This is a genomic window from Pleionea mediterranea, from assembly GCF_003148745.1.
GTDB lineage: Bacteria > Pseudomonadota > Gammaproteobacteria > Enterobacterales > Kangiellaceae > Pleionea > Pleionea mediterranea.
Genome location: NZ_QGGU01000001.1, coordinates 350772 through 408442 on the forward strand (window position 1 = coordinate 350772; position 57671 = coordinate 408442).

The 57671-nt window shown below is 42.8% G+C and carries 54 protein-coding genes and 4 tRNA genes (2 of these 58 cut by a window edge); 44 read left to right on the top strand and 14 right to left on the bottom strand.

Going from position 1 to position 57671, the window contains the following annotated elements:
• Nucleotides 1-810, top strand: partial view of a glycerophosphodiester phosphodiesterase family protein gene (locus C8D97_RS01370; protein ID WP_245411369.1) — the 3' portion only. Its footprint begins 468 nt before the window's first position; 810 of the gene's 1278 nt are visible here — the last part of the coding sequence; its start codon lies off the left edge, out of view; its stop codon occupies nt 808-810.
• Between the two features lie 62 nt (nt 811-872).
• On the opposite strand, the gene C8D97_RS01375 is transcribed toward C8D97_RS01370, so the two are convergent.
• Nucleotides 873-1289, bottom strand: coding sequence for a CBS domain-containing protein (locus C8D97_RS01375; RefSeq protein ID WP_109761543.1), 417 nt, complete (start codon nt 1287-1289; stop codon nt 873-875).
• Nucleotides 1290-1604: 315 nt separating this feature from the next.
• Nucleotides 1605-1907 (bottom strand): hypothetical protein, encoded by a 303-nt coding sequence (locus C8D97_RS01380; RefSeq protein WP_109761544.1) that lies wholly within the window; start codon nt 1905-1907, stop codon nt 1605-1607.
• Between the two features lie 131 nt (nt 1908-2038).
• On the opposite strand from C8D97_RS01380, the gene pyrC reads away from it, so the two are divergent.
• The 4 genes from pyrC to mtaB all read left to right on the top strand — a co-directional run bounded on the left by pyrC (nt 2039) and on the right by mtaB (nt 7632).
• Nucleotides 2039-3073, top strand: a complete 1035-nt coding sequence (gene pyrC, locus C8D97_RS01385; RefSeq protein ID WP_109761545.1) for a dihydroorotase — start codon at nt 2039-2041, stop codon at nt 3071-3073.
• A gap of 18 nt (nt 3074-3091) precedes the next feature.
• The gene (locus C8D97_RS01390; protein WP_109761546.1) at nt 3092-4324 is read left to right on the top strand and encodes a glycosyltransferase; all 1233 of its coding nucleotides are present in this window, start codon (nt 3092-3094) and stop codon (nt 4322-4324) included.
• Nucleotides 4325-4408: 84 nt separating this feature from the next.
• Nucleotides 4409-6292, top strand: a complete 1884-nt coding sequence (locus tag C8D97_RS01395; protein ID WP_210204807.1) for a M61 family metallopeptidase — start codon at nt 4409-4411, stop codon at nt 6290-6292.
• The gene (gene mtaB / locus C8D97_RS01400; RefSeq protein ID WP_109761548.1) at nt 6292-7632 is read left to right on the top strand and encodes a tRNA (N(6)-L-threonylcarbamoyladenosine(37)-C(2))-methylthiotransferase MtaB; all 1341 of its coding nucleotides are present in this window, start codon (nt 6292-6294) and stop codon (nt 7630-7632) included. The genes C8D97_RS01395 and mtaB overlap by 1 nt, the downstream gene beginning before the upstream one ends.
• Before the next feature lie 56 nt (nt 7633-7688).
• Here the strand turns inward: mtaB and C8D97_RS01405 are convergent, their stop codons facing one another.
• From C8D97_RS01405 to C8D97_RS01415, 3 genes are all read right to left on the bottom strand, one after another.
• Nucleotides 7689-8516 carry a bestrophin-like domain gene (locus C8D97_RS01405; protein ID WP_109761549.1) on the bottom strand — a complete coding sequence of 276 codons (828 nt, stop codon included), beginning with the start codon at nt 8514-8516 and terminating at the stop codon, nt 7689-7691.
• Between the two features lie 45 nt (nt 8517-8561).
• Nucleotides 8562-9866 (bottom strand): HlyC/CorC family transporter, encoded by a 1305-nt coding sequence (locus C8D97_RS01410; RefSeq protein ID WP_109761550.1) that lies wholly within the window; start codon nt 9864-9866, stop codon nt 8562-8564.
• A 71-nt stretch (nt 9867-9937) separates the two neighbouring features.
• Entirely contained in the window at nt 9938-10741 is an 804-nt protein-coding gene (locus tag C8D97_RS01415; protein ID WP_109761551.1) for a cytochrome C assembly family protein, read from the bottom strand.
• A gap of 133 nt (nt 10742-10874) precedes the next feature.
• Here C8D97_RS01415 and ffh point away from each other — a divergent pair, with 133 nt between their 5' ends.
• The 9 genes from ffh to C8D97_RS01460 all read left to right on the top strand — a co-directional run bounded on the left by ffh (nt 10875) and on the right by C8D97_RS01460 (nt 17694).
• Entirely contained in the window at nt 10875-12263 is a 1389-nt protein-coding gene (gene ffh / locus C8D97_RS01420) for a signal recognition particle protein (RefSeq protein WP_109761552.1), read from the top strand.
• A gap of 211 nt (nt 12264-12474) precedes the next feature.
• Nucleotides 12475-12723: a 30S ribosomal protein S16 gene (gene rpsP / locus C8D97_RS01425; protein WP_109761553.1), complete on the top strand. Its 249-nt coding sequence runs from the start codon at nt 12475-12477 to the stop codon at nt 12721-12723.
• 19 nt (nt 12724-12742) lie between these two features.
• Nucleotides 12743-13270, top strand: a complete 528-nt coding sequence (gene rimM, locus C8D97_RS01430; protein WP_109761554.1) for a ribosome maturation factor RimM — start codon at nt 12743-12745, stop codon at nt 13268-13270.
• Nucleotides 13271-13298: 28 nt separating this feature from the next.
• A complete protein-coding gene (gene trmD / locus C8D97_RS01435) occupies nt 13299-14054 on the top strand; it encodes a tRNA (guanosine(37)-N1)-methyltransferase TrmD (protein WP_245411377.1) in 756 nt (251 codons plus the stop codon).
• 38 nt (nt 14055-14092) lie between these two features.
• A complete protein-coding gene (rplS, locus tag C8D97_RS01440; RefSeq protein WP_109761556.1) occupies nt 14093-14446 on the top strand; it encodes a 50S ribosomal protein L19 in 354 nt (117 codons plus the stop codon).
• 72 nt (nt 14447-14518) lie between these two features.
• The gene (locus tag C8D97_RS01445; RefSeq protein ID WP_109761557.1) at nt 14519-15094 is read left to right on the top strand and encodes a hypothetical protein; all 576 of its coding nucleotides are present in this window, start codon (nt 14519-14521) and stop codon (nt 15092-15094) included.
• Nucleotides 15095-15184: 90 nt separating this feature from the next.
• On the top strand, nt 15185-15700 hold the full coding sequence (locus C8D97_RS01450) for a hypothetical protein (RefSeq protein WP_109761558.1): 516 nt from the start codon (nt 15185-15187) through the stop codon (nt 15698-15700).
• Between the two features lie 98 nt (nt 15701-15798).
• Nucleotides 15799-16680 carry a site-specific tyrosine recombinase XerD gene (gene xerD, locus C8D97_RS01455; RefSeq protein WP_109761559.1) on the top strand — a complete coding sequence of 294 codons (882 nt, stop codon included), beginning with the start codon at nt 15799-15801 and terminating at the stop codon, nt 16678-16680.
• A gap of 174 nt (nt 16681-16854) precedes the next feature.
• Nucleotides 16855-17694 carry a thioredoxin fold domain-containing protein gene (locus C8D97_RS01460; RefSeq protein ID WP_109761560.1) on the top strand — a complete coding sequence of 280 codons (840 nt, stop codon included), beginning with the start codon at nt 16855-16857 and terminating at the stop codon, nt 17692-17694.
• A gap of 89 nt (nt 17695-17783) precedes the next feature.
• Here the strand turns inward: C8D97_RS01460 and C8D97_RS01465 are convergent, their stop codons facing one another.
• Complete coding sequence (locus C8D97_RS01465) at nt 17784-18149, bottom strand: Mth938-like domain-containing protein (RefSeq protein WP_109761561.1); 366 nt, start codon at nt 18147-18149, stop codon at nt 17784-17786.
• A 77-nt stretch (nt 18150-18226) separates the two neighbouring features.
• Between C8D97_RS01465 and C8D97_RS01470 the strand changes: the two genes are divergently transcribed.
• The gene (locus tag C8D97_RS01470) at nt 18227-19078 is read left to right on the top strand and encodes a hypothetical protein (protein ID WP_146196056.1); all 852 of its coding nucleotides are present in this window, start codon (nt 18227-18229) and stop codon (nt 19076-19078) included.
• 81 nt (nt 19079-19159) lie between these two features.
• Nucleotides 19160-20914 carry a single-stranded-DNA-specific exonuclease RecJ gene (recJ, locus tag C8D97_RS01475; RefSeq protein WP_109761563.1) on the top strand — a complete coding sequence of 585 codons (1755 nt, stop codon included), beginning with the start codon at nt 19160-19162 and terminating at the stop codon, nt 20912-20914.
• Nucleotides 20915-21039: 125 nt separating this feature from the next.
• On the opposite strand, the gene C8D97_RS01480 is transcribed toward recJ, so the two are convergent.
• Together C8D97_RS01480 and C8D97_RS01485 are read right to left on the bottom strand one after the other, a co-directional pair.
• Nucleotides 21040-21408, bottom strand: a complete 369-nt coding sequence (locus C8D97_RS01480) for a hypothetical protein (protein ID WP_109761564.1) — start codon at nt 21406-21408, stop codon at nt 21040-21042.
• A gap of 414 nt (nt 21409-21822) precedes the next feature.
• Complete coding sequence (locus tag C8D97_RS01485; protein ID WP_109761565.1) at nt 21823-22302, bottom strand: hypothetical protein; 480 nt, start codon at nt 22300-22302, stop codon at nt 21823-21825.
• Between the two features lie 102 nt (nt 22303-22404).
• Here C8D97_RS01485 and prfB point away from each other — a divergent pair.
• The 9 genes from prfB (at nt 22405) to C8D97_RS01530 (ending at nt 33444) form a co-directional block, all read left to right on the top strand.
• Nucleotides 22405-23503 (top strand): peptide chain release factor 2 gene (prfB, locus tag C8D97_RS01490; protein WP_109761566.1). Its coding sequence is split into 2 segments (ribosomal slippage): nt 22405-22479 and nt 22481-23503, totalling 1098 coding nucleotides; the frame shifts between segments, so codons are not numbered across the junction.
• A gap of 25 nt (nt 23504-23528) precedes the next feature.
• Nucleotides 23529-25067, top strand: a complete 1539-nt coding sequence (gene lysS / locus C8D97_RS01495) for a lysine--tRNA ligase (protein ID WP_109761567.1) — start codon at nt 23529-23531, stop codon at nt 25065-25067.
• 77 nt (nt 25068-25144) lie between these two features.
• Nucleotides 25145-25549: a hypothetical protein gene (locus C8D97_RS01500; protein ID WP_109761568.1), complete on the top strand. Its 405-nt coding sequence runs from the start codon at nt 25145-25147 to the stop codon at nt 25547-25549.
• An 82-nt stretch (nt 25550-25631) separates the two neighbouring features.
• Nucleotides 25632-26309, top strand: coding sequence for a CPBP family intramembrane glutamic endopeptidase (locus tag C8D97_RS01505; RefSeq protein ID WP_109761569.1), 678 nt, complete (start codon nt 25632-25634; stop codon nt 26307-26309).
• Between the two features lie 276 nt (nt 26310-26585).
• Entirely contained in the window at nt 26586-27749 is a 1164-nt protein-coding gene (locus tag C8D97_RS01510) for a hypothetical protein (RefSeq protein ID WP_109761570.1), read from the top strand.
• Nucleotides 27750-28219: 470 nt separating this feature from the next.
• The gene (locus tag C8D97_RS01515; protein WP_109761571.1) at nt 28220-30046 is read left to right on the top strand and encodes a GAF and HD-GYP domain-containing protein; all 1827 of its coding nucleotides are present in this window, start codon (nt 28220-28222) and stop codon (nt 30044-30046) included.
• Between the two features lie 58 nt (nt 30047-30104).
• Complete coding sequence (locus tag C8D97_RS01520) at nt 30105-31949, top strand: adenylate/guanylate cyclase domain-containing protein (protein ID WP_109761572.1); 1845 nt, start codon at nt 30105-30107, stop codon at nt 31947-31949.
• Between the two features lie 41 nt (nt 31950-31990).
• Nucleotides 31991-32539 carry an SH3 domain-containing protein gene (locus tag C8D97_RS01525; RefSeq protein ID WP_109761573.1) on the top strand — a complete coding sequence of 183 codons (549 nt, stop codon included), beginning with the start codon at nt 31991-31993 and terminating at the stop codon, nt 32537-32539.
• 26 nt (nt 32540-32565) lie between these two features.
• On the top strand, nt 32566-33444 hold the full coding sequence (locus C8D97_RS01530; protein ID WP_109761574.1) for a M48 family metalloprotease: 879 nt from the start codon (nt 32566-32568) through the stop codon (nt 33442-33444).
• Nucleotides 33445-33578: 134 nt separating this feature from the next.
• On the opposite strand, the gene C8D97_RS01535 is transcribed toward C8D97_RS01530, so the two are convergent.
• The 4 genes from C8D97_RS01535 to ygfZ all read right to left on the bottom strand — a co-directional run bounded on the left by C8D97_RS01535 (nt 33579) and on the right by ygfZ (nt 41143).
• The gene (locus C8D97_RS01535; RefSeq protein ID WP_170115101.1) at nt 33579-34343 is read right to left on the bottom strand and encodes a thiol:disulfide interchange protein DsbA/DsbL; all 765 of its coding nucleotides are present in this window, start codon (nt 34341-34343) and stop codon (nt 33579-33581) included.
• A gap of 178 nt (nt 34344-34521) precedes the next feature.
• On the bottom strand, nt 34522-39021 hold the full coding sequence (locus C8D97_RS01540; RefSeq protein WP_109761576.1) for a DUF6701 domain-containing protein: 4500 nt from the start codon (nt 39019-39021) through the stop codon (nt 34522-34524).
• Nucleotides 39022-39342: 321 nt separating this feature from the next.
• Complete coding sequence (locus tag C8D97_RS01545; protein ID WP_109761577.1) at nt 39343-40179, bottom strand: HDOD domain-containing protein; 837 nt, start codon at nt 40177-40179, stop codon at nt 39343-39345.
• A gap of 25 nt (nt 40180-40204) precedes the next feature.
• Nucleotides 40205-41143, bottom strand: a complete 939-nt coding sequence (gene ygfZ / locus C8D97_RS01550) for a CAF17-like 4Fe-4S cluster assembly/insertion protein YgfZ (RefSeq protein WP_109761578.1) — start codon at nt 41141-41143, stop codon at nt 40205-40207.
• Nucleotides 41144-41235: 92 nt separating this feature from the next.
• Between ygfZ and C8D97_RS01555 the strand changes: the two genes are divergently transcribed.
• Both C8D97_RS01555 and C8D97_RS01560 read left to right on the top strand, forming a co-directional pair.
• A complete protein-coding gene (locus tag C8D97_RS01555; protein ID WP_109761579.1) occupies nt 41236-41490 on the top strand; it encodes an FAD assembly factor SdhE in 255 nt (84 codons plus the stop codon).
• 106 nt (nt 41491-41596) lie between these two features.
• Nucleotides 41597-42094 (top strand): protein YgfX, encoded by a 498-nt coding sequence (locus tag C8D97_RS01560; RefSeq protein WP_146196057.1) that lies wholly within the window; start codon nt 41597-41599, stop codon nt 42092-42094.
• A 137-nt stretch (nt 42095-42231) separates the two neighbouring features.
• Here C8D97_RS01560 and nadB read toward each other — a convergent pair whose 3' ends face one another.
• On the bottom strand, nt 42232-43827 hold the full coding sequence (nadB, locus tag C8D97_RS01565) for an L-aspartate oxidase (RefSeq protein ID WP_109761581.1): 1596 nt from the start codon (nt 43825-43827) through the stop codon (nt 42232-42234).
• 226 nt (nt 43828-44053) lie between these two features.
• Between nadB and rpoE the strand changes: the two genes are divergently transcribed.
• From rpoE to acpS, 12 genes are all read left to right on the top strand, one after another.
• Nucleotides 44054-44623, top strand: coding sequence for an RNA polymerase sigma factor RpoE (gene rpoE / locus C8D97_RS01570; RefSeq protein ID WP_109761582.1), 570 nt, complete (start codon nt 44054-44056; stop codon nt 44621-44623).
• Nucleotides 44624-44927: 304 nt separating this feature from the next.
• Nucleotides 44928-45656, top strand: a complete 729-nt coding sequence (locus C8D97_RS01575; RefSeq protein WP_170115102.1) for a sigma-E factor negative regulatory protein — start codon at nt 44928-44930, stop codon at nt 45654-45656.
• 316 nt (nt 45657-45972) lie between these two features.
• Nucleotides 45973-46464, top strand: a complete 492-nt coding sequence (locus C8D97_RS01580) for a SoxR reducing system RseC family protein (protein WP_109761584.1) — start codon at nt 45973-45975, stop codon at nt 46462-46464.
• A gap of 372 nt (nt 46465-46836) precedes the next feature.
• Entirely contained in the window at nt 46837-48132 is a 1296-nt protein-coding gene (locus C8D97_RS01585) for a Do family serine endopeptidase (RefSeq protein ID WP_245411370.1), read from the top strand.
• A 168-nt stretch (nt 48133-48300) separates the two neighbouring features.
• The gene (gene lepA, locus C8D97_RS01590; RefSeq protein ID WP_109761585.1) at nt 48301-50103 is read left to right on the top strand and encodes a translation elongation factor 4; all 1803 of its coding nucleotides are present in this window, start codon (nt 48301-48303) and stop codon (nt 50101-50103) included.
• A 418-nt stretch (nt 50104-50521) separates the two neighbouring features.
• Nucleotides 50522-51370 (top strand): signal peptidase I, encoded by an 849-nt coding sequence (lepB, locus tag C8D97_RS18395; protein ID WP_425348727.1) that lies wholly within the window; start codon nt 50522-50524, stop codon nt 51368-51370.
• A gap of 54 nt (nt 51371-51424) precedes the next feature.
• Entirely contained in the window at nt 51425-51781 is a 357-nt protein-coding gene (locus C8D97_RS01600) for a DUF4845 domain-containing protein (protein ID WP_109761587.1), read from the top strand.
• Nucleotides 51782-51828: 47 nt separating this feature from the next.
• Complete coding sequence (gene rnc, locus C8D97_RS01605) at nt 51829-52515, top strand: ribonuclease III (RefSeq protein WP_109761588.1); 687 nt, start codon at nt 51829-51831, stop codon at nt 52513-52515.
• Nucleotides 52505-53410, top strand: coding sequence for a GTPase Era (era, locus tag C8D97_RS01610; protein ID WP_109761589.1), 906 nt, complete (start codon nt 52505-52507; stop codon nt 53408-53410). The genes rnc and era overlap by 11 nt, the downstream gene beginning before the upstream one ends.
• The gene (recO, locus tag C8D97_RS01615) at nt 53410-54192 is read left to right on the top strand and encodes a DNA repair protein RecO (RefSeq protein WP_109761590.1); all 783 of its coding nucleotides are present in this window, start codon (nt 53410-53412) and stop codon (nt 54190-54192) included. Before era ends, recO begins: the two co-directional genes overlap by 1 nt.
• Before the next feature lie 99 nt (nt 54193-54291).
• Nucleotides 54292-55032 (top strand): pyridoxine 5'-phosphate synthase, encoded by a 741-nt coding sequence (pdxJ, locus tag C8D97_RS01620; RefSeq protein ID WP_109761591.1) that lies wholly within the window; start codon nt 54292-54294, stop codon nt 55030-55032.
• A complete protein-coding gene (gene acpS, locus C8D97_RS01625; protein WP_109761592.1) occupies nt 55023-55403 on the top strand; it encodes a holo-ACP synthase in 381 nt (126 codons plus the stop codon). The genes pdxJ and acpS overlap by 10 nt, the downstream gene beginning before the upstream one ends.
• Before the next feature lie 134 nt (nt 55404-55537).
• Here acpS and folD read toward each other — a convergent pair whose 3' ends face one another.
• On the bottom strand, nt 55538-56398 hold the full coding sequence (folD, locus tag C8D97_RS01630; RefSeq protein ID WP_109761593.1) for a bifunctional methylenetetrahydrofolate dehydrogenase/methenyltetrahydrofolate cyclohydrolase FolD: 861 nt from the start codon (nt 56396-56398) through the stop codon (nt 55538-55540).
• A 174-nt stretch (nt 56399-56572) separates the two neighbouring features.
• On the opposite strand from folD, the gene C8D97_RS01635 reads away from it, so the two are divergent.
• From C8D97_RS01635 to tig, 5 genes are all read left to right on the top strand, one after another.
• Nucleotides 56573-56649, top strand: a tRNA-Pro gene (locus tag C8D97_RS01635).
• Between the two features lie 41 nt (nt 56650-56690).
• Nucleotides 56691-56767: transfer RNA gene (locus tag C8D97_RS01640), tRNA-Arg, on the top strand.
• 64 nt (nt 56768-56831) lie between these two features.
• Nucleotides 56832-56907, top strand: a tRNA-His gene (locus C8D97_RS01645).
• A gap of 119 nt (nt 56908-57026) precedes the next feature.
• Nucleotides 57027-57111, top strand: a tRNA-Leu gene (locus C8D97_RS01650).
• A 125-nt stretch (nt 57112-57236) separates the two neighbouring features.
• On the top strand, nt 57237-57671 hold the beginning of the coding sequence (gene tig, locus C8D97_RS01655) for a trigger factor (protein WP_109761594.1). The gene runs 864 nt beyond the window's last position; the window shows 435 of its 1299 coding nt (coding positions 1-435); the start codon lies at nt 57237-57239; its stop codon lies beyond the right edge, outside the window.

Genomic DNA, 57671 nt, shown 5'->3' on the forward strand with positions numbered 1-57671 from the left:
CCATTAACCGGACAAAAGGCGACTGCAAAATGTTGTACCAGTGACATAACCCTGCAAGAATTTAAATCACTGTGTGGCAAAATGGATGCGAGCAATCCTGATGCCAGTAATGTGGAAGAATATCTATCCGCAACCGCAAACTGGCGAACAGATTTATACAGCCAATGCGGTACAGTCCTGTCACACAAGGAGAGTATTGCTTTATTTAAAAAACTGGGCACCGATATGACCCCGGAGTTAAAAGCGCCGCAAGTGGAAATGCCATTTCAGGGCGGGTACTCGCAACAAGAGTACGCCCAACAAATGATTAATGAATACAAAGAAATGGGGGTACACCCTCGACGTGTTTATCCGCAGTCGTTTAATCAGCAAGATGTATTGTACTGGATAGAACACGAAGGCCGCTTTGGCAAGCAGGCCGTTTATCTTGATAGCCGAATGTACAATGATGCTGAGTTTGAAGTGTCACTCGAAGGGATGCTGTCTTTAAAAGACAAGGGCATTAATATCATTGCACCGCCCATGTGGGCCTTGCTTACAGTCAATCAATCGGGTGACATTATTCCCTCTGACTATGCAAAGTTTGCCAAGCAGGCCGGTTTAAAGATTATTACCTGGACACTGGAACGTGATGGACCATTAGCAAATGGCGGCGGCTGGTATCACCAAAGCGTTCAGTCACTGATTAATAATGATGGCGATACTTATAATGTATTGCATGCATTGGCAAAAAAAGTTGGCGTGATGGGAGTATTTTCTGACTGGCCAGCGACAACAACCTATTATGCGAATTGCATGGGTATTAAATAATAAACTTATTCAATACCAGCGTTATTGAGCCGCGATATTCATTAAGCGGCTCTCACTTTCCATTATTTTTCAACCTTGGAAGCAATTTCAAGAAGCAGACTGCCTGTAATGCTGGCTTTGCTAACAACACCCTGAAGTTGTTCATTTTTATCCAGCACCGGCAAGACATCCACATGATTGTCAAGCATCCGTCTTAACGCATCACTTCGACTGGTGGTTACTGTAAGTGACTCTTTGGCGGTGATCAGATCTGGAATAATGGATTCCAGTAAGGACTTGTCGTTGCTAATTAGAGCTTGCGCTAACTGGTGATAAGTACGATTAAGTGTTGGATTGCGTTTGATAAATTTGGCAGCAGATGTGATGGCATAAAAGCTGCCATTATCGTTATAAAAAACCAGGTATTTTAAAAACGGTTTGTCGGTCAACTCGCGAATATACTGATAAATTGCCTGTGCGTCATATCCCCGATAACCCATATGAAATGTTAAAGCTTCGGTTTTATTATTGATTAATTTAGGGATTTGTTGCGTTCCGGTTTTTGGACTACCACTAGAGCGTGTTTATCTTTCATTCTTTGAGATGCAGGAGGTTATTTTATGACACAACAAGGCAGAGGGAGTGATGAATAGTTATTCTATTTAAATGACCGATAACGCAGTTGTGACATAAAATCACCCCTGCCCGAAGGGTTGAGGCTAAAATTAAGCCACTCTTTGTTGAGAACTTCTTATTTAGAATAACTAAACCTCAAAATTCACGCCGCGATTGGCTTAATTTTAACTCTCAACATCTCAAATAATGAAAGATAAACACGCTCTAATAACTTCAACTGGAAGCTTTTCAATATCCAAAGACATTTCCAATCCTTCGATATGGCTATTAGCCGCTTCGGTAATGGCTGTTTCTATTTTTAAGCCGCTTTCACTTAACTCAAATCGACTTAATTTTCCTGAAACAATTAAAAAAATCAAAACAGGAAGGATCGCGACAATAATATCCGGTGTTTTAATATCTAAGTTTGAGTGTTTATTTCGTAAAAAAACTATGGCGGCCAATATGATAATAAAACTTGAAACAGAGATAAGTAATTCCATTTGGGTTAACTCCTTTTAAGTTGTTGTCTAGATAAACACTTCTTTTGAATAGTGATTAAACCGGTAATCAGATTTGTGCGCAAGCTGTTATAATGTAGATACTGAGATAATTTGCGAAGTTTGGAGATTGTATGACCGAATTAACCATCACAAAGCCGGATGACTGGCACTTACATTTTCGAGATGGTGACATTTTAACCGAAACAGTTGCGGCTACTGCGCGTTGCTTTCAACGGGGCATAGTTATGCCTAATCTGGTGCCGCCCATCACGAATGCAGCCATGGCGCTTGATTACAAACAGCGGATATTACAGGCAAGGCCCGAAGGCAGTGACTTCGAGCCATTAATGACCTTGTATTTAACCAATCACACCACAGAAGAGGATATTCGAGAGGCCAAATCTCAAGGGATTTTGGCGGCGAAGTTATATCCGGCTGGAGCGACCACCAATTCTGATGCCGCAGTAAAAGAAGTTGAACGATTGTTTTCGGTTTTTGACGTTATGGCAAAAGAAGGGATGTTGTTATTGATCCACGGTGAAGTGACCGATGGTGACATTGATATTTTTGATCGTGAACATATTTTTATTGAGCGTCATCTGCGAAAAATTGTTGATGCTTTTCCTGAACTGAAAGTGGTGCTGGAGCATATTACTACCAAAGATGCAGTAGATTTTGTGAAACAGGCCAGCAGTCAGGTAGCGGCAACTATAACCCCTCAGCATTTGATGATGAATCGTAACGATTTGCTGGTGGGTGGCATTCGCCCTCACAATTACTGTTTGCCCATTTTAAAACGTAACAGCCATCAGCAGGCATTACGTGAAGCGGTGGCCAGTGGTTCGAGCAAGTTTTTTCTTGGTACGGACTCGGCGCCTCATGCCAAACACAAAAAAGAAACCGCCTGTGGCTGTGCAGGCTGCTACAGTGCCTGGAGCGCCATTGAACTATACGCGCAGGTGTTTGATGAACTGGGTTGTTTAAATCACCTTGAGGCCTTTGCCAGTCATCATGGCCCGGATTTTTATGGTTTACCCCGTAATACGTCTACCATCACCTTGGTGAAGCAACCCTGGCAGATCCCCGAACAAATTGACCTGCCCGATGGTCAACCTATTGTGCCTTTTTATGCCGGTGAAACCGTTAACTGGGCGTTAAAAACTTAGTACCAGTAAGGGTTAATCGTGCCTACACTGCTTGTTATTGGATACGTCTGGCCTGAGCCATCGTCGTCTGCCGCCGGTCGTCATATGATGTCGCTGTTACGTTTTTTTAAACGGCAACAATGGCAGGTGGTTTTTGCTTCGCCAGCAAAAACCACTGACTTTATGCTCGACTTATCCCGGGAAGATATAGAGTCTGTTGCTATTGAGTTAAACAGTTCTAGCTTTAATCGTTATATTGAACGGCTTCAGCCCACCGCGGTGATGTTTGATCGTTTTATGATGGAAGAGCAATTCGGTTGGCGTGTGGCTGAGAGTTGCCCCAACGCCATTCGAATACTCGATACGGAAGATCTGCAGTGTTTGCGACAGGCAAGACACCAAGCCGTTAAGCAACAACGTCCGTTGCGTCAGAGCGACTTTAACTCCGAGCTGGCACTGCGTGAGATCGCCGCAATTTTTCGAAGTGATCTATCGTTAATTATTTCAAGTTATGAGCACAGGTTGTTGCAACAACAGTTCAATGTGGATGAATCACTGCTACTGCATTGTCCATTTTTAATCGATCCTTTAGTGCCCATTGCTGAATCGTTGCCCTATGGAGAGCGTCAGCACTTTGTCGCGATTGGCAATTTCAGGCACGCACCCAACTGGGATTCAGTGCTTTATTTAAAGCGCATATGGCCGGAGATCCGAAAGCAACTGCCGAATGCCGAGTTGCATATTTATGGTGCCTATACGCCGCCTAAGGCGACTGCATTGCACGATGCAAATATGGGGTTTTTAATAAAAGATCGTGCCGATGATGCCACCGAAGTTATTGCAAATGCGCGTGTATTACTGGCGCCACTGCGGTTTGGCGCCGGCATCAAAGGTAAATTATTTGATGCCATGTTAACTCGAACACCCAGTGTGACCAGTGATATTGGTGCAGAGGGCATGACTATAGAACCAATGGCCTGGCCGGGTGCTATTAGCGAAGGTGATGATGCGTTTGTCGAAGATGCGGTAAACCTTTATTCAAACGAATTGTTATGGCATCAGGCACAACAGAATATAGCGCCTATTTTATCCACTCTGTTTAATGCTGAGTCGATCGAAGCCCGTTTGCAGCACCGGATGGACTATTTGTTAATGCATTTAAATGAGCATCGGCAAGGCAATTTTATTGGTGCCATGCTGCAGCATCACTCCATGAAAAGCACCGAGTTTATGTCTCGATGGATCGAAGCCAAAAGCCGAAGCGCCGAGTAGTTTCACTCGCTCCTCTTGTTAATTAGAGTGCTTATTAACACTCTATCGGTTGAGTCCTGTCCGTTATAACTGCTGTGCCTACTTTTGAGCTTATCGAAGACCGGGCAGGCAAAGACGTTAATCGCCGATTCTGTTAAAATAGCGCGCAAATTTTATACCTTCGGAGTAAAAATGGTTAAGTCTTTGTTCTGTCTTGGTTTTGCCTTGTTGTTTTCATTGAGCTCTGTGGCTGCACCAACGGTTGAGTATCGGATAAATGTGGATCAGGCCACTCATCATATGGCAAAAGTGACCATTGAGTTTCCCGAACATGATGCCGATGAGCTGGAAGTTCGTTTACCCGTATGGCGTGCCGGTCGCTATCAGATCCTGGACCTGTCCAATGGAGTGCGGGAATTTGCTGCTGAATCGACGCGAGGCAAAACGCTGGACTGGAAAATGAAAGATAAGGCTGCCTGGTTGATTCCGTCAGAAGGAAATCCTGTAACGGTTTCTTACCGAATTTACGCCAATCAACTGGGCAACCGAACCCGTCACATTGATGATTCCCATGCTTTTCTCGACGCTTCGGGTGTATTTATGTACAGCCCAAGGTTCCGTGCAAACCCGTTAACCGTTAAGTTAACGGTACCTCGGCAATGGCGCTCACGATCTGGCATGACTTCCGCAGGTCGGCACAAGTTTAAAGCCGATAATTACGATGTATTAATTGATTCGCCAATCGAAGCCGGCGTACACAGTTTCCATGAGTTTGAAGCCGGAGATCGCGACTATGAAATTCTGTTCTGGGGACGTGGCAATTATGATGAGCAACAAACCATAAAGGATCTGGCAAAACTGGATGCTGAAGTGGAAAAAATCTGGGGCAGTTTTCCCTATCAGCGATATCTTTATATGATCCACGCTACCACTGGGCCACGAGGCGCCACAGAGCACATTAACTCAACCATTATTCAGCGCCAGCGTGATCGATTTGCTGCGCGTGAGGATTACATCAGTTTTATTACGACCGCTGCGCACGAGTTGGTTCATACCTGGAATGTTAAAGCTTATCGCCCATCGGGACTGGTGCCTTATGATTATCAGAAAGAAAATTACACCAGTTTATTATGGGTTGCAGAAGGCAGCACCAGTTACTTTGATACTCTAATTACAAGACGCGCCGGTATTACCACTGAAAAAGAATTTCATGAGGATTTGGCGAAAGGTATTGAAAAATTATTGAACCGGCCCGGTCGACAAGCACAGTCGGTATCCGAGGCAAGTTTTTATAACTGGATAGAGTCGACAAACGACTTTACGCTTAATCACAGTGTTAATATTTATGCCAAGGGATCACTGGTAAGTTGGTTACTGGATTTTAAAATTCGTCAGGCAACGGATAATAAAAAGTCTTCAGAAGATGTGCATCGCCTGCTTTATCAACGTTTTAAAGCGACAGAAAAAGGCTTTACCGATGCGGATTTATTAAAGACAGTGAATGAAGTTACCGGGCAAGATTTTTCAAGTTTTTGGCAGCAGTATGTTTGGGGCAAACAGGCCATCGACTTTGATGCTTTACTGGATTATGTTGGGCTTGAACTGGTTGGTAAAGAAACGGAAAAGTCAGTCATTGACCTGGGATTATCGTTTGATAAAGACTTAACCATAACCGGCGTCAAAAAAGATTCGCCTGCCTGGAACGCAGGTTTAACCAAGGGTGATATTTTATTGTCTATGGATGAGTTACGGTTAACCGAAAAAAATATTAAGCAACGAATCAAAAATCTGTCACCCGACAGTGACGTCGTTATACATTTTTTCCGACGCGACGAATTACAGTCGGTTGAGGTAACCGCTCAAGTAAATCCGGCCAAAAAACTGCGGGTAAGCGTGCAGAAAGATGCGACGCAGGCGCAAAAAGATCGTTATAAAAGCTGGACCGGACATGAGCTGGGAACGGTTGAAAAAAATGAGAGCGAAAGCTGATGAGTAAAGTGTTTTTAACCGCACTGGGCTGCCGATTAAACGAAGCGGAATTGCAGCGCTGGGCACAGGAATATCAAACAATTGGTTATTCAATTACACAGTCGGCCGACGATGCACAGGTGATGGTTGTTAATACCTGCGCGGTAACTGGGGAGGCTGCCAGAAAGTCTCGTCAGGTTATACGTAAGCATCACCGTAAAAATCCTGCTGCAAAAATGATTGTTACCGGTTGTTATGCTTCACTCGAAGAGCAAAAAGCCAATGATATTCTGGGTGTTGATCTGGTTGTTCCCAACACTGAGAAAGATCAACTGGTAGCGCAAACTCAGGCCGTTTTAGATGTACCAACCATGCCTGCCATGGCAACGGATCCAGGTGAACCTGCTTTATTTGCTCGTAATAAGGAACGCGCTTTTATCAAAGTGCAAGATGGCTGTCGTTATCGCTGTACTTTTTGCATCGTTACCGTCGCTCGTGGTGATGAGCGCAGTCGCACACCCGAATCTATTATTGATGAAGTCAATCAACACGTTGCAGAAGGCGTTCAGGAAATTGTTATTGCCGGAGTTCACGTCGGTGGCTACGGCAGTGATATCGACTGCGATTTATTTACTCTGGTACAAAGAATTTTGGATGAAACCGAAATCCCCCGGATCCGTTTTGCATCGGTCGAGCCCTGGGATTTGCCAGAAAACTTTTTTACCCTGTTTGAAAATAAACGGGTAATGCCACACATGCATTTGCCTTTGCAAAGCGGAGCTGACAGTGTTTTACGAAGAATGGCACGGCGTTGCAAAACTGAAGAGTTTGAACGACTGGTGACTCAGGCTCGACAGCATATTCCTGAATTTAATGTCACCACGGATATTATTGTCGGCTTTCCGGGTGAAACCGACGAAGAGTTTCAAACATCCCTGGATTACATTAAAAAGGTTGGCTTTGGTCACATTCACATTTTTGCTTATTCGCCAAGAGAAGGCACCAAGGCGGCTCGATTACCCAACCATATTGATAAAGACATTAAAAAGCAGCGCAGTCATCAACTTCATCAGTTAGCCGATGAATTAAAAAAACAGGAAATGCAACAACAAATAGGGCAGACCGTCGACGTTATGTGGGAGGGTAATGCCCACCAGCAAGACAGTGGCGACTATCGCTTTATTGGCCATACTCCCAATTACCATCGTATCTTTGTCGATCTACCGGCCAGTTATAATATTGCTAATCAGATACTATCGACCCGAATAGTCGCTTGTGATGATTTGATGCTTCGAGGAGAAGTTGATTTATCGAAAGCAAATAAAACGGGAGCCAGTATTGCTGTTTCAGTACAAGGCTAACGGTCCAATAGTTATTTTTTAGATTACTTAAGATTACCCGTTAATAAAAACCGGCCTTACTGGTCGGTTTTTATTGGTGAAAGGGATTTTATATCAGTCTGTTGAAACAAAAGTTTAAGCTCTTTTAAATTATTTTGATCGACCTTAATGTATCCGCGTTTCGGTCTGTCCAGATCCAGAATAATAAACACAATGGTGGATAGTAAAAAAGACACCAGAAGTGTAGGTGCTAAAACACGTTTACCACTGAGTCCACTTGAATAGCCCAGTATTGCGCCGGAAGATAAAAATACCGTGAACAATAAAATTAATACCACATCGGGTACCCGGGTGATTAAAAAGGCATTGCGTTGTGATTGCGCATCGATCATTTCATTTAAAGCGGTGAGGTAGTTACCGCTGGTAACGGCCACAGGTTCAATTTTGACTGATTGTATTGCTATATCCCATAACTGCTTTTGAAGTTGCTGGGTATTTTTATCGAAAGCCATTCTCTCTTCATCGCGTGTGATATCGATTGCACTGATGGCAATTCGATTATCGATATAGCGCTCTAACAATGAAAGTGACTGATTATCATAAGGTGAAGGCAGTAGTTGAGCCCTTAGCACGGTTGTGCCAATCGCGTTAGATTCTGATACTAACGACATAACACGACTGTCATAGCGTTGCATCGACATACTAAAGGTAAAACCCAGCAGCAACGCCAGTAAACCCAAAATGCTGCCCTGTATGGCACCCGTTAAGGATTTGACTTCATCGTCGGTATTTTTTTGAATGAATCGACCCAGCCGAAAACCGCATTCATTGGCAACCACCATCATCACAAGCAGCGCAAGAGATATGGATAAACTGCTCCACTGGTATAACAGATCCGTTAGCATGAAGGATTCCTTAAGCTGTTAATGGTAAGTATTAAAGTTGCCGATTTAGTGAGTTTCTGTTGGCTTGGCAAGTGGCGGTTTTGTTTTCCACTTGGTCCAAAGCTTAACACTTTTAATCAGGTTTCCTTTAATTTGCAAAATTTCGATGGGGCAATCGGCTAACTTTAATCCTGTACCAGGCTGTGGGATCGCTTCCAGATATTCCACTATTAAACCGCTTAATGTTTTAGGGCCATCGGTTGGCAAATGCATATTAAGTGTACGATTCAGATCGCGAATGGTGACGGTACCATCAACCATATAACTGCCATCATCTTGCGGATGAATATCTTTAGACGTTGTTGAAGCAAAGTCAGTAGTAAACTCACCAACAATCTCTTCAAGAATATCCTCTATGGTGACAAGTCCCTGAATGTCACCGTATTCATCCACCACTAACCCAATCCGTTGCTTTTTACGTTGAAATTTTAATAGCTGGGTATTTAACGATGTCCCCTCGGGAACAAAATAGATGGGTGTCATCATTTCCAGAATGGCTTCTTTGGTAATGTCTTCCGGATCACGACTCATCAGGTTGGCGATGTGTCTTGCGTGTAACATGCCTTTAACCTGATCGATGCTGTCTTCAAAAACGGGCAAGCGGGTGTGTTGGGTATTGCGCAATTGGCTTAATATGTCTTCCAGATTTTCATCCAGATCAATACCAATAATTTCATTTTTGGGCACCATAATATCTTCGACCGTTGCGTGCTCTAAATCGAGAATGCTGAGTAACATATTCTGGTGACGTTTGGGGATCATGCTGCCGGCTTCATTGACCACGGTTCGCAGTTCTTCGGAGCTAAGATCATCGCCATTTTGACTGTTTAAACTGACGCCAAATAAACGCAGCATTCCGTTGGATAATAAATTGACCACTACTACCAAAGGTGAGAGAAGCTTTAGTAGTGGCGTTAATATAAACGAAGCGGGAAATGCAATGCGCTCTGGGTGAATCGCAGCGAGTGTCTTTGGAGTTACCTCTGCAAACAGTAAAAACATTATGGTCAGCGGGATTGGCAGCAGCAGCTCACCGTACTCACCCCATAATCGAATAGCGATAATGGTGGCTACCATGGTGGCTAAAATATTGACGAGGTTATTACCAATAAGGATCACGCCAATAAGTCTGTCTGGTCGCTCCAAAAGTTTGCTGACCAGTTTGGCCGCCCGATGTTTCTTTTTGACTTTGTTTTTCAGTCGATAACGATTGATCGACATCATTCCGGTTTCTGAGCTGGAAAAAAACGCGGATAAAAACAGCAGGCTAAACAGTATGATCGTTAAACTGGTCGTTGATAGATCGTCCAAGGAAAGTAGCTCTCGTGATTAGTGGGTCAATTATTTACCGTGGGTGAATAAATTGTGCTGTCGCGAATCGGTTACAGAATCAGCTCGAGCACCAGTTTACTACCAAAGTAGCCAATTGATAATAGGGCAAAGCCGCTTAGAGTCCATTTTGCAGCGGTCATTCCTCGCCAACCCTTCAGTTGATGGCCAGCTAGAAGTACCCCAAAGATGATCCATGACAGGGTCGATAATACCGATTTATGCAGCGGCTGGCTGCTAAAACTTTCCTGCAGAAAAAATAGTGCAATGATCAGTGATCCACTCATCAGAATAAAACCCAGTAACAACAGCTGGAATAAAAAGTGCTCAAGGCTCTGCAAGGGAGGGAAAAAAGAGGGCATATTGGTTGGGTGGCTGCGCAGTCGCTTATCAGCAAAAGCCACCAGTATGGCCTGTACGGCTGCTAACATTAATAAACCAGTGGAAGTGATGGCTGAAAATATATGCAGTAGACTGGCCCATTGGCCGCTGAGTTGGGTACTGCTTTCGCCCGGGTACAACATGCCCAGTAGCGAGCTGATCAGCGCGAAACTGCTGATAATCACCATCATCAAGGTGACATTGCGCTTAAAACTGTTGAAAAACAGCACTATCATGGCCAGCCAGTTTGTCAGGCTCATCATATTAAACAGTGTCAGGTTTTGAGTGTTGGCTGTGTCTATCAGTAAGTAAAGAAAAAAGCCGTGCACTGCGATGGCGGTAACTGCCAATAGATTAAAGCCCGATGAGGCCGCTTGAGGGGCCTTAAGACTGATCAGTGACGAAATAATCAAAAGTCCATAAAAAAAGACAGTAAAAATCCCGGAAATAACTAGAGGTGTTAACGACTGTTCCATTCAATACTTATTTATTATTGAGTTAATATTGGGTACTTGAAAAGGCATGTGTACCGCTCATGTATTTTGACGTTACTTGCGTATATAATAGCGGCCTTTATCTGCAATCATCAATAATCAAAGAGATTTTTTCATGTTTGATAACTTAAGTGACCGCCTCAGTCGTACTTTAAAGAATATTAGCGGCAAAGGACGCATCACCGAAGATAATATCAAAGAGACGCTACGGGAAGTCCGTATGGCGCTGTTGGAGGCTGATGTCGCCCTGCCTGTGGTGAAAGATTTTATTGCCGCAGTTAAAGAGCGTAGCCTCGGTCAGGAAGTGTCCACCAGCTTATCGCCAGGCCAGGCTTTTCTTAAAGTGGTTAATGATGAACTGGTTAAAGCCATGGGGCAGGCTAATGATGCGCTGAATCTGGCGGCACAACCCCCGGCGGTTATTTTAATGGCGGGTCTGCAGGGTGCGGGTAAAACCACCAGTACCGGTAAGCTGGCACGTTATTTATCCGAACGTGAGAAAAAATCTGTGATGGTGGTGAGCGCCGATGTTTATCGCCCAGCGGCCATCAAACAGCTTGAAACCGTAGCTGGCCAGGTGGGTGCCGAGTTTTTCCCCAGTTCAACCGAACAGAAGCCGCTTGATATTGCCAAAGCGGCCATAGAGCATGCCCGTAAAAAGTTTGTTGATGTGGTGATAGTGGATACTGCAGGGCGTCTGGCGGTTGACGAAGCCATGATGTCAGAAATTAAAACGCTGCACGCCGGTATTAAACCCGTTGAGACGCTGTTTGTGGTCGATAGTATGACCGGGCAAGATGCGGCTAATACAGCCAAGGCATTTAACGATGCTTTGCCTTTGACTGGGGTTATCCTCACCAAAGCCGATGGTGACGCCAGAGGCGGTGCTGCGCTCTCTATTCGGCATATTACCGGTAAGCCCATCAAGTTTATGGGGATCGGTGAAAAACTCGATGCTCTTGAACCGTTTCACCCAGACAGGGTGGCCTCCCGTATCCTTGGTATGGGTGACGTTTTATCACTGATCGAAGAAGTTGAGCGTAAGGTTGATAAGAAAAAAGCCGAAAAGCTGGCGAAAAAAGTCATCAAAGGCAAAGGCTTTGATCTGGAAGATTTTCGTGAGCAACTGGTTCAGATGAAAAGTATGGGCGGTATGGCCGGCCTTATCGATAAAATGCCGGGTATGGGGCAAGTTCCCGATGCGGCAAAATCTCAAATTATGAACGATAAGTCCACCAATCAGATGGAAGCCATTATTAACTCCATGACCCCAAAAGAGCGATCACACCCTGATCTGATAAAAGGCTCTCGCAAACGTCGAATTGCTGGCGGTTCAGGTACGGAAATTCAGGATGTGAATCGTTTGCTGAAGCAATTTAAGCAGATGCAAAAAATGATGAAAAAAATGAGCGGCAAAGGCGGCATGATGAAGATGATGCGTGGAATGAAAGGAATGATGCCGCCAGGTGGAGGATTCCCGCCTTTCGGTGGCGGTATGCGTTAGCATCTACTAACTTAAAGCAATAATTTTTACAAAACAGGGTGATTTTGCCAATCCGGTGAAATAACCGTGGAAATAATTAGGAAAAAGGTTTCCAAATGGCGCTTTTGGCGCTAAAATGCGCGTCCTTTAAATTAAGGGGTCGTATTGGTCTCCTTAATTGACAGATTTAACCCGCGTGAGGCGGACTAAAACATTAGAGGAATTCGAACGCATGGTTACCATTCGTTTAGCACGTGGTGGCTCTAAGAAGCGCCCATTTTATCATATCGTAGTTGCTGACAAGCGTTGCAAGCGCGATGGTCGTTTCATCGAGCGTATTGGATTTTTTAATCCAGTAGCCCGCGGTCAGGAAGAAAAGTTACGTCTTGACCTGGAACGCATCGAGCACTGGGTTGCTAAAGGCGCACAGACAACTGAACGTGTTGCTAACTTAGTTAAAACTGCTCGTAAAGCGGCTTAACTCAGTCTAAGGCACGGTTATGACCGAAGAAATTGTCGTTATTGGCAAAATAACTTCGGTCTTTGGCGTTAAAGGTGGCGTTAAAGTTTTTTCGTACACCAAGCCACGCCTGAATATTTTGAATTATAAAGACTGGCTATTGGACGTTGATGGTCAGTGGCAATCAGTCAAAATGGTGAGTGGTCGCCAACAAGGTAAAACCATTGGTGTGAACCTTGAGGGTGTGAATGACCGCAGTCAGGCTGAAGCCTTAATCGGGCGAAAGATTGCGATAACCAGCAATCAATTGCCTGAGTTAGATGATGGCTCATTTTACTGGCGTGATTTAGAAGGCATGCGAGTCATCAACTCTGAAAATGTTGATTTTGGTGTTGTCAGCCATTTAATCGAAACCGGTTCAAATGATGTGCTGGTTGTTCGTGAAACGGCTGAACAAGCGTCGGGCAAAAAGCGAAAAGAGAGAATGATCCCTTTTTTAGCGGATGCTGTATTAGACGTTGATACAGAAAACAGAGTCATGCATGTTGAGTGGGATGCCGATTTCTAAGCAACCTGAATCAACGAAAACGGCAAGTTTGCGGTTTTCCTGTGTGACATTGTTTCCTGAAATGTTTCGCGCCATTACTGATTATGGTGTCACTCGCCGGGCGATAAATGATGGTCTGGTTGAGGTGGGCACGGTGAATCCTCGGGATTTTACCGATGATAAACACCGAACAGTGGATGATCGCCCATACGGTGGTGGTCCAGGTATGTTGATGATGGTTGAGCCTCTGGCAAAAGCAATCACAACAGCCAAACAAAGTATTGAAAACAGCTCTGATGCGAAAGCCCATGTGGTTTATATGTCGCCTCAGGGAGCACCGCTTAATCAACAGTTGGCGCAACGGTTACTGGCAAAGAAAAATCTTGTGTTGGTATCGGGGCGATACGAAGGTATCGATGAACGGTTGATTGAAACACAAATCGACGAAGAGGTTTCTCTGGGCGATTTTGTTTTAAGTGGCGGCGAATTGGCATCAATGGCATTAATGGACACATTAATACGTTTGGTGCCAGGCGCACTGGGTCATCAGGACTCAGCAGTAGAAGATTCATTTGTGGACGGTTTGTTGGACTGCCCACATTACACTCGACCAGAAGTATTATCGGGTAAGAGTGTGCCAGAGGTTTTATTGAGCGGTAACCATGTGGCAATAAAACGCTGGCGGTTAAAGCAGTCTGTTGGGCGGACATGGTTGAAACGTCCAGACTTATTGGCTCAATTAGAATTAAGTGATGAATTAAAAAAGTTACTTGATGAATTTAAAGCTGAGCTAAAACAGAAATAGTTTTTGAATTTTTTAAACATGTAAATCAGGAGTGGGCCATGAGTAAGATCATCGCTGAACTGGAAAAAGAACAAGCAGGTAAAGAAATTCCTGTTTTCGGTGCAGGTGACACTGTCGTTGTTCAAGTTAAAGTAAAAGACGGAGAGCGTGAGCGTTTACAGGCTTTTGAAGGCGTTGTAATTGCTAAACGTAACCGTGGTTTAAACTCATCATTCACCGTTCGTAAGATTTCTTCCGGTGTTGGTGTTGAGCGTGCATTTCAAACTTACAGCCCTCTGGTTGACAGCATTGAAGTTAAGCGTCGTGGTGAAGTGAATAAAGCCAAGCTTTACTACTTACGTGAGCGTTCTGGTAAATCAGCTCGAATCAAAGAAAAACTTGATAATAAATAAAATCTAGTGTTTCTTTAAAAGGCGCCAATGGCGCCTTTTTTAATGTCTTGATAAAAGTAACAAGGAACTGACATGAGAATATTTGCTGTTGTTACGTTGTCATTAGTGCTCACTATTATCCTAAATGGTTGCACAACCAGACAGGTGAGCCATAAGCTGGGCTCTTCTACCGAGCAGCGTCTTATTACTTACAGCATCGAGCAAATGATCGCTGAGTTACCCGAACAGGACTTTTCTGCATTTTCTCAGGATAAAGTGTTTGTTAAGAGCCATTTTGTTGTTGATGGTCCTGTGGTTAATTATGCGGATCAAATGCTGAGGCTCGATCTTTTGCGTCGATTTAATTTGACCATAGTGGACGATATCTCGGTTGCTGACGTTGAACTGCATGTGTTTTTTACCAGCCTTGCAACGGACTCGGATGTATTTGGCTTATCGATCCCATTTATTAATGCTACCGATACTTCACAAAGCACCCGCATCGATTTATTGGCTATTGATATGTTTCATGGTATTTCGGAAATGATGTATTACGTTAAACATCGTTCGTCGAATCAGGTGGTAAAAAAGGGCAAAATTAAAGCACGTGTGAGAACCGATGATGTTTCAACACCAGTCATCAGTTTTCCCGTATCTGACATCGACTAGAGCATCTTTAATCGCGAAAGATAACATGATTTAGTTCAGTCCTGGTTCATCGAAATTAAGGTACTCTGAGTTTGATTAAAGGAGAGCCTTATGCGATATCGACTGATTTACCTGAGTTTGTTCCTCTCATCTGCTGTATATGCAGATAACTATTCCGGCATTTCTATTGGTGGTGATACTGATCATACCGATACGGAAATGTCGGTGTTTGAGCTAAATTACGTGGGTCGAGCAAGCCGTTATATGTCGATTTATGGTGGCTATGGCCGATTAAATGTGGCTCAAGATAATGGCTATCATATTTATTCCGATCGCGTAGTGGTACACGGCACACAAGCCGGATTATTGATTCATCCGGGTAAATCATTGGTTACCCCTTATATCGGGCTGGGTATTTACTCAGGACAAATCAGTTATTGTGATCGTTATGAGCGTCGTTATTGCGATCATGACAGCGTATTTTCAATTTATCCAGAAGCGGGTATTCAACTGAATATTGGCGATAACTTACAATTTACCGCAAAAGCACGTCGTTATGAATTCGATCAGTCGTATCTCAAAGATGAGCTAGTGAGTATGGTTGCCTTCAGTATCTATTTCCGGTAACAGAATTATATTTCCTAAATACAGGTTATTTGTTTATTTTACTGTTACAACTTTAGGTAGATTTGTAGAATAGCTGTGAATGTATTTGAGATCGTTAAATGGATACCGTCGAACAATTTATTGAGTTTTTATGGGTCGAGCAAGGGCTGAGCGATAATACGCTGAGCAGTTATCGAACCGACTTAAAAAAATACAGTGAGTGGCTCACTAATAGTGAGTTTGACTTACTGAGCGCAGAATCATCGACATTACAGGCTTATCTTTCCTGGCGTTATCAGTCGCAACTATCAGCGCGTTCTACGGCACGTTTTTTATCAACCATCCGCCGTTTCTATGGTTTTTGTGTCCAGCAGAATCTTATGTCGCAGGATCCATCGTTAAACATTACTTCTCCCAAGTTAGGAAAATCGTTACCTCATTCCTTAACCGAGCAGGAAACATTACGCTTGATCCAGGCGCCAGAAATTGAAACCGCCATTGGCGCGCGGGACAAAGCAATGATAGAGCTGCTGTACTCCAGTGGACTTCGAGTCACCGAGCTTATCAGTCTGGAAATGAGTCAAATGGGCTTACGACAGGGCGTTTTAAGGATTATAGGAAAAGGCAATAAAGAAAGGCTGGTTCCTATTGGCGAAGATGCGCTGTTAGCCATTGAGTATTATTTATCGCAATCAAGGCCAGAGTTGTTGTCGGGTAAGACATGCGATGTGGTTTTCTTAAGTACACGGGCGAAGCAGATGACACGTCAGACGTTTTGGCATCGAATCAAATTTTACGCCAAACAGGCGGGTATTAAAAAGCACCTGTCACCTCATACATTACGACATGCCTTTGCAACACATCTGTTAAATCACGGGGCTGATCTTAGAACTCTGCAGATGCTTTTGGGGCATTCAGACTTGTCCACCACACAAATTTACACCTATGTTGCAAAAGAACGTTTAAAACAATTGCATCAGACCCATCATCCACGGGGTTAGTGAGTGATTATTTGCCGTTTATCGGCTTTTTTCACAAAATGGCACAAAAGTGTGCGGCGGATGGATTTTTAGTGATCCGTAGCAATGGTATACTCAATTGTAACGTTTAAAGGGTATAAAGAGTCTTGAGTGTACAAGTTACCAATGTAACCCATTAATTTTATGTGAGATTTTATGAAATACAGTATTTACAGCAAAACCTTTTCTTTAGCAGCCCTGGTGACACTGGTACTTGGTTGCAACGGTGCTACTGGCCAGCAACAGGACGATGCAAAGCAAGCTTCGGCACCGGTTTCTGAAGCTGAAAATGTTTCCAGTATTGAAGCAGAGCCTGGCATTAAGCAAAAAATCACAGAAACAATCCATCAAAAGCTTGGACCAATTCCTATTGATAAAATCGCGGTGAGCCCGATGCCGGGTTATTACGAAGTAATCGCTCAAGGACAGATTATTTATATCAGTGAAAAGCTCGACTTTTTGTTTCCTGGACCCCTACTCAGTCTTTCCAGTGGCGAGCTGGTTAATTTGACTCAAAATAGCCTGCGACGTCTTGATATGGAAAAAGCACCAATGCGCGCAGAACTGATAGAAGGCGTGAAAGAACAGGATATGGTGGTGTTTCAATCGCCCAAAGAAGAATATGTGGTGAATGTGTTTACCGATGTTGATTGTGCTTATTGCCGCCGATTGCACCAAAACATGGCCGGCTATCTGGAAAACGGCATAACAATACGTTATCTGGCATTTCCACGTGCTGGTGTCGGCTCCGGTGCTTACAATAAACTGGTCTCTGTCTGGTGTTCGAGTGATCGTCAGTCAGCGATGGATGATGCTAAGTTACATTCCAAGTTTGATCCTAAAGATTGTGATAACCCTGTTGCTGATCAATACACTATGACCCGCCAGCTCGGGCTGACCGGAACGCCAGCATTAATTTTATCGGATGGTGAGCTTATTAGTGGTTTTCTTGAGCCGGAAAAACTGCTTAAACATTTGAAGCAGAAAAACGGCTAAATTACTTTTTACATTAAATTTTCGAATAAAGCGGCATTGGCCGCTTTATTTTTATCGATGGCTTTTGATCTTGGGAGTGGGCTTATATGTTAAAAGAGTAGTGCAATAACTCTTCGCTGCTCTGATGCTAATAGCATAAACGTACGACAAGCCGCGTCAGTTGCCATACAATCAATAACTTGGTTGTGCTGATGGCAGAATGAATCCAGTTCGGTCGGTAAAAATTGTGACTTAGTCCCTGTGCCAAGTAAAATAACTTCAGGCTCAAGATTAAATAGATATAGTAAGTGGTCTTTCGTTAGCAAAGATGGTGACTCGGGAAAATTTGACGAAACTATTTCGTCTCGTGTTAAGAGCAAGGGCAATCGATAAGATTCATTATTGATGACAACATGATCATCACAATAATCAATGATTTGAATGTTTTGTTGGCCATTGTCCAGTTGAATTTGCATGTTAAAAGTCTGATTGTTTGTGGAATGTAGGAAAACTCATTTATTATAGTACCTAATTAAACGGCGCATTGAAATCCATGACGTATATTCCCAGGTTAAGAGACTTACTATCCGTTGAGACTGAATCAGCACGTCAATGGCAGCGTTATATTCAGCGGTATTGTAAGCAAGTATCTGAACCAGCAAAAATTCCTGAAAGAAACCTTGATGTTCCTAATGCTTCAAGAGTATCTGATGTTGATAATTTTTCAAGTACAGTAAACTCAGAGACAACAATGAAGGTTAATTATTCCGGGGACAAGAAGCGTGCATTAATTTGGTGTAATCCGGTGTGTTTGATTCCGGATCAGGCTGGGGTGAAAATTGCTCGACAAGTTCAACTGACGTGTGAACAGCGAGAACAATTCGTTGACTTGCTTAATCGTCACTTTGGTTGCACTGATATTGTATTTTTTATTCAAAGGGATGATATTTTTCTATCATCAACAATCGCACTACCGCAATCCTGGCACAGTATAGTGAATGTGCTGGGTACCAATATGTTTCATGTCATTAGCCGTAATAAGGAGCACATGCACTGGTTTGGTCTATTAAACGAAGTGCAGATGTTGTTGACTGAACACAATACAAAACTATTAGCTAAACCAACAGCTTCGGTCGACCTATTTGAAAAAAATTGTAACGGTATATGGTTAAGTGACGTTCCTGCTTGGCTCAGGCTGGATGAAGAAAAAAAAGGTATTATGCTTTATTTGCAACAGGATTTTGAGCAGCTGGATAGCTGGTTGGATCAACAGCTGAGTATTGTGAGGCATCAGCAATTTAATAACCGAAATCATCTGATATACGATGAGCATAATACCTGGAAACTTAAAACGAGTAGCTGGCTTAAAAGAAAGATAGGAAACGTTTTATCTGCATCAAGTTAGCAGTAAAGCTGAGCTCTTTTACTTAACTAACTGTTTGATTCAACATCAACCCAAGAATATCCAATCGATAACATATGAATAATGATTATTAAAAAAATTATATCGCGCACAGAAGCGGCAAACACGTCTAAACTGGAAGCTAATGCAGGAAATGCATTAGCTGACTCTCCTTTGCTTAATCGTATTTATCAAAGTAGAGGTGTGCAAAGCAAAGCTGAGCTTCAGTATGATTTAAGTCAATTGGCGAATTATAAACTGCTCTCTAATATTGATGCTGCAGTTGCTGCACTGGTAGAGATGATTAATACCCATGCTAAGGTCATTATTGTCGGTGACTTTGATGCTGACGGGGCTACCAGTACCGCTCTGTTAATGGAAGCTTTACCGGCGATGGGGTTGAAGCACTTATCTTATGTGGTGCCCAATCGATTTGAATATGGTTATGGATTGTCAGAAAAAATTGTTCGGGAAGTATCAAAAGATAAGCCTGACTGGATCATAACGGTCGATAATGGCATATCGAATCATGCCGGTGTCCGTGTCGCTAATGAGCTTGGGATCAAAGTATTAATTACCGATCATCATTTACCCGCAGAAACACTGCCAGAAGCAGCGGTGATTGTTAATCCTAATTTGAGAGGCGATCAATTTCCTAGCAAAGCATTAGCAGGCGTTGGTGTTGCGTTTTATATTTTAATAGCGCTTCGAGCAGAGCTTCGTGCAAAAGATTATTTTAATCGTATGAATATAACAGAGCCTAATCTGGCAGAATGGCTGGATCTTGTTGCGTTAGGTACGGTTGCAGACGTGGTTCCGCTTGATGTGAATAATCGAATATTGGTGGCGCAGGGGTTAAAGCGAATTAGGGCGGGAAAGTGTCGTCCGGCCATTAAATTATTGCTTGAAGTTGCTAAACGAACATTATCAAAAGTGGAAGCCAGTGACTTGGGTTTTGCTGTAGGGCCTCGTTTAAATGCAGCGGGCAGATTAGAAGATATGTCGGTTGGCATTGAGTGTTTATTGGCTAAGTCTGAACAGCAAGCTCAGTCTATGGTTTTTGAATTGGACAGCCTTAATCAGTACCGCCGTGAAATAGAGTCTCATATGGTAGAGGATGCTTTAAAAGGATTAGCTGACCAAATTGGAGACTTGGAGCAACATCGTCCAAATTCAGTGTGTCTGTTCAGAGATGACTGGCATCAGGGTGTGGTTGGTCTGGTTGCTTCGCGCATTAAAGAAAAACTGAATCGACCGGTTATTGCATTCGCGCCAGAAGATGAGCTGACTGTAAAAGGCTCAGGGCGCAGTGTTCCAGGCGTTCATATGAGAGATGTTCTAGCTAATGTCGCGTCTAAATATCCAGAGTTGCTGCAAAAGTTTGGTGGTCATGCAATGGCTGCCGGTTTATCCATTAAAAAACAGCAGTTATCGGAGTTTCAAAAGAAATTTGATGAAGAGGTCAATCATTGGTTAGGAAAAGAGATTATCGATGATTCTCTGATAACCGATGGAGAGCTAGATAAAAGTGAATGCAGTTTGCAAACCGCTGAACTATTAAAGCAGTCAGGTCCTTGGGGGCAAGGGTTTCCTGAACCTATTTTTCACGGTGAGTTTGAAGTTGTGCAGCAGCGTATATTGGCCGATAAACACTTGAAGCTAGTCGTTCAAAATAGGCATCAAGATTTAATAGTGGATGCCATTTATTTCTTTGCTCCAGAACAATGTCTATCAGAAACTTTAAATCATGTGGAGCTTGTTTATAAATTGAGTGTCAATGAGTTTAGAGGGAATACATCGCTTCAATTGATTGTTGTGCAGTTGAGTGCTTTTAAGTAGCTATGTTTTTAATAACCTCACTTGCATGACGAAGTTCAGATTAAATGTTACTACCATTAGAGTAAATCCATACTCTCAAGGTTTATGGACAACCAATTGAGTATGGAGTTAACTAACTTTATATTTTACTGATCCACTTGTGTATAAACACGCATTAGCTCTGATGACTTTACCTTTGCTGCTCTTAGCATTTTTACTTGGTTTGGACTCAGCCTTATTGCGGAACCTTTATAGGGCTTATTTTGGAAGTAATTCCACTCTTTTTTGAATGGCTTAAAAGCAATGAGTTTTAACTGTTTTATTTCTAAACACTGCTCAGGTGTTGGTCTAAAGCCAAGTTTTTCTTGGTAGGCTTTTACATAATTCTTCTGGATAATCGATCCTTTTTCTGTAGCTTTAAGTGCACAGTATTCTTCAATACTGTACTCCACGGTATCGGCAGCAAAAACGGCAGCCGAAGAACCGACTAATAGAATGGCAGCAAACTTTTTCATAACAGACTCCTAATTTATTAACAGCGACAACTTTTTAATTGTTGAAAATATCTAGCGAATAAAAAGTTAACCGAACTTTTTCAGGAAATTCATCGTGACTAAATAAATCTTGTGAAAGCAATTCGGATAATCACAGTATCGGCTTAATAAGGGCAAGTTTCCTTCAATAGCTGTAAACAAATATAGGAATATTCAGGGAATGACATCTTTTGTAACTTAGATGACTTTTTATTGGTCATTATTAAGTTTTAAAAACAGTCAAGGATAGAGCTTATCTGACTTAACAAAAAGAAGTTGGGAGGTAAGCTGCCAGTGAGTTCATAGAAGAAGGCATGTTTTTTTAGACATGCTTATTTAAAGCTTGCTTTTTTTTAAATAATGGAAGCGCTGTTAAGTATATAACATGTATCCGCTCTATTTGACGGATGTCTGTTTATTTTCAGTTGAAGCATTATTGTTTGCAGATATTGGCTCTTTGTTTTCTGGCGCTATTTCAGTAAGAAGCTCACCGCAGTAGTCTTTGTTTCCACGCCAGTCGAGGTTACTGATACTTTCCTTGTTGTCATCAGTCGTTGCCCTAATGATGCACACTTCCTCTTCGCTATTGAACGGGAATGAAAAGCCCAGCCCACCAAACCAGTTTCTGCCACCCGTGGATGAACCTATGGATACCCGGGTATCACTATTTGAAGCATTGACCTTGTGCCACTCCACATAAAGCTGCTCGTCGAGTTCATATTGTTTTGATGGCACGCCTAACAGATTTATCATCTGTTTCAGTGATAACTGGTTGAGTTGAGACAATTGCTGGTCAACTTCTGTTTTGGTAAAGCTTGTGCAGGCCATTAAAAGGGTAAACAGGCCGGAGAATAGAAAAAAACGATGAAATTTCACTTATTTACACTCCTTATGCTGTACTGCCCCTGTCTAATTTCGGGCTGTTTTTGTACAATAGCGCCTTTTCGCCACCAATTAAAGTAACCGGTTATCATTATTATGTTAGAAGTCAATGCTATAAAAGAGAAAATCAAAGATCTGGAAGCTCGAAATATTGAGCTCAGGGGGTATCTTTGACTTCGAAACGAAGCACGAACGATTAATCGAAGTTGAGCGAGAGCTTGAAGATCCGGACATCTGGAATCAACCTGAAGTTGCTCAGGCATTAGGTAAAGAGCGAGCTTCTCTTGAACTCATCGTCAATACCTTTGAAAACCTCGCTCAGGGGCTGAGTGACAGCGAAGAGTTATTGCAATTGGCGCTTGAAGAAGACGATACCGAAAGCGTTACGGAAGTGGAGTCTGAACTGGCTGATCTTGAAAAGCAGTTGGAGAAGCTGGAGTTCAGACGCATGTTTTCTGGCCCTAATGACGAAGCGGATTGTTATCTGGATATACAGGCAGGCTCAGGAGGCACTGAAGCGCAGGATTGGGCAAATATGTTACTGCGTATGTATCTGCGCTGGGGTGAAGCCAAAGGGTTTAAAACCGAACTTATAGAAGTTTCTGATGGTGATGTGGCTGGTATTAAAAGTGGCACCATCCGCTTTTCTGGCGAATACGCTTACGGCTGGTTGCGAACTGAAACCGGCGTTCACCGACTGGTAAGAAAGTCTCCGTTTGATTCGGGCAACCGCCGACATACCTCGTTTGCTTCTGCGTTTGTTTATCCTGAAGTGGACGATGACATTGAGATTGATATTAATCCTGCGGATTTGCGTATAGATACCTACCGTGCCAGTGGCGCGGGTGGGCAGCACGTTAATAAAACCGATTCTGCGGTGCGATTGACGCACTTGCCAACCAACACGGTTGTTCAATGCCAAAACGATCGTTCGCAGCATAAGAATAAAGATCAGGCGATGAAACTGTTGAAAGCCAAGCTGCATGAGCTTGAGTTGATGAAGCAAAATGAGGAAAAGCAGGCGCTGGAAGATACAAAATCCGATATCGGTTGGGGCAGTCAAATTCGCTCCTATGTATTAGACGACGCTCGCATTAAAGATCTTCGAACGGCCGTTGAGAACCGAAATACCCAGGCAGTGTTAGACGGCGATCTGGACCCATTTATTGAAGCCAGCTTAAAAGCTGGGTTGTAATTGAATTTAAATACCGAGACTTACTATGACTGATCCTATTCAACACGATGAAAATAAATTAATCGCTGAGCGTCGCGGCAAGCTTGAGCATATTCGTCAATCTTGTCCTTCCAATGCTCATCCTAATCATTTTCGTAGAGAACATTACGCAGGTGATTTGCAGCAAGAATTTGAACAGCAATCTAAAGAAGCATTAGCCGAGTTGGAAAAACAGGTCAGTGTTGCAGGTCGGGTTATGGCCAAGCGTGGGCCTTTTTATGTGTTGCAGGATATGAAGGGCCAAATTCAGGTGTATTCTGGTAAAGAGGTTCAAAAAGACATAAAACAGCGTTGGGGAGAGTTAGACATTGGTGACATCATTGGTGTGAAAGGCACTCTGAAGCGTTCTGGTAAAGGTGATCTTTTTGTCGGAATGGATGAGTATTATTTATTGACCAAATCATTGCGTCCATTACCTGACAAGCATGCGGGTCTTAAAGATCAAGAGCTGAAATATCGTCAGCGCTACGTAGATCTCATCACCAGTGATAAAACGCGTCAAGATTTTCTAGTGCGAAGCAAAGTGGTTGATGGCATTCGTCGCTATTTGGCGGAACGCGACTTTATGGAAGTTGAAACGCCAATGCTGCAAGTGATCCCCGGTGGTGCAACTGCCAAACCGTTTGTAACGCACCATAATGCAATGGACATCGAAATGTTTTTGCGCATTGCGCCAGAACTTTACCTGAAGCGTCTGGTTGTAGGTGGTTTTGAGCGTGTATTTGAAATTAACCGGAATTTTAGAAATGAAGGCTTATCCACACGGCATAATCCTGAGTTTACCATGCTGGAATTTTATCAGGCCTACGCGGATTACAAGGATTTAATGAACTTAACCGAAGATATGTTGCGCACTCTGGCTAATGATATTTTAGGTACCACGGTGGTTCGAAATACCACCAAAAATGATCAGGGTGAGGTTGTAGACGAAGTGAATTATGACTTTGGCCAACCCTTCGATCGTCTCTCTATGGTGGATGCGGTATTAAAATATAACCCAACATTTGAAGCGGATGTTTTCAAACAACCCGAACAAAATATCGAGCAGTTAAAGGCTTATGCGAAACAGGTTGGTGTAACGGTTCCAGAAAAAAATGTATGGGGCGCCGGTAAATACATTACAGAAATTTTTGAAGAAACTGCAGAGCATCAGTTAATTCAACCTACTTTTATTACAGAATACCCATGGGAAGTGTCGCCCTTGGCCAGACGTAACGATAACAATCCGTTTGTCACCGACCGATTTGAGTTTTTTGTTGGTGGACGTGAACTGGCAAATGGTTTCTCCGAGCTGAACGACGCCGAAGATCAAGCGGCTCGTTTTCGTAAACAGGTTGAAGAAAAAGAATCTGGCGACGATGAAGCCATGCATTACGATGACGATTATATCCGAGCGTTGGAGTTTGGCTTGCCGCCAACAGCGGGAGAGGGCATAGGTATTGATCGATTGGTTATGTTGTTTACCGACTCACCAACCATTAAAGATGTTATTTTATTTCCTCATATGCGCCCTCAAGGCCAGTAGATAATGATTAGCGCAGGAATACTGCGCTAATTTTTTAGAACGGAAGTTTTTGAGACTGCAATGGTAAGAGTAAAATCATGAAGTTCATCGCAAAAGTAAACTGGGTACTTATTCTGACCTGGGCACTGTTATTGTTCCATCCTTATGTGCTTGCATGGGCACAAGACACAGACGTTATTAAGTCTTCATCCTATTATTTATGGATAGATGTGGTTTCACTGGGTGGCTTTGCTATGTTGCAACTGATCATATTGGCAAAAATAAAAAGCTTGTATGGATTCACGCTGGTTCTTCTTTATACCCTTGCGCTGCTTCAGGGAATGCGAATAATGTTGTCGATTGATACTCTCTTAACCTTGACCGGAGTATTATTTTTTTTACTGGAGTTGTTGGTAATTTTTTATCTGATAGGTGTACGCGGTTACTTGCGTTCGGACAAAGGGCGTACCGCTTTTGGGTTGCCGGTTGAGAGTCATCAGTAATAAAATCCAAGTCCAGCCAGCTCTGTCGGTTATCGGCTGGACAATACTTATTATTGCAATCTGGAGCCTGACTTATTCGTTAATGGTTCCATTAATTGCATGGCTAATCAGTTTAATTCAATCAAGCCCTTACTCTTTTGAGTTAAATCAATTAATGGAATCGCCACGAGGCATTCTGTTCTCGTTACAAATTATTTTTTCTGCCATTGCTGCGCTACTGTTATTATTGTTGCATTTGAAGCATTACGGACGATCTCTAGCCCAAACTCACAATCAAAATCATTACAAAAGCGTAATGGGATTTAATTCACTGCGAGCTCGTCACTGGCTGGTGTATTTGCTCATTGGTATTGGCTTAGCTATTGTTGTCAGTTTCACTATAGTAGTTTTAAAGGAAACGGGCAGTGGTTCTTATGTTGCACAGCTCGTTTCAAATAATCGCTCTTTTTATCAAACGATATTACTGCTTTTGGCAGTGGTTGTTGCTGCACCAATATTTGAAGAGTGTTTATTTAGAGGATATACGCAGTCATTTTTAATTCAGAACGGAGTACCTAATTGGCTTTCAATCGGTATTTCAAGCATGCTTTGGGTATTCATACATGGGCAATACCAATGGAGCGAGCTTTCATTGTTGTTTATGTTTGGATTAAGTTTAGGTGCAATTAGGCTGTACAGTAATAATTTATGGGCGGTTATCGCTTTGCACAGCAGTTTTAATTTGACGGTATTGTTTTTGGTGCTTGATAGGATTGGGTAGTATTTATTGAGCCTAAGTTATGCTGCATAAACGAGCAAGAAATAATTAAACTATTTCTTCACAATAATTCAGTTGTAACTGTAAAAAATTCGTTAAACAAATGGCACAATATTAAGTTTTAAGTTATTGTCATTATGTAACTTGCATATTAATTGCTTAATATAAAGGAATAAACCACCCCCCCCCTATGTTTTAATAGAACTTAATTAATATCAATCTGGGCTTTAATAAAAAATAAATATGATTAAATATATACTTTCTTTAATATGTTTGTTAATGACAATGTTAGTTTATTTTTTCTTTCAAGATGAAGAGCCTTCAGAGCGCTTTGCAAGATTTGTAACAGCACCAGATGTTTCAGAGTCAGAATGGTTAGATTTTAAGGTCCATGCATCTTTTTCATATTACTCCAAAGTGGACGTGGAAAAATACTCAACATTAGTAGACTCCGTGGCGGTGAGTAGTAACTATATTGTTGATATGAAGAAGTCTTGCTTCTACGACTTTGACTATTCGTTTGAAGAGGCATATGCGAGCTACATCAGCAAAAGTCAAGCGGTTGTGGAGACGATCGATAGGTGCGAACAAGAATTAAAAAATTACTTGAAAATCAAGCTAACCAACCCTTCTCCTAAGATATCACCTTCGATCTACATTGAAGAAGGAGGTGATGTGTTTATACCACGTGGCTTTGAATTGGTTCGATACAATGAATTTAGTATAGGATATGCAATGTGGAGTGTTCATCAACTTCAAACAGGGGAGATAAGTGACAGTGAGTATATTGATAGGATCAGGCTTGGGATGAGCCTTGCTAGCAAAACAAACAGCTTGAGGTTGTCAGTTCAAAATTTAGTGGAAGTTAGATACTTATTAAAAGGATTAGAGAGTAACTTGAATATCTTTAGAAGTGAAAGCGTAAGTAAACTTACTAATTCACTATTGATTACCTTTACACCTGATACAGCATTCGATTTTCATAGGTGGGCTCAACTTTATACGCTTGAGCAATCATTAACAGAAGCATTGAACACTCGAATCAAAAGTTCAGAATCAAAAATGCCGTTTAGACTACAAAAAACACTTAATCAAGCTGCGGAACAGTGGCCTGAAAACTTAGGCGACTCTGTTAACGATGAGGTTTCTTTACTTAGAAACTGGAATAATTGGGCTGGTTATGTGTTACTCAAAGTTGCAAGCCCAAAATTTATTGCTCTTGAAGTTGACTTTTTAGAAACGGCTACTCGGACCTTTTTAATAAAAGCTAAGCTAAATTTTAATAATTGTAGCAATAAAGTTGATACATGTTTAAGTAAAATAACGGCGATGAAAAGCCCTTTGAGTAATGATTATATCTACTATAAAAATGGAAAAATTAGCTTATCTAATCCACATAGCAGAGAGTTAATTACTGTTGATTTGGTAGAGGAATCAAATTAGTCGTCTTTCGTTTTTTTTCAAAAAGCACAGCTAATTGGTTGCGCTTATTCAAGCCGAATACACAGTGGCACCCTGTGACTTCTCCAGGAAAACGGGTACTAAAAATAAGCGACTATGTCACTAGAGGAGTATCTAAAATGGTTACCAAAAGTAAGCCTAAGTAAGATGTTGACTAAAGAGATTAAATTAGAAGCAGCACGATTAATCAAAGAGGCGGATCGTCCAGCACGAGAAACAGTTCTTAAGTTACTGTAGCTAAATTACTGGCGATTTATTTAAAAAACAAACTTTAACCCTCGTTTCATCACCTTCTGTATATAAAAATCTGACTTAAATCCTTTCATGTGGCTTGGCGGATATGACTGACCCGAATTTCATACTTCGATTATCGACTCGGAATATCTCATTTCGTATGGCAATTTTACCTGTGTGGGGTACACTTAGGTAATAATGTGATATTGGAGTGAGAGATGCCAGAGTGGCGTGTTTTAACTAATACACTGAAAAATAAAGAAAAAATAACGCCTCTATTAGGTGCTGGTGGAGCTTGTCAGCTGCTGGAGGATAACCTTGCCACATCAAAAAATATTATTGGTGTTCTGCTAACGGATGCTACCCAAGCGTTAGTGAATCAATACTCGTTAGATCCCAGCCTTTTGATTATTGCTGACAGAGACCTTGAGTCAGTTGATATTGTTCTGCCCGATAACTTCACATTGACTCACTGGCGACAAGCCTGCGGGATCCTGACCAAGCTGGCGCTGCAGAAAATAGAATTACAACAGCAGCAACTCTTAAACCATGATTTGACCAATATAGGCATTGCGCTTTCTGCAGAAAAAGAGCTGCCGCGGCTGCTCAATATGATTGTGAAAGAAGGTCGAAAACTGGCTAACTGTGAAGCTGCCTCACTGTACCTTGTGGATCATAAGGAAACGGATAAACCCGTTCTAAAGTTTATGTTGTTTCAAAATGAAAAGCTGGATGTGCCCTTTAAAGAAAAACGATACCCATTAGATCATTACTCCATGGCCGGACATACGGCTTTAACGGGAAAAATTCTTAATATTCCTGATGTGTATAACATAAAACCAAGTGAGCCATATGTTTTTGATGACGGCTTTGACAAAGCCTATCAGTATCGTACCAGAGAAGTTTTGACTCTTCCCATGAAGAACCGAAGTGATGAAATTATAGGTATTCTTCAGTTTTTGAATTTAAAAAATGAATCGAAACAGTTTAAACCATTTGATAATGAAACCTGCGAGCGTTTATTAGCACTTGCAAGCCAGTCTGCCGTGGCCATCGATAACAGCTTATTGATAGAAAATATTCGTGATTTATTTGAAGGCTTTGTCTCGGCTGCCGTAAATGCCATTGAAGCCCGTGACCCTATAACCAGTGGTCATTCATTCCGAGTGGCGGAATACACCTGTGGCATTGCTGAAAAGCTGGAACATCATCCATCATTAAATCAGCAAACACTAACCGTTCAAGCAATGAGAGAGTTGCGTTATGCGGCTTTACTGCATGATTTTGGCAAGGTTGGTGTGCGTGAACATATTTTACAAAAAGCAAAAAAATTGTCGCCAATTGAAATTGAAATGATCCGTCTCAGGCTCAGTTGGTTTCAACAAAAACTCAAAGCAGACTTTTATCAGTTCGCCTATCAAAACACTTTAGCAAATGATAAGCAGGCAAAAGCTCTTATTGAACAACAGCATGAAAATTATAAGCAACAATGTGAGCAAATTGAGCTTTACTTAAACATTGTTGAAGAAGCCAATGAACCCAGCATTTTGCACTCGGATCATTACAGCGAACTAAAAAAGTTGAAAGACTTTAAAGTATTTATGGGTGATGAGGAGCAATTTTTATTGTCGGATCAGGAGTTCTTGTCTTTGTCGGTAACACGAGGCAGTTTAACCGAAGGCGAGCGTCAAGAGATACAGTCACATGTTAATCACACATTCGATTTTTTAAAACGCATACCCTGGACAAAAGATTTGCAAAATATACCATTTATAGCCAGTGCTCATCATGAAAAGCTGGATGGTAGTGGCTATCCTTTTGGACTAACCGAAAAAGACATACCCATTCAAACAAGGATGATGACTATCGCGGATATTTATGATGCGCTAACTGCATCAGATAGGCCCTATAAGTCTGCACTGTCTCAAGATCGAGCGTTATCTATTTTGACAAACGAAGCCAACGAAGGAAAGCTGGACAGCCAGCTAGTGCAGCTGTTTATTGATGCGGGTATTTATAAATATACAGCACAAGTAACCGGATAACTTGTAACCATGGTGTTGAAAAGGAAATATTTTGGAGCGAGGTAACCAGACAAGTATCATGCTGAGTTTGATGGCGACTGTTATTGTCGCTTTAGGACTGTTTACTGATATTGGATTTACCGCTAACAGGTTTGTTTCAGATATTCTGGTGAAACAGGTGGCTACAAAGAGAATGCCTCCGAATAATATTCTTATTATTGATATTGACGAATACAGCTTAAAGCAGATGGAGTCGATAGCGGGTAAGTGGCCATGGCCAAGAAGCATACATGCACATTTGATTGAAGGGCTTTCAGAGCTTAAACCTGAAGCAATCGTGTTCGATGTTTTATTTTCTGAGCATGATATATATCGACCGGATTCGGATGCTTATTTTTCTGATGTTGTTGCACAAAATTCAAACGTTTATTTGGCCGGGGTCGAAGTGTCATCCAATAGTATGCTGACTCCCATTAAGCTCAAGGACTATCAACAAGCTCTGAGTTTAGAAAAAAACAATGACACTTCTACTCAAGCCTTAAGTAGTTTGGTACTTCCGTGGATTGTGAAACGTGAGCATTGGCGAGTAGGCAGTATAAATTTTTCTACTGAGCGGGATGGCGTCGGGCGACATTATGATGTTTACCGAAACCTCAATGGCTGGCATTGGTTAAGTTTGCCAGCAAAGGTCGCGTCGTCGTTAAACTATTCACTGCCAAACTCATCGTCCATTAAACTGAATTTTATCGGCAATGAGCTGATACCATTTGCGAGTAAACGCTATGTTGATGTTTTTCAAATACTAGAGGCATCAAAGGATAGCTCCGCTTACCATCATTTAAAGCAGCAAATAGAGAATAAGATAATTATTGTCGGGAGTACGGCGTCTGGCCTTTACGATTCACGGGTTACTCCAATCAGTCATCATTATCCTGCCGTATCTATTCTGGCAACAGCAACTGAAAACCTAATGAATCAGTCCTATTTTACGTCAGTAAACATCTGGGCAGAGATATTAGCACTTTGTTTGGTCGTATTGTTATTTACAGCGAGCTCACTTGCTATTAAAAATTTTCGAAATGTGTTTTTTATTATCTGGCCAGCGTGGTTTGTTATAAGTTTACTGCTGCTTTTGACGAGCTATTTTCTTGCATTAAACGATTATTTATTTTCAGTGGGTTATTTAATATTGAGCAGTTTTATAACGGTTGTTACGGTGTCTATGTTTCGAGGGATAAGAGAGTATCAACAAAGGAAAAAGTTACTCACCATCTTTAGCCGCTTTATCGATCCTCGGCTGGTACGCGAATTAATTGATGAGCAATCGCTAGAACTTTCAACACGAAGTAAGAGTTGTCGAGTTACGGTCTTGTTTTCAGATATTCGAGGCTTTACAACTTTATCTGAAAGTCGTTCGGCAGAGCAGGTGGTCACTTTATTGAATGGGTACTTCTCAAAGCAGGTGGCGACGATTTTTAAGTACGGTGGCACTCTGGATAAGTTTATCGGTGATGCGGTCATGGCATTTTGGGGTGCACCTGTTGAAGATGAGTTACAGTCCGAGAATGCATTGAAAGCAGCGATTGAAATGACTGAGAATTTGATTGAGTTCAGGCAGTCACTGCCTGATGATTTACAGGACTTTGATGTGGGGATTGGTCTGCATACCGGTGAAGCGGTGGTTGGCATGATTGGCTCTGAGCAGCGTTATGATTATACCGCTATTGGCGATACGGTTAATCTGGCGAGTCGTGTAGAAGGCCTTACCAAAAATAAAGCCCGTATATTGTTAACAGAATCCTGTAAGAATAGTTGTCGTTCGACCTTCAACTGGATCCCGATGGGATCTTTTTCTGTAAAAGGTCGAAGCGAACCGGTAAATGTTTATTCAATAAAAGGCATGTTGATTCAGACAGAGCAATAGCCAAATCAAGTTGTTTATTTAACCCAGACAAAGGAGTGAATATGAAACGACAGAATTTAAAAGCGCTTAAAAAACATTATCCATTTGCTTTTTTATTATTTTCATTTATGACAACGGATATCACCGCCAGTGAGGCTGTAACGCCTTCTGCTGTTAATGATCAGGCCCGAGTGATAAAAGACACCCATCTGTTTTCTGAGCCCAGTTTATCATCACGCACAAAAATGCCTCTTAAAAAGGAGCAAACGGTTTCGATTATTAAACGCAAGGGTGGTTGGTATCAGGTTAAAGAGTCTCAAACATCCGGCTGGGTGAAGATGTTTTTACTGCGTTTTAATGCAGTGCCGGTTAGAGAGAGTAAAAGTGGTTTAAATTCGTTAATCAGTAGCACACGAAAACCCCACAGTGATTTGACATTAACAACAGGGGTTCGTGGTATTAATGAGAAAGATCTAAAGTCATCTAAGCCAGATTTTGAGGCGTTAAAGCAACTGTACTTATTACAAGTATCTACTCGTTCAAGCAAAAAGTTTGCAAAAGATGCCGGATTACAACCTAAAAAAATATCTTACCCGAAGGTCAACAATTAAACCACTAGCAAGGCGAGGGATTAACGATGAGTCTATATAGATTAAGTGCTTGTGCCTTACTGTTGTTATTACTGTTAACAATAGCTGGATGCAAAACCATGATGATAAATGGCGTTGATTTGGGACGCGCGGTGAGTTTTGGTGAAAAAGTGTTAACGTCAAATAAGGTAACTTTGGAGCAAGAGCAATCAATGGGCGCTCAAATGTCAGCTATTGTTTTGGGCAGTGCTCCTTTGTTGGATGATTCGGCAATGCAGCAATATGTAAACAGAGTTGGGCGATGGGTGGCGTTGCAAAGCGAGCGTCCAGATATACAATGGCAATTTGGGATTATTGATACCAGTTCTATAAACGCATTTGCTATGCCAGGCGGGTATATTTTAGTAACCCATGGCATGTTGAAGTTATTGCGATCAGAAGCCGAGCTGGCGGCAGTACTCGCTCATGAAATAGCCCATGTAACCGATAAGCATTATCTGATGGCATTAGAAAAGAATAATGCTTTATCTCTGGTCAGTGACTTGGCTTTTTTAGCCAGTGATGTTTATCGTGCTAGAAAACCCGCTGCCATAGGCGATGATTTTTATCGGAACAGAGCGGTGGCCGAAAAACTGATCAACACAACCGCTGATTTATACAGTAAAGGATTAGAGCGAGAAGATGAGTTTATGGCGGATTCTCATGCAGTGACGTTACTCGCACGAGCGGGCTATGATCATTACGCATTAGCCCAGGTGCTTCAGTTGTTAACGGCACTCAATCCAGAAGATTCAAGCTTGCAACTGTTATTTAATTCCCACCCATTACCCGATGATCGTTTGTTAGCGGTGGAGCAAACGTATCAGGCTCATACAATAAAGCCAGGCTTGGCGTTAGCAGAGCGATTTAATAAAGCAGTTCGATAAGTTAAATTCTAGAGTACGGGGAATGTTTAAACATTTAGAAAGATAAAAATAAAGAGTAAGAAAGCGGGAGAGATGACTTTTCATCTCTCCTTTCAAATCGGCCTTCAAATCGTACTTTAAGGTTCAGCTCTTGATCATTTAGCTTCGAAAGTCTTACATTTAGCGGGCAGGTCGAGTGTTTCATTAACGACATCAAATACCTTATCGTAACCGCCTGCTGTAGTAACATTGATCATGTATTGATAATTAACTAATAACGCGGGCACTCCGGTGATCTTATAATCACGCATGGTTTCAAAGCCATTGACTAAATCTTGTTTGATGGTTTCCATATCTTCAAATGCTGCTTTTGCATCGGCTTCAGCAACACCGGCTTCTGTAAATATTTCTAAAATATTATTAATCGACTTTTGCTCATGCAATACGGCAAACAGTTGAGGTTTAATTTCATCCAGAACATTAAGGCGTTCAGCAACATGGTGGGTGACGACAAATTTTGTGAATTCTTCGCGGCCCAGATCAGTTGGTACCGGAATGAACTTTATGCTGTCATCTTTTTGTTTTTTCCACTTGGCAACATGCTCTTCCAGTGTGTAACAATGCGGGCATTGATAGGCAAAAAACTCGATAACCGTTGGCTGTGAGCAATTGTCTTGAACGTCTACTTCTTTGTATTTTTCACCCGAATGTTCAGCAACGCTATGGTTGTGACCGCTGTGATCATCACTGGTGTTTGTTGACGATGCGTCTTCATTCGATTTGTCTGCATTGGTTGAATTGGCCTCAGGTTGTTGAGACGCTGTTTTATTGGTTTCGGCGTTAGATTTATTGTTCGACGAGTCGCTATTGTCACAAGCAAAGCTTAATGCCGCCAAAATTAGAATAGTTAGAATTCGCACAAAACTCTCCGGCTTTTTAAAGTTAGGGTTGTCAAAGGTGTTATTAATTAATGAGAGGCTATTAAAACAGATAATAGAGACAGTTTAAATCGACTGTCTCTATCTTTTTAACGATTGCTGCTAAGGCGTTAAATAAACGCCTGGATCTCAAAGACTAAGAACGAAAAATAAACACGTTCTAGTTTTCGCGCCAATAAATCACCCGATCACTGCCCCGATATCGGCCAAAACCAGCGGTTGCTTGCGGGTTATCATTACTGTTATCGCCATTCCAGTCGAATCTTAACCAGTCCAGAGCACTTAGATTGTGCTCAACATTGACTTCGCCTGAGTTGCCAACACCTGGAGCTGTCAGGCCAAATCCTTGATTAACGCCCGACTCACCAGCGGTTAACAAAGTGTTGCTGGCAGGCAATGTTATGCTTGTTTCACCAGCATTCAGATCGCCCTGATAGGTACCGGTGACAAATTGTAAATCACTGCTGATGTAGCTGGTGCAGTTATCCGCGGTATTGATCACCCAGTCGGTGCCATTAAAGAATTCGGTATATAGCGGAATGTTCAGTGGTTCCACTTCAGGACCATAAGCAGTAACAAGACGAGAACGTCCCAGTCGCTGCTCAACGCTATTTGAACTTGCTGTTCCATTCACTCCATCAACGTCCGTTGCATCAATATCAATACGTAATTCAAATGGCGCTGCAAAGTTGTCGTATTGGTAATAAACATTAGGGATCGAAACATTTTGAGCGAATCCGTCTGTATCAAAAACTGGCGTTCCGACGGTGCCGGTGACGATGTTTCCGGGAGCAGGGGCGGCATTGGTCTCATCGTACCCAGAAGTACTGATGGTGCCTGATTCAAGTTTTGCAAAATCAGCGTCATAATTTTGAGTAGTTTCATCGTTGGCATTAAACGCTTGAATATCAATCGTTAAGTTATCACTTTGACCAATCTTAGTCAGTCCAGCCGAACCATTATTAAACCCAGAATAACTAAATCCTGTGCATTGGGCTTCGAAATTATCGCCCACCTGAACACTAAAATAGGATGGAATAAATCGGCCAATATTATTTTTTGATCCTGTCACACCAACACCTGTTGCCATAAAGTCTGGGGTATTGGCGTTTAAAGTCAAAATCCCAACTTCAGACCAGCTTTGTGACTGAGTAAGTGTCCCTTGTGCTGCGCTACCAACCGCTGAAAAATTACTATAGTTGATGGTTGGGTCGCTAAGTGTGCCGTCAGAGTTGGTCACCACTTGCGCGGTGGGGGTGAGTGTTATATCTATATCGGGTGCACTCGACGGTATATTTACGATGTTGGGGGTAACGCCATTATCGGATAGATCGGCCCCTGGCAAAGGCACACCATTGGCGTCACTGTCAGCTGCCTGCCATAAAACGCTTCTTAGTGTCATATTAAATGCGTTGCCAGCGACTGCATAGACCGGCGATGCGCCGCCGGTTGCATCTGGATTTCCCTGAGCACTGATATCGTAACCAAAAGGCCGCACGACAAAGGGCGGTATACCACCAATGATTTCATCGGTATTTCCAGTTGTCGGATCACCAATGCCTGTTTCGTCTTTCGCGAAAAACTGAATTTGCCCAACATCGTTGTATTGAACCGGGATATCGGCAATGCCATTGTTAAAGGTGATGGGCTGAGAACTTGCTGCAGGTTCGCTTCCCGCAACATTAACACCATTGATGGTTACTGGAGTTGGACTGCTGTTAGGCAGTGTGTAGCTTGACCAGAAGTGGATATCTTTGTTTCCGGTATATTCTTCAATAACACCGCATTCAGGTTGTGACGGAGTTTGACCTGCCGCAGCCAGTTGCAAGTTAAATGGTCTGCCAGCGACTTGTGTTGGGATCGATGATGGCGTGGCGACAAAACCAAAGGGCCGAAATACAATATTGCCTTCGCTATTATCATCGGCGGCGGCACCTTCGGTAACCGCTACATTTATCGATTCCTGATGGGTATTTTCTAAATAGAGGGTAACGGTTCCTTGATCAGCCGGACTAAACTGATAGGTTGCTGCGCCATTATCATCACCAGCGGTATCGTTTAAAGTTCCCTGGGACAAATCAGCGCTATTACCACTGCTGTCGGTATTAAACCAGTTGCCATTTGAGGTGTTGCTCGATAATGACACTAAGCCGTTATAGCCAGTTAATAAGTTACCGCCAGTGTCATAAGCGGTAATCGAAACCGCTTCGCGCAAACAGTTGATACCCGAACCATCGTGATTAATGACAAAGAAACCAATGCCGCAAAATTCAGTAATGTTGACTTGCACATCATCGAAATAGACATACTCGTCATTTTGGCGGTAGCCCTGGGTAATGCGAAAACGGATACTGGTATTAGCGCTAATAAAACCAGCAATATCGTAGGTAAAAACTCCAACAACATCATTTCTAAACTCTTGAAGTTCAGTGTAGTTGGTGCCGTCTGCTGAGACTTCAATTGCGACACGATCGCCATTTTCCAATGTATTGGAGGTACGCATTTCAAACCGAAGTTCCGCGGTAAGCGCCTGAGACAAATCCATCGAGCGAGAAATGGAGGGCTCATTGTTATTTTGGTTGGTTAAGTACAATTCACCACCGGCAATACCCACACTGCCCGAAGCCGGAGAATTATTATCGCCAGTTTCTTGCCAGTTTCCGGAAAAGTTATTGCTGCCGTCGTTATTGCCATAGGACTGAACGCTGAAGTTATCGGTGTAATCGTAAGGGCAGGTAGACGATGAGGTGCAGGGATGAACTTCCAGCATGGACTGGATAACCTGACCGTGACTTAAGGTCGAAGGAAAAATTTTAACTTCATCCACCTGACCATCTAAAAAGCGTCCGGCAGCTAACTGGTCCTGCCCAATTTGCAGAGGATCGGTGTTCTGAGGCAGAGTGCCATTGAAATTCTGCCGACCTCGCTCTATGCCATTGACATAAATTATTTGCTCACCCGATCGAAAGGTCAGTCCAATGTGATACCAGTTACCGGGTTGAATATTGGCGCCACTGGTGGTTAATGCACCCTGATTCCACCACCAGAAAATTTCATTGGTAGGTGTCAGGTGAAACTCATAGTTTTCATCTTTGGATAACACGCTGTGCAGTCCGGAGAGGGGGAGCGAGTTAGGTTTAACCCACAAGGTGATGGACATATTGGTACTAAAACTGAGCAAGGGGTCGTGATCGATTTCGAGATAAGTGGTTGAACCATCGAATTCACCAAAGCCACAGGTGCCAGGATCGCCCACAATCGCTGGATCGATATTATTAGTACTGGCACCGCCATAGGAGGTCATATTCAAACCATTGCCAGAAAGGTCTATTACTTCGCCTGGGCTACCATCCCAAGTTGTTTCATCCATGCGCCAATAGGCGGCAGTAGGTGGTAATGCTTCCGGGCATACCCGGTCTGAACCATCCCAGCCTCGACCGGCTGTTTGATTGTTGTAAATAAATAGCACTTCACCGGGCGATAATTCATTATCAAACAGTACCAGTTCATCAATCAGTCCAACCCAAACCTGATTAATATCAAAATCACCACCAACGACATCTTGTTCCTGACCGATGACCAATCCATCGACGATCACATCCATGGTATTGCCACCGTCAGTGTGTGTGGTACACCCAACTATGTTTGAATCAAGATAAAGGCAGGTTTCTGAGTTCGCCCTGTCACGAGTCCAGACTAAATGATGAAAATTGCCATCATCAATGGCGTAGGGTAGTGCTAGTTGCGTGTTGTTATCGAAAAAAGGGTTGCTGCGAACACTCGGCCAGAAGGTTGATGCGTCATTAAAGTACATGACCGCTTCGTTTAATTCTGTCTCATTTTTTGATGCGGATAGAATGGTTTGCGCTGCATTACGGTTACTGGTGACCCAAACCGATATACTCCAGTCGTCCAGGCCATTAAGCGATTCGTGATTCAGTCGTATATAGTCATCGGTGCCTGCGGCGGTAAAGTCTGCCGCGTTACAGACAAAACCAGTGGTTGGCTGGCTATTAAAGGCGATGCCGTGATAAAAATTGCCACTGCTGTCGCGCACTTCCAAAGCCTGAGAATTCCAGGTCAGTTCATCAAAGCGCCATTCGGCCACTAATCCTGTAGGAGCAGTGGCATCAATGCTATCCACAACCACATCATCTACATGCCAATAATCAAAGTCGTTCCCGCTACCTGTATTTAAATTAAGACGCAATCGCAACCCACTGTGTAAGGCGTCTGCGGGTAAGTTATAGCCAAGATCAAATATATCTCCTGGAGATCCGCCTCCGAAAAAAGTATCCAGTGTGATCCAGTTATTGCTGTTGTTTAAATATTGAAGCGTCAGATTTTCGCCGTTTTCGGGGTTTTCACTAAAGTTATCGTCGCCTCGACGCACCCAAATTCGGACTTGAGCAGCAGAAACATTGGCGTTAATGGTGTTACTGGTTATGGTAACCGTGTCCCAACGGAGTCTTAAAGAGTTATTGCCGGAGTTAGAGGTTTCATTGCCGATACTGGCATCGCCGCCACTGCTGTTGACAGTCCATTGAGTCAGAAGAGTCTCGAAATCATCAGAAAATATAATCACGCTTTGCGCGGCCATAGAATAAATGGACAAAAGCAAAATTAAGGCTGATTTTAAAATAATTGACCAACGCATCATATTTTCACTACCCGGTAGTCGTTTGTTAGGTTAATACTCGTCTTGGATTAACTCTCATCGACAGCAGTATCATTTTGATTATACATACAATGGCGATATTTGCTTAAAAATGAGCACTAAAAGGCATGAGTTTGCCGATGATAGGCCTTTGATTTATAAGCTATTTAAGAATGTTAAGATATTTGAAATGATGAAAATGACAAAAAAAGCAGAAGTGGCAATATAATTTATACCTTCGGTGAAGGTATTTTTGGGTTGAATTAAAGGTGATCCAGAGGAGTATCTAACTCATTAATGACAATAATTAACCCAAAGCTGTTATTAACTTAATGCACTGCGCGCAACACTAAGATCTTCCGCCAGTTCATCCACATCATGAACATCTACCTCAGGAGACATGCCGAGTTTTTTAAATGCAGGGACGGTATTCCAGTCGACCTGACTCAGCCGATGGTTTGAGCCAGCGTAACTTTGTAAATTGGCAACCGTGACCAAATCCACATAATCGGCGGGTCCTTCATGGGTGCGTTCAAAATCAAGATAACCCATTGGTATAGCCACCAATTCGGGTGGAAAGTCCCAGGTTTTCAAAATGGCAGCACCGATTTTAGGATGCAAACGATGAATGACTTTTTCCAGTATGCCTTTATGTTCAAGAATATCGGGCGTATCTTCTGCGCAGGTTAAAATGGGCAAAGTACCTATTTCGTGTACCAGTCCGGCTAACATGGCCTGGTCGGGCTTCAAATCGGTGTAATGGCTGGCCAGAACCTGACAAATTGAGGCCACTTCGATGGAGTGCTCCCAGGTTTCTCGAAGTCTGGCGTCCACTTGATCGTTGGTTGCCTGAAACATCTGCTCCATGGCCAGTCCTGTTGCCAGGTTTCGAACAAATGCAATACCCATTCGGGTAATAGCTAGTTGCAGGTTATCAACAGCAATTCGTCCTCGAAGCAGAGGACTGTTAGCCACTTTAATCACGCGTGCTGCTAATGCGGCATCTTTCGCGATTTCATTGGCAATGGCCGAAGACGTGGCTTCTGGATCTTCTACCGCCTCACGTATGCGCAACGCCACTTCAGGCAGGGTTGGCAAGGTCAGACGGTCGTTCTTGATGGCATCTAATAGTTCGGCTAAAAACGTTTGTTCCAGGCTCATAAGCTTTCTTTTTTGTTTAATGTTTTCAAGTCGTTAACTTTAGTATAGGCAGATTTTTCGGATCACACTGAATTTTTGTGGCATTTTCCATTTTATCTTTGCATAAGGCTAAAACTGAAATGCCCATTTCGTTGCTCACGGCACAAATGACATCGCCCATTTTTTTCTCATCGCCATACAGTGGGCTGCCCGGAGCTGGGGCTTGTTGCGACTCGCCTGTTAGAATTCGCATGTGGGACTTTAGCTTACCCTTATAATGCATCCGAGCAACAACTTCCTGACCAGTATAGCAACCTTTATCAAAACTGACGGCTCCCATTTCAATCAGGTTCAGGTTATGGGGCAAAAAGGTCTCGATGGTTTCTGGGTAAAGTCGCGGCAATCCCTGTTCAATATCTTGTTGAAGCCAAAGTTCATAATTTTTAACTTCAGATGTTTCTTCTTGCCATTGGGATAACGCAGTTTCTGGACTGCACAGCTGTATCGACCGTTGATCGTCAATCTGAACGGTTATCGCGTTATCAGATTGAGATACTGTAAATTTATCTCGGTCTGTTTGCGATAAGTGGGTGCCGGTGATAGCCCATTGAGCAGACACATCGCTGATGTCCGCTTTATAAAATACCGCAAACTTTTTTAATCGCTCTACTGTACTGCTCACCAGTGATGCTGGAAGCAGACAAAGCAATTCATCTTTTGAGTGTTCAATTAATAAAAATAGAGAGTAAATTCTGCCTTGAGGGTTGCAGACTGCAGTAAACAGGGCCTTATTTGCGGATAACTTCTTAATATCTGCAGTGATCTGACCTTGTAAAAAATCTCGACATCCGTCTCCACTTAGCCGGATAACACCATAATTACTGAGATCATAAAGTGTACTAGAGTTATGCTCAGCCGAATGAGTAGCGTTATCTTTAGCAGTATTTAAGCGCTGTTTAACCTGATCAAGCCATTGTTGTTTCATTTAATCTCCTCAAATTGCAAAGGACGCTTGCGTCGCGAGCAAGCTTACATTAATTTAAGCGCCATTCAACAGACAGTGGTAGTTTAAACGAAATGAGTGAAACTTTTGATCGAAAAAAAATCATCTGGACCTGCCGCCGAGGAATGTTGGAGCTGGATGTTATTTTGATCCCATTTGCCGAACAACATTTTGAACATTTGTCTGATGAGGACAAGCAATTATTTGTTGAGCTGCTTGAGCAGGCTGATCCGGATTTGTTTAACTGGATTATGGGCTATGGAATGCCTGTTGAAGCAAAGTGGCATTCTCTAATTGAGCATATTCGTAAGGTTATGAAGGTTTCATAACAGGTTTAAGGCTGGCAAAAATGATTAATGGAATAATCAAAGGCTGTATGCAAAATGTTTTTTCAAACATCCCAGAGTTCAACTCGAGTCTGTCGGGATCTGATCGATGCCATCATTGAATCGTCATCATGAGTACTCAACGGCATACGGGGCTTACTGGATAGGGTACCTGTGTTTGATACAGATTTTATTGATGGCATTTTTATACGCTATTTCAACAAGCTGGATCATTCAACACAGCCAAGTTCAACAACAACCATTTTTAATGATGGCTTTGGTGACCATGTTGATTCTGTTTGTCATCGTGTTGTTTTGGCAAAAGCGTAAACAGAGGCATGGTTTTCTGGCTTTTGGTGAAGGCGTCTGGGGTTATCGATCATCAAAAGAGCAACGTTATCAGCCAGTACAACCCCTGGAGTCGTCCAGATTATTTCCCCATGTTTTAATGATTGTGTTTCGCACCCAACAACGGCATAAGCACTATGCGTTTATCTGGATTGATGTGATTGGTGATCATCAGTTCAGGCAGTTAAACCGGCAGCTGCAGCAGTATTTCTTTTTACGTCGCAAATCTCAAGCCAGTGAGCGGGATAAAATTATTTAACCTGAACACGGGATAAGGTGTGTCACCGATTGTTTGTTAATCAAGTGTTACAAGCTATCTCAAAACTTGCCTTGTTTCACCGTCGTTCGCTATTTATGAGATAGCTTGCAACCTTTCGTTTTGCCATAAGCTCACTATCAAGAAAGTTTGGGCGATAGTAGAGTATTAATAAGTTGTTGGCCGGTTTCCGGGTAATCGATAGTGTGGTGTAAGCCGCGGCTTTCTTTCCGCTGCATCGCACATTGCACCATTAACTCGGCAACTTGAACCAGATTTCGTAATTCCAGTAAATCGTTGGTGACTCTGAAGTTGGCGTAATACTCGTGGATTTCCTGCTTCAGTAATTCAATCCGCCGTTGCGCGCGTGCCAAGCGTTTGTCACTTCGAACAATTCCGACATAGTTCCACATAACCTGTCTTAATTCATGCCAGTTATGGGTTATTACGATTTGTTCATCCGAATCAGTGACGCGACTGTCATCCCATTCTGGAATGGAAGATTGTTGAAAAGGTTGATTAAATTTTGCTTCGATATCTTCGGCAGCTGCTTTGGCAAACACCAGACATTCGAGTAATGAATTGCTTGCCATTCGGTTAGCCCCGTGAAGTCCGGTACAGGCAACTTCACCCACGGCATAGAGTCCATTTACGTTGGTTCGGCTGTTTAAATCCACGGTGACACCACCACAGGTATAGTGGGCGGCAGGCACTACCGGAATAGGCTGTTGCGTAATGTCGATCCCCAGCTCAAGGCAGCGCTGATAAATATTTGGAAAATGACCACGGATGAACTCAGCGCCTTTGTGAGTAATATCAAGGTACATGCATTCAACGCCGAGTTTTTTCATTTGATGATCGATGGCTCTGGCGACTATGTCGCGTGGTGCCAGCTCAGCTCGTTCGTCGTATTCTGGCATAAAACGGCTGCCGTCAGGGCGAATCAGTATGGCTCCTTCGCCACGCAAAGCTTCTGAAATGAGAAACGATTGTGCCCCGGTATGATACAGGCAGGTGGGGTGAAATTGATTAAACTCGAGGTTGGAAACACTACAACCTGCCCGCCACGCCATGGCGATGCCATCACCTGAGGCGACATCAGGGTTGCTGGTATAAAGGTAAACTTTACTGGCACCACCGGTGGCTAAAATAACAAATCGGGCATTAAAAACATCAACCGAATCATTATCCAGATTGAGCGCATAGGCTCCAGCGACATGATTGCCCTTGTCATTGTTATCGGTGATGAGATCGATGGCGTTATAGCGTTCAAATAAAGTGATATTGGATTGTTGTTTTACCGCGCCAACCAGTGTGGTCGACACAGCTCGACCGGTGGCGTCATCAGAATGGATAATACGACGATGACTGTGGCCGCCCTCACGGGTTAAATGGTATTTAACTTCGCCATTGGTGTCGGGTGGTTCGGTACTAAAGGCAACGCCCTGTTCGATTAACCATTCAATGGCCTGCTTTGAATGCTCAACAGTATAGCGAACCGCTTTTGTATCGCACAGTCCTGCACCAGCAATTAATGTATCATCTACATGAGAGTCGATGCTGTCCTTGGAATCCAGAACTGCTGCAATGCCTCCCTGGGCATAGAAAGTAGAGCCTTCAGTGAGTTCCGCTTTTGACAGAACAGCCACTTTACCCAGTCGACTTAAATGGAGTGCGGCGGTTAAACCGGCAGCACCACTGCCAATTACCAGAACATCGTGCGTAAACTGCGCCATAATGGTTCCTATGCAATCCGTTAAACCTGCAGATTGCTTGATTAAAAATTAAGCACAATCAAGTGCTTGTCGACAAAAACGCACTATTATCAAGAAAATTTAGCGTTTCTGTTAGCAGATTGTCATAATTATAAAAAATTTTAATCGCCAACACGAACTAATGTTGGGGCATAAGGTCAGACATGACAATGAATAACAACAACCTGACACTCAGGAGGAGGTATTTATGAGTGCCGGGAACGATAAAGAGCTGGTTGCTCGAGTACAACGCGGCGATAAGCAGGCTTTTGATCTATTGGTTAAAAAATACCAGCATAAAGTGTTTAGTTTAATTTCAAGACTGGTGCGAGATCCTGCCGACATTGCCGATGTTGCACAAGATGCTTTTGTAAAAGCTTATCGAGCGTTACCCAACTTTCGAGGGGACAGTGCTTTTTATACCTGGATGTACCGTATTGCTGTGAATACGGCAAAAAACCACCTGGTATCTCAGGGGAGAAGACCCCCAGATTCGGATATTGATGCCAGTGAAGCCGAGCAGTTTAGTGGTGTTGATGCGCTAAGAGACTTGGGTTCACCAGAACGGTTAGCGCTGCGAGACGAGCTTAAGCAACGGGTGGACGAAGCCATTAATGGACTTCCAGAAGACTTAAAGTCAGCCATTACTCTGCGTGAAATGGAAGGCATGAGCTACGAAGAAATTGCCGATGTGCTGAACTGTCCTGTGGGCACAGTACGTTCACGTATCTTTCGCGCCCGAGAAACGGTTGATCGCAGTATTCGGGAGTTATTATAAAAAGTAGTTGCAGTGGGTTGGGCTAAATTTACTCGCTATCATTAGAAAGTGTATTAAATTATTTCTGAATTGAGGAACTTTCTGAATTCAACGACGTCAATAAGATATCGCTCATTCAGTTGTGGTTAAGCTTTAAGATTTTGTTCATCGACAAGTTTTAGCTACAATTTAAACGATGCATCACTAGTTGTTTAATTTAGAGATGGTTAATTTGGCCGTCACTAGAATGAATCGAGCAATACTACTTTAGAACGCTTTTAAAAGCGTCGAAACGATTTTAATGTGTCACAACGGGTTGGTTGAGATGAAGCAAAATGAATTAAATGAGAAGGTGTCCGCCTGGATGGACGATGAGCTTTCAGAGCATTCTTCTGAAGCTTTGTATCAGTCACTGGCTTCATCTTCTGATGGAAAGCAGTCTTTTGAGTCTTATCATGCTATCCGTGCCGTGATGCAAAATGAAACTTCAGCGCACTGGCAGTCGGGCTTCAGCGATAGAGTTGCTTCGGCAATAGCCGATGAACCAGCCATTTTAGCGCCTCGAAATGTTTCTAATGTTAGAAAAACATTTACCGGCTGGGCAGTTGCCGCATCTGTGGCTTTAGCCGTAGTGGTTGGTGTTCAATGGTATCCAGAAGTTACCGCTGTCGATTCACCAGCTACCGCTGATATCAGTGATGATTTTAATCATTCCGGAGCTCAAAATAACTCTAGTGCCCAGCAAGGTAATGCAAATGATACCTTGTTAGCCGAATACCATGTTACGGAAGAAGAAAAAGCTCAGCTAGATCGAATCAATACTATCTTCAGCCGTTATTCCCAGCAAAATGGTTCAACAGCTAATGCGCAAATCAGTAATGTATCGCAGTCGTCACAGCAGTCATTGCCCTATGTGCGACTGGTTAGTGGTGAGCAGGTTAAAACCTTTCGCATGACCCCCAAACAATTTCGTCAGGTGATGGTTGAGCTTGAAAAGCGTAATCGCGAAGCCGAGCTAAAAGCTCAGCAGGAGTTGCAAAACGGTCGTCCTTGATATTTTTCAGTCTTATCATCATTATTAATTAAACTTATTATTTCGGCGTTGCAATTTTGCAGCGCCGATTTTGTTTTAGAACGGCTATATTTATAGTTGCTTATTTCATGGTTACTCAGTGGTTACTCAGAATTGACGTGTATCATGACAAGGTTTATTCCAGGAACGAGTTTAGTGTAGATTTTTGTTGGGATAGTCAGTTCTATTGACTTGAGTTTTTACGAATTTATCCCAATGATAAGATTATGATAAAAAATCTCTTATTACTCTGTGTAAATTAAACGACTTAGCATAATGCTCCAGGACTCATCCGGTGATGGCATCTTCATACGATAAATCTTCATTTCACAAAGAAACTGCGCATGTTGTGTCTGAAAGTGATGGTTATGTCTGGCTATCATCGATAACCCGGAGTGGTTGTCATTCTTGTGACGCTAATCAGGTGTGTGGAACAGGCTTATTGAGTCATTTGTTTGGTCGTCGACGGTTTTATCTTAAAGTTAAAAATACTTTAGGGGTTAAAGCGGGTGATGATGTTTTGATTTCCATCCCAGAGCGCAGCCTGCTAATGGCTTCATTGTTACTCTATCTGTTTCCTGTATTTGCCATGTTTGTAACAGCCGTTATTGCACAGAGTATGCTTATGTCCGAGGCATGGGTGGTTCTCTGGTCTATTTTTGGTTTGCTGGCTGGCTTTGCGGTGGCCCGATTGCTTTGCAAACGTCTGGAAACTGGGGCAACCTCACAAATCACCTTGCTTGCAAAGGTTGAACCTAACATGGTGTTACAAATAGAACAGCCGACTTAAAGAGAATTTCAGCACTTTTATTTTTGCAGAGAGTCTTAGCTTTGAGCGTGTTTATCTTTCATTCTTTGGGATGCAGGCGGTTATTTTATGACACAACAAGGCAGAGGGAGTGATGAATAGTTATTCTATTTAAATGACCGATAACGCAGTTGTGTCATAAAATAACCCCTGCCCGAAGGGTTGAGGCTAAAATTAAGCCACTCTTTGTTGTGAATTTCTTATTTAGAGTAACTAAACCTCAAAATTCACGCCGCGACTGGCTTAATTTTAACTTTCAACATCTCAAATAATGAAAGATAAACACGCTCTAGTTTCGGATCAATGTGATCCTTGTCGTTATTACCGTCAACCCATTTGAAGGAGAATTTAACGGTGACACTATTAAAGGCATTTTCTATTTCAATTTTTTTAATGCTTTCCACGGTTGCTCAGGCGGCCTATCCCGATTTTTCCAAGGTTGTTGAAAAAGTTCGACCGTCTGTCGTTGTGATCAAGACCGAAGTGGAAAGTCGTGGGCGTAAGGCTCCTGGACCATCGGGCTCAGGTTTTGTGATCGATGAAGGCGGTTATGTATTAACCAATCGACACGTTATTCATGGTGTTGAATCCATCTTTGTACAGTTGGTGAATAAGAAAATTTATAAGGCAGAGCTGCTTGGTGAGGATTCAGGTACCGATATTGCTTTGTTAAAAATCGATGCTCCTGACCTGCAAAAAGTGACCGTAGGAAACGTTGAAAAACTAAAAGTTGGCGCCTGGGTATTGGCTTATGGTGCGCCATTTGGACTGGAACATACGGTAACTGCCGGCATCGTCAGTGCCAAGGGGCGTAGTCTAAGAACTGAGCAGTACGTGCCTTTTATTCAGACAGATGCTGCTGTTAATCGCGGTAATTCAGGTGGACCACTGTTTAATGCCGATGGTGAAGTGGTTGGCATTAATTCCCAGATATTCAGTATGTCCGGCGGCAATATGGGGCTGGCGTTTGCTATTCCCATGGATTTAGCAATAGATGTCAGCGAACAGTTGCGAAAAGATGGTCGGGTGAGTCGCGGTTATCTTGGCGTTGGTTATGAAGAGCTGGATTATGATCTGGCCAAAGCCCTTGGTGTGGAAGAGGTAAGAGGCGCTGTTATAAACGCGGTTTCGCCAGATTCGCCTGCAGAAAAAGGTGGTCTTGAAGTGGGTGACATAGTACTTGAAGTGAATGATCACAAACTGATAAATGCTGCAGACTTACCCTTTATGGTGGGTCGTATTCGCCCCGGTGAAGAGGTGGATCTTGTGGTTATGCGAGAAGGCAAGTTAAAAACACTTGAAGTGACAGTGGGTGAACGTCCAGATGCTGAAGTAGCGGCACAAAGACGGCCCGGTGAAAGCTCCGAGTCGTCATTAGGATTGTATGTGACCGAGTTGCCCGATCGTTTACAGGAAGCGGCCGATGTCGATTATGGTGTGCTGGTGCGCCGTGTTGTAGCGGGACCTGCACAAGATGCCGGTATCCGCGAAGGTGATATCTTGCAGATGCTTAACCAACAGCGTATTGCGGATCTTGACGATTATGAGGCTGCATTGGAACGACTGCCTGAAAGCGGCTCTGTCGCTGTGTTGGTGAATCGCCGAGGCTATGGCCCGCGATTTCTGGTGCTAAAACTGGAACAAAACTAGCCCTGAACGATGGCTGCAGCAGAATAGCCTGATATCTGCTGCAGCTTCCTCTGCCTTTGTGGTGTAAAATGCGGTAGAATCGCGCCTTTTGATGCACCAAATACTGGGCTGGCGCTGATGAAGTCGCTACATCGCAGTTATTAAGACGTTTCTGGGCTATCCAACACTATGTCATACACACAATTCATTCGAAACTTTTCTATCATTGCACATATCGACCATGGTAAGTCGACCTTGTCGGACAGGCTTATCCATTTTTGTGGTGGTCTGAGTGATCGTGAAATGGAAGAACAGGTACTGGATTCTATGGATCTTGAGCGAGAGCGAGGGATCACCATAAAAGCACAGAGTGTCACCCTCGACTACAAAGCCAAAGACGGAAATACTTATCAACTGAATTTCATTGATACCCCCGGACATGTGGATTTTTCGTATGAAGTCTCACGTTCACTTGCCGCCTGTGAAGGTGCGCTTTTAGTTGTTGATGCCGGACAGGGCGTAGAAGCGCAAACCGTGGCCAACTGCTATACGGCAATAGAGCAAGATCTTGAGGTTATTCCTGTTCTGAATAAAATTGATCTGCCCGCCGCTGATCCGGAAAGAGTGAGTCAGGAAATAGAAGACATTGTAGGCATTGAAGCCATTGATGCGGTGAAATGCTCTGCAAAAACCGGTGTCGGTATTGAAGATGTTCTGGAAACCATTGTTGCCAAGATTCCACCTGCTCAAGGCGATGATAAAGCGCCATTGAAAGCACTTATAGTTGATTCATGGTTTGATAATTACCTGGGGGTTGTCTCTCTGGTACGTGTAATGGAAGGCACATTAAACAGTGGCGATAAAATGCTGGTTATGTCGACTGGCAAATCTCATCTCGTAGATCAGGTTGGTATCTTTACTCCCAAGCGCAAAGATACCGGTACCTTAAGAGCCGGAGAAGTAGGCTATGTGATTGCTGGCATTAAAGATATTCATGGTGCTCCTGTTGGGGACACCTTAACTCTGGTTAAAGAACCATCGAAAGAGCGACTGCCCGGTTTTCAAAAAGTGAAGCCGCAAGTGTATGCGGGACTGTTCACCGTATCATCCGATGATTACGAAAGCTTTCGCGATGCGCTTGGCAAGTTAAGTTTGAATGATGCGTCACTCTTTTTTGAACCAGAGAATTCAACGGCCTTGGGCTTTGGTTTTCGATGTGGCTTTTTAGGCATGCTGCATATGGAAATCATTCAGGAGCGACTGGAGCGAGAGTACAACCTCGATTTAATCACTACCGCGCCAACCGTTGTGTTTGAAATTGAAACCAACAGTGGTGAAGTGGTTTATGTTGATAACCCTTCCAAGCTGCCTGAGCCGGGTGATATTGCTGAGATGCGAGAACCCATTGTTGAAGCCAGTATTTTGGTTCCTCAAGATTATCTCGGGAATGTTATTACTTTGTGTGTTGAAAAGCGTGGCGTTCAAAAAAATATGCAATACGCGGGCAATCAGGTGTCTTTGACTTATGAGCTGCCGATGAACGAAGTAGTGCTGGATTTCTTTGATCGTATAAAGTCGGTTAGCCGGGGCTATGCATCACTCGACTATAACTTTATTCGTTTCCAACCGGCATCTTTATCACGTCTCGATATTATGATTAATGGCGATAAAGTTGATGCTCTGGCAATGATTGTGCATCGGGAGCAAGCGTTTTATCGGGGCCGTGCGCTGGTTGAAAAAATGAAAGAGCTGATCCCGCGGCAAATGTTTGAGGTGGCGATTCAAGCTGCCATTGGCAATCAAATTGTTGCTCGCTCAACCGTAAAGGCTTTACGTAAAAACGTAACGGCAAAATGTTATGGCGGTGATGTCAGCCGTAAGAAAAAATTATTGCAGAAACAGAAAGAAGGTAAAAAGCGCATGAAGCAGGTAGGACGTGTGGAGATCCCACAAGATGCCTTTTTAGCAGTGCTTCAAGTAGGCAAAGAATAAAATAAACAGGTGAGTTAATTTGCATATGGACTTTCAAACATTTTTAGTTGTTGCGTTTGTTATATCGACTATTGTCAGTGGACTGGATAAGTGGGTATGGTCGAAGCAGCGCCGAGATCAAATGAATGCGGCGAAACAGAAAAAGCGTAACCTTGATTTTGATACGGCTGAGAAAATTTTAGCCAAGCCAAGCTGGGTTGAGTTTTCGGACTCGATGTTTGTGTTGACCTGTGTTGCCGCCATTGTTTGGCTAATGTTGCCAAATTTTGAACTTATTCTGGTTGTTGCGCTAGGCATAAGCTTTGTTATTACGTTGGTTGAAAAATTGTATCTTGAGAAAAAGAAAAAACAACAAGTGCATGAGCTTTATCAACGACATTCTCATCCCGACGAAAAAGAAGTGCAGAGCATTTCTAAAATGCCCTGGTGGATTGATTATGGCTGGTCATTTTTTCCATTATTGTTAATTATTGTTTCGTTACGCTCATTTTTTTATGAACCTTTTAAAATTCCCTCTGGCTCAATGAAGCCAACCCTTTGGGTGCATGATTTTATATTGGTCAATAAATTTGCCTATGGGTTGCGCTTGCCGGTTACTAAAACCAAGCTAACAGATGGTGCTAAGCCTAAACGTGGTGATGTTGTTGTTTTTAGAGCGCCCCATGAACCTGAAAAAGATTACATTAAACGTCTTATTGCATTGCCGGGCGATACGGTCTATTACACACCCAGTCAGCAAGTGTTTATTAAACCCAATTGCAGAACTGAGCAAGCTATAGCTGCTGCGAAAAAAGCCAATTTAACCTGTGGTGTAAAAAATAAAATTAGACAGACATTGGTATCAGCACGTGGCTTTGAAGGGGCGGATGTGTATCAGGAAAACTTGGCAGGTGTAAGTCATGATATTTTAATTGAACCAGAAGCAAAGGGTGTTGATCGATATTCGGCACAGTTTGTCAGCCGTTATAATGATGCAGTAAGAGCTGGTGAAAAGGTAAACAAACGTCAATTATTCGCTTCCGTTGGTGCATATTACGAAGACTGGAAAAAAGGTGTTGTCGTTCCTGAAAATAGCTTTTTTGTTATGGGGGATAACCGTAATCACAGCAGTGATGCTCGCTTTTGGGGCTTTGTTCCTGAATCCATGATGGTCGGAAAAGCCGAAGCCATATGGTTGCATCTGGAGTTTGGGTTTGAAGAAAAAGGCGGTATTTTAAGCTATATTCCAACCGGCGTTAACTTTGACCGGGTTGGCGCCATTAAGTAACAAAAAACAGGCATTCTGCTAAACTAAAATAATAATCAACACAGGAGAGCAATCATGTATCAGAAACAAAGAGGCGCAACCTTTTGGCAGTGGTTGTTTATTGGTGGCATGGTTGGTATTTTTCTTTATGTCGGCATGAGTCTAACACCCGTATATATAGAAAGTATGAGTGTAAAAAAAGCACTTAAAAATGTAGAAAGCGCTGGTACTGCATTAACCAAGCGGGAAGTAAAAAATAAAATCTTGTCGCAATTTCAAATTGATCAGGTTGATCGCGTCGGTGAAGAAAATATCAAGTTCAAGCCATTAAGAAGTGGCAAGATGGAAGTGTCTATTGATTATGATGTGAAAGTTCCACTGATCAGTAATTTGTTTATTTTAGTTGAGTTTCGAAATAAAATCGTAATTTAACACCTACCTTATGTTTGTTATTGAACAACTAATCATTTGAGTATTTTATGCGCCAACACCAAGCTCTTGAAGCATTACAGTCGCAATTGAATTATCAGTTCAATGACAACACTTTATTAGAACAGGCTTTAACGCACCGAAGTGCAAAAGGCGCTCATAATGAGCGCCTTGAGTTTTTAGGTGATAGCATTTTGGGATTTATTATCGCAGCAAAACTGTTTGAGATCTTTCCCAACGCAGACGAAGGGCAGATGACGCGTTTACGCGCCAAGTTGGTTAAAGAAAAAACACTGGCAGAAGTTGCCAATGAATTATCATTAGGTGACTTGTTATCGCTTGGTGGTGGTGAATTGAAAAGCGGTGGCTTTCGTCGCGCTTCTATTTTATCCGATGCATTTGAGGCTTTGCTGGGTGCTATTTATCTCGACAGTGGCGTTAAATCGGTGAATCAGGTTATCGACTCTCTTTACCAGTCTCGTTATCAAAAATTGTCGTTATCGATGGCAGAAAAAGATCCTAAAACACAGTTACAAGAGTGGCTTCAAGGACGGCAAAAATCTTTGCCTGAATACGAAGTCACCCGTTCCGAAGGACAAGATCATAATCGAACTTACTGGGTTCAGTGTACTGTTGCCGGAGCTAACTTATCCACCGAAGGACAAGGTTCAAGTCGACGAAAGGCTGAACAGTCTGCTGCGCAAAAAATGATGGAGCAAATCAAACATGGCAACTGATAAGAAAACACGATGTGGTTATGTTGCCATAGTAGGTCGACCAAACGTTGGTAAGTCAACGCTGTTAAATCGACTTCTGGGACAAAAGATCAGTATTACGTCAAAAAAACCTCAAACCACTCGTCATAGAATTTTGGGTATTGATACAAAAGATAATACTCAAGTGATTTATGTGGATACGCCAGGGCTTCATGTTGAAGAGACTCGTGCGATTAATCGACTGATGAATAAAGCCGCCAGCTCATCAACCAAAGAAGTTGATATTAATGTGCTGGTGGTGGATGGCACACTTTGGAATAAAGACGATGACTTGGCGTTAAATTTTATCAAACAGTCGAAAGCGCCAGCGATATTATTTGTTAATAAAATCGACAATGTAAAAAACAAAACAGAATTACTACCACACTTGCAACAGTTGGGCAGTCAATACGACTTTCTTGAAGTGATCCCTGGTTCTGCAGAAAAAGGCGATAACGTAGAGCTGCTAGAAAGTATTTTGTTTAAACGTATGCCAGAAGGTGAATATTACTTTCCGGAAGACTATGTGACCGATCGCAGTCAACGTTTCTTGGCAGCCGAAATTCTTCGTGAAAAAATTATGCGGCACTCGGGTAATGAAATTCCTTATTCTGTTACCGTAGAGATTGAGAAGTTTGAGTACGATGAAAAAGGTACCATGCACATCAGTGGTCTTATTTTGGTGGAGCGTAAAGGTCAAAAAGCCATTGTGATTGGCAATAAAGGTGAAAAACTAAAAGTCATTGGTCGTGATGCACGTCAGGAAATGGAGCGACTTTTTGATGGCAAAGTGTTTTTGCAAACCTGGGTGAAGGTAAAAGATGGCTGGGCCGATGATGAAAGAGCACTGCGATCCTTAGGCTACGATGAGCAATAATGACAAGTGAGCGAACCGCCATACCGCTTATTGTATTGCATAGTCGCCCATACAGTGATTCCAGTTTAATTATTGAAACCTTTTCTGAACACCAGGGGCGTATACCAGTATTGTCAAAAGGTGCCAGGCGAACGGGCAAACAAAGTTTACGCGCGCAATTACAGATGGGCGTGTTGATTGAAGCCTGTGTTACCGGACGTGGTGAAATAAAGTCACTCGTCCGTCCTGAAGTTATTGAGAGTACGGCAGGTTTTTATGGGGAGTCTTTTGCCATGGCCAGTTATATCAGCGAGTTGCTGATTAAACTAACCCATCCCGGAGATCCTCACCCATCGTTGTTTTCAAAAATATTGAATTGCTTTAAAGCCATTTCGACACGTCAGAATACGCTGTTATCAATTCGTTTATTTGAGCAGTGTTTGTTAACGGAAATGGGCGTTAATGTTGATTATGAGCAAGACGTAAATGGTAATGCAATTGATGCAAATGAATTTTATCGGCTTACGCCTTTTTATGGCTTTGAGTGTGTCGCTATGGATGATAAAAATGTCGAATCAAGGTCATCACATGTGCCACTAAAAGGCGAAGCACTGTTAGCTATTTCCAGACAATATTTATCCGATGCTGCCGTGTTATCCACTGTTAAGTACATTAATCGTCGACTGATCGATGCACAGCTAGGTACAACAAAGCTGAACAGTCGAGAGTTGTGGCTTAAATGGCATGGGCGTTATCAACAAACCCAAAAAGCATCATTATCTATGCAGAATAATAAGGCATAGCTGGAAAATATCTATCGCGGCAAATGCGATTGGCTAAATTCTAAAGATTAATAAGTTCAGTCAATACATCTGAACGTTTTGATTTGGAGATTTTAAAATATGAAACAACCTGTTTTACTCGGTGTGAATATTGATCATATTGCAACACTTAGAAACGCTCGTGGTACCACATATCCAGAGCCGGTAACTGCCGCTGCTATTGCTGAGCAAGCTGGGGCCGATGGTATCACTATTCATTTGCGTGAAGATCGTCGACATATTGTTGATCGTGATGTGTTTTTGTTAAAAGAAACTCTGGAAACACGCATGAATCTCGAAATGGCGGTAACCGATGAAATGCTATCCATTGCAGAAAAAGTGAAGCCCACTTATGTGTGTCTTGTGCCAGAAAAGCGTGAAGAGTTGACCACAGAAGGCGGTCTTGATGTGGTGGCTAATGAGGCAGCTATCAGTAATGCTTGTGAGCGCTTGGCTAATGTGGGGATACAGGTTTCGTTATTTATTGACGCTGATACATCACAAATTGATGCTGCCAAACGATGTGGCGCACCACTGATTGAGCTGCATACTGGTGGCTATGCCGATGCTCAATCTGAAAAGGAGCAGGTGACAGAGTTAAAACGTATTCAACAAGTTGCTTCTTATGCCCATAACATGGGGATACAGGTTAATGCCGGGCATGGATTGCATTACCACAATGTTCAGCCTATTGCGAAAATACCGGAAATCATAGAGCTTAATATTGGTCATGCAATTATTGCTCGGGCGGTATTCAGTGGACTGCAGCAGGCTGTAACAGAAATGAAGCGATTAATTGTAGAGGCAAGGCAATGGCCATAGTTGGCATAGGTACTGACATAGTTGAAATAAGCCGGGTTGAAAAATCCTTTAAGCGATTTGGCAAGCGCTTTGCTGAGCGTATTTTGTCGAATGATGAGTTGACCTCTAAAAAGTTTAAAGTACAACCGGCTCATTTTCTGGCGAAACGATTTGCTGCGAAAGAAGCCATTATGAAAGCTTTGGGCACCGGACTGGCAAAAGGTGTTAGATTTGATGATTTTACCGTTTTAAACGATGAAAATGGCAAGCCTGTTGTGGATGTTGGTGGTAAAGCGCACGACTTAATGGCAGAGCTGGGTGTTGTGTCGCTGCATATCAGCATTTCGGATGAAGAAAATCAGGCGATTGCTTTTGCGATTGCTGAAAGCTAGAACAGAGTTTTAGCTAGTTTATTAATGAAACTAAGTTGCATAGACAACGACTTCAAAATGAAGCCGTTGTTTTACATTAAACTGACTGATACTAAACAACCAGCGATATAACTCAGTTTGTTAATTGCAATCTTTTAAGATTGTTCGGCAATTTCGGTTGCCAGTAAGGTATTTTCCATTAACGATGCGACGGTCATTGGGCCTACACCGCCCGGTACTGGTGTGATCCAGCCTGCACGTTCAGCAGCGACTTGGTAATCAACGTCACCGACAATGGAGCCATCTTCCAGTCGATTGATGCCGACATCAACCACAATCGCTCCCGGCTTTATCCACTCGCCTTTTACGATTCCGGGTTTGCCTACTGCAACCACCACCAAGTCCGCATTGGCCAGTTGTGCCGCCAAGTCACGGGTAAAGCGGTGAGTAACGGTCACCGTACAGCCTTTTATTAACAGCTCTAACGCCATTGGACGACCGACAATATTTGATGCGCCAACAATACAGGCGTTCATTCCTCGAATATCGACGCCCTCCAGAGATTCCAGCAGAGTGACAATCCCTTTTGGAGTGCAGGAGCGAAGTAGTGGGTTTCGTTGAACCAGTCGGCCTAAATTAAAAGCATGAAAGCCATCCACATCTTTGGCTGGGTTAATTCTTTCCAGTACCTTATTGGAGTCAATATGAGCCGGAATCGGTAATTGCAGTAAAATGCCATGAACCGAATCATCTTCATTTAGCGTATCGATGGTAGATAACAGTTCTTGCTCACTGGTGGAGCTTGGCAGCTCTATCTTCTGGGAGCGAAAGCCTATTTCTTCACAGGCCTGAACCTTCTTGCTGACGTAGATTGATGATGCCGGGTCATCACCCACCAGAATCACTGCAAGCCCGGGTCTCGCTTTACCTTGTGCCACTCGATCAGCCACTTTACTGGCAATGTTTTGACGGAGTGTTTTGGCGATGGCTTTGCCATCAATAATTTTTGCTGTCATATCTTAAAGCTGCCCAGTAAATAACCGATTCGTATAAGATGTATTTTCTCAAGAAACGGAGAAGGTTGAAAGCCCGAAAAATCACTCAATAAAATGTTTTTCCTTATTGACGCCCTCGAGTGAAATCAGTATTATGCGCGCTCTTCGGAGGGCAATGCCCTTTGAGTACATTATCGGGGAATAGCGCAGTCTGGTAGCGCGCCTGCTTTGGGTGCAGGATGTCGGGGGTTCAAATCCCTCTTCCCCGACCAGTTTACAATTGTGCTTGTGTTCATGGGTTAGGTTTTATAAAGCGCCCGTAGCTCATTTGGATAGAGCAACGGCCTTCTAAGCCGTGGGTAGCAGGTTCGAATCCTGCCGGGCGCGCCAGTTTTACGGTGGTGTTGCTCAGTGCAGACGAACCGTATACGACACAAGCATTAAAGTGTTTATGGTGGGTGTAGCTCAGTTGGTAGAGCCCCGGATTGTGATTCCGGTTGTCGTGGGTTCAAATCCCATCACTCACCCCAGTTTAGGCCGAATAATTAACTCATTATTTTATTATTAAAGTGAGTATTCGGTGTAAACCATGCAGGGTGGTGTGAGCATAGGGCCGATACCACATCATGTCATGGATATTAAAGAAAACGCGAAAGTGGTGGAATTGGTAGACACGCTGGATTTAGGTTCCAGTGCCGCGAGGCGTGAGAGTTCGAGTCTCTCCTTTCGCACCAGTTTTCTTTAAATGTATCTTGCCAAATAGCCCCCCGCATTGTTTATAGTTACTGATGCATAATTCAGCTGCTTTCTTAGGCGGCTTTTTTTGCTACTTATACAAGAACCTTTTTGGAGTATTGCAATGCAAGTTTCAGTCGAAACCACTTCAGCGCTAGAGCGCAAGTTAACGGTCAGCATTCCGGCCGAAAACGTTGATACTGAAGCGCAAAAGCGCCTACAACAGCTCGCTCGAAATGTGAAGTTAAACGGCTTCAGACCGGGCAAGGTACCGTTTAAAGTGGTTAAAAAGCGCTTTGGTGACAGTGTGCGACACGAAGTGTTGGGCGAAATGATGCAGCAGTACTTTTACCAGGCCATCATTCAGGAAAAAATCACCCCAGCAGGCGCTCCTTTCGTCGAGCCTGTTAAAAACGAAGAGGGTGAAGACGTAGAGTTTACCGCAACTTTCGAGGTTTACCCTGAAATTGAAGCTCAGGATATGTCAAAAGTGACCATCGAGCAGTTTACTGCTGAGGTTGGTGATGAAGATTTGAATGAAATGCTTGATACATTACGT

Excerpts from the sequence above, each read along its gene's own strand:
- C8D97_RS01375 (WP_109761543.1), bottom strand. The coding sequence starts at position 1,289 with ATGGGTTATCGGGGATATGACGCACAGGCAATTTATCAGTATATTCGC.
- C8D97_RS01380 (WP_109761544.1), bottom strand. The coding sequence starts at position 1,907 with ATGGAATTACTTATCTCTGTTTCAAGTTTTATTATCATATTGGCCGCC.
- pyrC (WP_109761545.1), top strand. The coding sequence starts at position 2,039 with ATGACCGAATTAACCATCACAAAGCCGGATGACTGGCACTTACATTTT.
- mtaB (WP_109761548.1), top strand. The coding sequence starts at position 6,292 with ATGAGTAAAGTGTTTTTAACCGCACTGGGCTGCCGATTAAACGAAGCG.
- C8D97_RS01405 (WP_109761549.1), bottom strand. The coding sequence starts at position 8,516 with ATGCTAACGGATCTGTTATACCAGTGGAGCAGTTTATCCATATCTCTT.
- C8D97_RS01415 (WP_109761551.1), bottom strand. The coding sequence starts at position 10,741 with ATGGAACAGTCGTTAACACCTCTAGTTATTTCCGGGATTTTTACTGTC.
- ffh (WP_109761552.1), top strand. The coding sequence starts at position 10,875 with ATGTTTGATAACTTAAGTGACCGCCTCAGTCGTACTTTAAAGAATATT.
- rpsP (WP_109761553.1), top strand. The coding sequence starts at position 12,475 with ATGGTTACCATTCGTTTAGCACGTGGTGGCTCTAAGAAGCGCCCATTT.
- rimM (WP_109761554.1), top strand. The coding sequence starts at position 12,743 with ATGACCGAAGAAATTGTCGTTATTGGCAAAATAACTTCGGTCTTTGGC.
- rplS (WP_109761556.1), top strand. The coding sequence starts at position 14,093 with ATGAGTAAGATCATCGCTGAACTGGAAAAAGAACAAGCAGGTAAAGAA.
- C8D97_RS01445 (WP_109761557.1), top strand. The coding sequence starts at position 14,519 with ATGAGAATATTTGCTGTTGTTACGTTGTCATTAGTGCTCACTATTATC.
- C8D97_RS01450 (WP_109761558.1), top strand. The coding sequence starts at position 15,185 with ATGCGATATCGACTGATTTACCTGAGTTTGTTCCTCTCATCTGCTGTA.
- xerD (WP_109761559.1), top strand. The coding sequence starts at position 15,799 with ATGGATACCGTCGAACAATTTATTGAGTTTTTATGGGTCGAGCAAGGG.
- C8D97_RS01460 (WP_109761560.1), top strand. The coding sequence starts at position 16,855 with ATGAAATACAGTATTTACAGCAAAACCTTTTCTTTAGCAGCCCTGGTG.
- C8D97_RS01465 (WP_109761561.1), bottom strand. The coding sequence starts at position 18,149 with ATGCAAATTCAACTGGACAATGGCCAACAAAACATTCAAATCATTGAT.
- C8D97_RS01470 (WP_146196056.1), top strand. The coding sequence starts at position 18,227 with ATGACGTATATTCCCAGGTTAAGAGACTTACTATCCGTTGAGACTGAA.
- recJ (WP_109761563.1), top strand. The coding sequence starts at position 19,160 with ATGATTATTAAAAAAATTATATCGCGCACAGAAGCGGCAAACACGTCT.
- C8D97_RS01480 (WP_109761564.1), bottom strand. The coding sequence starts at position 21,408 with ATGAAAAAGTTTGCTGCCATTCTATTAGTCGGTTCTTCGGCTGCCGTT.
- lysS (WP_109761567.1), top strand. The coding sequence starts at position 23,529 with ATGACTGATCCTATTCAACACGATGAAAATAAATTAATCGCTGAGCGT.
- C8D97_RS01500 (WP_109761568.1), top strand. The coding sequence starts at position 25,145 with ATGAAGTTCATCGCAAAAGTAAACTGGGTACTTATTCTGACCTGGGCA.
- C8D97_RS01505 (WP_109761569.1), top strand. The coding sequence starts at position 25,632 with ATGGTTCCATTAATTGCATGGCTAATCAGTTTAATTCAATCAAGCCCT.
- C8D97_RS01510 (WP_109761570.1), top strand. The coding sequence starts at position 26,586 with ATGACAATGTTAGTTTATTTTTTCTTTCAAGATGAAGAGCCTTCAGAG.
- C8D97_RS01515 (WP_109761571.1), top strand. The coding sequence starts at position 28,220 with ATGCCAGAGTGGCGTGTTTTAACTAATACACTGAAAAATAAAGAAAAA.
- C8D97_RS01520 (WP_109761572.1), top strand. The coding sequence starts at position 30,105 with ATGCTGAGTTTGATGGCGACTGTTATTGTCGCTTTAGGACTGTTTACT.
- C8D97_RS01525 (WP_109761573.1), top strand. The coding sequence starts at position 31,991 with ATGAAACGACAGAATTTAAAAGCGCTTAAAAAACATTATCCATTTGCT.
- C8D97_RS01530 (WP_109761574.1), top strand. The coding sequence starts at position 32,566 with ATGAGTCTATATAGATTAAGTGCTTGTGCCTTACTGTTGTTATTACTG.
- C8D97_RS01540 (WP_109761576.1), bottom strand. The coding sequence starts at position 39,021 with ATGATGCGTTGGTCAATTATTTTAAAATCAGCCTTAATTTTGCTTTTG.
- C8D97_RS01545 (WP_109761577.1), bottom strand. The coding sequence starts at position 40,179 with ATGAGCCTGGAACAAACGTTTTTAGCCGAACTATTAGATGCCATCAAG.
- ygfZ (WP_109761578.1), bottom strand. The coding sequence starts at position 41,143 with ATGAAACAACAATGGCTTGATCAGGTTAAACAGCGCTTAAATACTGCT.
- C8D97_RS01555 (WP_109761579.1), top strand. The coding sequence starts at position 41,236 with ATGAGTGAAACTTTTGATCGAAAAAAAATCATCTGGACCTGCCGCCGA.
- C8D97_RS01560 (WP_146196057.1), top strand. The coding sequence starts at position 41,597 with ATGCCATCATTGAATCGTCATCATGAGTACTCAACGGCATACGGGGCT.
- nadB (WP_109761581.1), bottom strand. The coding sequence starts at position 43,827 with ATGGCGCAGTTTACGCACGATGTTCTGGTAATTGGCAGTGGTGCTGCC.
- rpoE (WP_109761582.1), top strand. The coding sequence starts at position 44,054 with ATGAGTGCCGGGAACGATAAAGAGCTGGTTGCTCGAGTACAACGCGGC.
- C8D97_RS01575 (WP_170115102.1), top strand. The coding sequence starts at position 44,928 with ATGAAGCAAAATGAATTAAATGAGAAGGTGTCCGCCTGGATGGACGAT.
- C8D97_RS01580 (WP_109761584.1), top strand. The coding sequence starts at position 45,973 with ATGGCATCTTCATACGATAAATCTTCATTTCACAAAGAAACTGCGCAT.
- lepA (WP_109761585.1), top strand. The coding sequence starts at position 48,301 with ATGTCATACACACAATTCATTCGAAACTTTTCTATCATTGCACATATC.
- lepB (WP_425348727.1), top strand. The coding sequence starts at position 50,522 with ATGCCCTGGTGGATTGATTATGGCTGGTCATTTTTTCCATTATTGTTA.
- C8D97_RS01600 (WP_109761587.1), top strand. The coding sequence starts at position 51,425 with ATGTATCAGAAACAAAGAGGCGCAACCTTTTGGCAGTGGTTGTTTATT.
- rnc (WP_109761588.1), top strand. The coding sequence starts at position 51,829 with ATGCGCCAACACCAAGCTCTTGAAGCATTACAGTCGCAATTGAATTAT.
- era (WP_109761589.1), top strand. The coding sequence starts at position 52,505 with ATGGCAACTGATAAGAAAACACGATGTGGTTATGTTGCCATAGTAGGT.
- recO (WP_109761590.1), top strand. The coding sequence starts at position 53,410 with ATGACAAGTGAGCGAACCGCCATACCGCTTATTGTATTGCATAGTCGC.
- pdxJ (WP_109761591.1), top strand. The coding sequence starts at position 54,292 with ATGAAACAACCTGTTTTACTCGGTGTGAATATTGATCATATTGCAACA.
- acpS (WP_109761592.1), top strand. The coding sequence starts at position 55,023 with ATGGCCATAGTTGGCATAGGTACTGACATAGTTGAAATAAGCCGGGTT.
- folD (WP_109761593.1), bottom strand. The coding sequence starts at position 56,398 with ATGACAGCAAAAATTATTGATGGCAAAGCCATCGCCAAAACACTCCGT.